Source organism: Microvirga massiliensis, assembly GCF_001006805.1.
Lineage (GTDB): Bacteria > Pseudomonadota > Alphaproteobacteria > Rhizobiales > Beijerinckiaceae > Microvirga > Microvirga massiliensis.
This window is the reverse complement of sequence record NZ_LN811354.1, coordinates 1-56,901: the sequence shown is the minus strand read 5'-3', so window position 1 is coordinate 56,901 and position 56,901 is coordinate 1. Positions and strand designations below refer to the sequence as shown.

54 protein-coding genes and 2 pseudogenes (1 of these 56 only partly in view) are annotated in these 56,901 nt (G+C 64.1%); 32 read left to right on the top strand and 24 right to left on the bottom strand.

Translation table 11 applies throughout. The features are described 5' to 3' along the window. The 3 genes from BN1233_RS16265 to BN1233_RS16255 form a co-directional block, all read right to left on the bottom strand. Positions 1–2,167, bottom strand: the 5' portion of a protein-coding gene (locus tag BN1233_RS16265) for a bifunctional [glutamine synthetase] adenylyltransferase/[glutamine synthetase]-adenylyl-L-tyrosine phosphorylase (protein WP_187144303.1). 785 nt of this gene lie to the left of the window's left edge; only the first 2,167 of its 2,952 coding nucleotides appear in the window; it begins with the start codon at positions 2,165–2,167; the stop codon falls past the left edge of the window. A gap of 158 nt (positions 2,168–2,325) precedes the next feature. Further along, a complete protein-coding gene (locus tag BN1233_RS16260) occupies positions 2,326–3,819 on the bottom strand; it encodes a sensor histidine kinase (protein WP_046864673.1) in 1,494 nt (497 codons plus the stop codon). Next, positions 3,816–4,511 (bottom strand): response regulator transcription factor, encoded by a 696-nt coding sequence (locus BN1233_RS16255; protein WP_046864672.1) that lies wholly within the window; start codon positions 4,509–4,511, stop codon positions 3,816–3,818. Before BN1233_RS16255 ends, BN1233_RS16260 begins: the two co-directional genes overlap by 4 nt. A 100-nt stretch (positions 4,512–4,611) precedes the next feature. On the opposite strand from BN1233_RS16255, the gene BN1233_RS46965 reads away from it, so the two are divergent. Continuing rightward, positions 4,612–4,950, top strand: coding sequence for a hypothetical protein (locus BN1233_RS46965; RefSeq protein ID WP_147707327.1), 339 nt, complete (start codon positions 4,612–4,614; stop codon positions 4,948–4,950). Between the two features lie 56 nt (positions 4,951–5,006). On the opposite strand, the gene BN1233_RS16250 is transcribed toward BN1233_RS46965, so the two are convergent. From BN1233_RS16250 to BN1233_RS16220, 7 genes are all read right to left on the bottom strand, one after another. Then, entirely contained in the window at positions 5,007–5,492 is a 486-nt protein-coding gene (locus tag BN1233_RS16250) for a cytochrome c-type biogenesis protein (protein ID WP_046864671.1), read from the bottom strand. A 3-nt stretch (positions 5,493–5,495) separates the two neighbouring features. Further along, entirely contained in the window at positions 5,496–7,478 is a 1,983-nt protein-coding gene (locus BN1233_RS16245) for a heme lyase CcmF/NrfE family subunit (protein WP_046864670.1), read from the bottom strand. 12 nt (positions 7,479–7,490) lie between these two features. Further along, positions 7,491–7,952 (bottom strand): cytochrome c maturation protein CcmE, encoded by a 462-nt coding sequence (gene ccmE / locus BN1233_RS16240; RefSeq protein ID WP_046864669.1) that lies wholly within the window; start codon positions 7,950–7,952, stop codon positions 7,491–7,493. Between the two features lies 1 nt (position 7,953). Further along, positions 7,954–9,033 (bottom strand): c-type cytochrome biogenesis protein CcmI, encoded by a 1,080-nt coding sequence (ccmI, locus tag BN1233_RS16235; protein WP_244470717.1) that lies wholly within the window; start codon positions 9,031–9,033, stop codon positions 7,954–7,956. 167 nt (positions 9,034–9,200) lie between these two features. Continuing rightward, a complete protein-coding gene (locus BN1233_RS16230) occupies positions 9,201–10,595 on the bottom strand; it encodes a sensor histidine kinase (RefSeq protein WP_046864667.1) in 1,395 nt (464 codons plus the stop codon). Then, the gene (locus BN1233_RS16225; RefSeq protein ID WP_046865001.1) at positions 10,592–11,263 is read right to left on the bottom strand and encodes a response regulator transcription factor; all 672 of its coding nucleotides are present in this window, start codon (positions 11,261–11,263) and stop codon (positions 10,592–10,594) included. Before BN1233_RS16225 ends, BN1233_RS16230 begins: the two co-directional genes overlap by 4 nt. 30 nt (positions 11,264–11,293) lie before the next feature. Next, complete coding sequence (locus tag BN1233_RS16220; protein WP_048708152.1) at positions 11,294–11,656, bottom strand: PepSY domain-containing protein; 363 nt, start codon at positions 11,654–11,656, stop codon at positions 11,294–11,296. A 72-nt stretch (positions 11,657–11,728) separates the two neighbouring features. Here BN1233_RS16220 and BN1233_RS16215 point away from each other — a divergent pair, with 72 nt between their 5' ends. From BN1233_RS16215 to BN1233_RS16200, 5 genes are all read left to right on the top strand, one after another. After that, the gene (locus tag BN1233_RS16215; RefSeq protein ID WP_046864666.1) at positions 11,729–11,971 is read left to right on the top strand and encodes an HP1242/YdcH family protein; all 243 of its coding nucleotides are present in this window, start codon (positions 11,729–11,731) and stop codon (positions 11,969–11,971) included. A 147-nt stretch (positions 11,972–12,118) separates the two neighbouring features. After that, positions 12,119–12,880 (top strand): S1 family peptidase, encoded by a 762-nt coding sequence (locus BN1233_RS16210; protein WP_244470718.1) that lies wholly within the window; start codon positions 12,119–12,121, stop codon positions 12,878–12,880. Positions 12,881–13,045: 165 nt separating this feature from the next. After that, positions 13,046–13,891: a S1 family peptidase gene (locus BN1233_RS16205; protein ID WP_063776640.1), complete on the top strand. Its 846-nt coding sequence runs from the start codon at positions 13,046–13,048 to the stop codon at positions 13,889–13,891. 407 nt (positions 13,892–14,298) lie between these two features. Next, positions 14,299–14,448, top strand: coding sequence for a hypothetical protein (locus BN1233_RS46960; protein ID WP_154678268.1), 150 nt, complete (start codon positions 14,299–14,301; stop codon positions 14,446–14,448). A 253-nt stretch (positions 14,449–14,701) separates the two neighbouring features. Then, positions 14,702–15,790: a TRAP transporter substrate-binding protein gene (locus BN1233_RS16200; RefSeq protein WP_046864665.1), complete on the top strand. Its 1,089-nt coding sequence runs from the start codon at positions 14,702–14,704 to the stop codon at positions 15,788–15,790. 66 nt (positions 15,791–15,856) lie between these two features. Here the strand turns inward: BN1233_RS16200 and BN1233_RS16195 are convergent, their stop codons facing one another. Together BN1233_RS16195 and BN1233_RS16190 are read right to left on the bottom strand one after the other, a co-directional pair. Beyond that, entirely contained in the window at positions 15,857–16,633 is a 777-nt protein-coding gene (locus BN1233_RS16195; protein WP_046864664.1) for a DUF1499 domain-containing protein, read from the bottom strand. Positions 16,634–16,724: 91 nt separating this feature from the next. Continuing rightward, positions 16,725–18,350: a long-chain-fatty-acid--CoA ligase gene (locus tag BN1233_RS16190; protein WP_046864663.1), complete on the bottom strand. Its 1,626-nt coding sequence runs from the start codon at positions 18,348–18,350 to the stop codon at positions 16,725–16,727. A gap of 168 nt (positions 18,351–18,518) precedes the next feature. On the opposite strand from BN1233_RS16190, the gene BN1233_RS16185 reads away from it, so the two are divergent. From BN1233_RS16185 to BN1233_RS16160, 6 genes are all read left to right on the top strand, one after another. Then, the gene (locus tag BN1233_RS16185; RefSeq protein ID WP_046864662.1) at positions 18,519–19,010 is read left to right on the top strand and encodes a MarR family winged helix-turn-helix transcriptional regulator; all 492 of its coding nucleotides are present in this window, start codon (positions 18,519–18,521) and stop codon (positions 19,008–19,010) included. Positions 19,011–19,132: 122 nt separating this feature from the next. After that, a complete protein-coding gene (locus BN1233_RS48390) occupies positions 19,133–19,435 on the top strand; it encodes a hypothetical protein (RefSeq protein WP_046864661.1) in 303 nt (100 codons plus the stop codon). After that, the gene (locus tag BN1233_RS16175) at positions 19,410–20,072 is read left to right on the top strand and encodes an SOS response-associated peptidase (RefSeq protein ID WP_046864660.1); all 663 of its coding nucleotides are present in this window, start codon (positions 19,410–19,412) and stop codon (positions 20,070–20,072) included. Before BN1233_RS48390 ends, BN1233_RS16175 begins: the two co-directional genes overlap by 26 nt. A 163-nt stretch (positions 20,073–20,235) precedes the next feature. Next, positions 20,236–21,276 (top strand): DNA polymerase IV, encoded by a 1,041-nt coding sequence (gene dinB / locus BN1233_RS16170; protein WP_244470720.1) that lies wholly within the window; start codon positions 20,236–20,238, stop codon positions 21,274–21,276. A gap of 160 nt (positions 21,277–21,436) precedes the next feature. Then, positions 21,437–21,697, top strand: coding sequence for a DUF1127 domain-containing protein (locus BN1233_RS16165; RefSeq protein ID WP_046864659.1), 261 nt, complete (start codon positions 21,437–21,439; stop codon positions 21,695–21,697). A gap of 137 nt (positions 21,698–21,834) precedes the next feature. Further along, entirely contained in the window at positions 21,835–22,587 is a 753-nt protein-coding gene (locus BN1233_RS16160; RefSeq protein WP_048708156.1) for an extensin-like domain-containing protein, read from the top strand. Between the two features lie 62 nt (positions 22,588–22,649). Here BN1233_RS16160 and BN1233_RS16155 read toward each other — a convergent pair whose 3' ends face one another. The 3 genes from BN1233_RS16155 to BN1233_RS16140 all read right to left on the bottom strand — a co-directional run bounded on the left by BN1233_RS16155 (position 22,650) and on the right by BN1233_RS16140 (position 25,829). Beyond that, entirely contained in the window at positions 22,650–22,955 is a 306-nt protein-coding gene (locus BN1233_RS16155; RefSeq protein WP_046864657.1) for an MliC family protein, read from the bottom strand. An 86-nt stretch (positions 22,956–23,041) separates the two neighbouring features. Next, entirely contained in the window at positions 23,042–23,479 is a 438-nt protein-coding gene (locus BN1233_RS16150) for a DUF992 domain-containing protein (protein ID WP_052763816.1), read from the bottom strand. Positions 23,480–24,803: 1,324 nt separating this feature from the next. Continuing rightward, positions 24,804–25,829 (bottom strand): caspase family protein, encoded by a 1,026-nt coding sequence (locus BN1233_RS16140; protein ID WP_052763815.1) that lies wholly within the window; start codon positions 25,827–25,829, stop codon positions 24,804–24,806. 294 nt (positions 25,830–26,123) lie between these two features. On the opposite strand from BN1233_RS16140, the pseudogene BN1233_RS16135 reads away from it, so the two are divergent. The 4 genes and pseudogenes from BN1233_RS16135 (at position 26,124) to BN1233_RS16120 (ending at position 31,698) form a co-directional block, all read left to right on the top strand. Further along, positions 26,124–27,069, top strand: a pseudogene (locus BN1233_RS16135) (homocysteine S-methyltransferase family protein). A 171-nt stretch (positions 27,070–27,240) separates the two neighbouring features. After that, on the top strand, positions 27,241–28,791 hold the full coding sequence (locus BN1233_RS16130) for an amidase family protein (protein WP_048708158.1): 1,551 nt from the start codon (positions 27,241–27,243) through the stop codon (positions 28,789–28,791). Between the two features lie 188 nt (positions 28,792–28,979). Next, on the top strand, positions 28,980–30,362 hold the full coding sequence (locus tag BN1233_RS16125; RefSeq protein WP_046864654.1) for an aspartate aminotransferase family protein: 1,383 nt from the start codon (positions 28,980–28,982) through the stop codon (positions 30,360–30,362). Positions 30,363–30,630: 268 nt separating this feature from the next. Continuing rightward, on the top strand, positions 30,631–31,698 hold the full coding sequence (locus BN1233_RS16120; protein WP_425311720.1) for an acyltransferase family protein: 1,068 nt from the start codon (positions 30,631–30,633) through the stop codon (positions 31,696–31,698). Between the two features lie 84 nt (positions 31,699–31,782). Here the strand turns inward: BN1233_RS16120 and BN1233_RS16115 are convergent, their stop codons facing one another. From BN1233_RS16115 to BN1233_RS16085, 7 genes are all read right to left on the bottom strand, one after another. Beyond that, positions 31,783–32,364: a L,D-transpeptidase gene (locus BN1233_RS16115; protein WP_046864652.1), complete on the bottom strand. Its 582-nt coding sequence runs from the start codon at positions 32,362–32,364 to the stop codon at positions 31,783–31,785. A gap of 193 nt (positions 32,365–32,557) precedes the next feature. Then, positions 32,558–33,640, bottom strand: coding sequence for a 3,4-dihydroxy-2-butanone-4-phosphate synthase (gene ribB, locus BN1233_RS16110; RefSeq protein ID WP_046864651.1), 1,083 nt, complete (start codon positions 33,638–33,640; stop codon positions 32,558–32,560). 27 nt (positions 33,641–33,667) lie between these two features. Continuing rightward, on the bottom strand, positions 33,668–34,807 hold the full coding sequence (aroC, locus tag BN1233_RS16105) for a chorismate synthase (RefSeq protein ID WP_046864650.1): 1,140 nt from the start codon (positions 34,805–34,807) through the stop codon (positions 33,668–33,670). A gap of 151 nt (positions 34,808–34,958) precedes the next feature. Beyond that, positions 34,959–35,549, bottom strand: a complete 591-nt coding sequence (locus tag BN1233_RS16100; protein WP_046864649.1) for a histidine phosphatase family protein — start codon at positions 35,547–35,549, stop codon at positions 34,959–34,961. Next, entirely contained in the window at positions 35,546–36,376 is an 831-nt protein-coding gene (gene fabI / locus BN1233_RS16095; RefSeq protein ID WP_046864648.1) for an enoyl-ACP reductase FabI, read from the bottom strand. The genes BN1233_RS16100 and fabI overlap by 4 nt, the downstream gene beginning before the upstream one ends. An 81-nt stretch (positions 36,377–36,457) precedes the next feature. Further along, on the bottom strand, positions 36,458–37,399 hold the full coding sequence (locus BN1233_RS16090) for a DnaJ C-terminal domain-containing protein (protein WP_046864647.1): 942 nt from the start codon (positions 37,397–37,399) through the stop codon (positions 36,458–36,460). A 298-nt stretch (positions 37,400–37,697) separates the two neighbouring features. Next, the gene (locus tag BN1233_RS16085; protein WP_046864646.1) at positions 37,698–38,108 is read right to left on the bottom strand and encodes an RT0821/Lpp0805 family surface protein; all 411 of its coding nucleotides are present in this window, start codon (positions 38,106–38,108) and stop codon (positions 37,698–37,700) included. A 64-nt stretch (positions 38,109–38,172) separates the two neighbouring features. Here BN1233_RS16085 and pdxH point away from each other — a divergent pair, with 64 nt between their 5' ends. From pdxH to BN1233_RS16020, 13 genes are all read left to right on the top strand, one after another. After that, the gene (gene pdxH / locus BN1233_RS16080) at positions 38,173–38,838 is read left to right on the top strand and encodes a pyridoxamine 5'-phosphate oxidase (RefSeq protein ID WP_046864645.1); all 666 of its coding nucleotides are present in this window, start codon (positions 38,173–38,175) and stop codon (positions 38,836–38,838) included. 133 nt (positions 38,839–38,971) lie between these two features. Next, on the top strand, positions 38,972–39,724 hold the full coding sequence (locus BN1233_RS16075) for an SDR family NAD(P)-dependent oxidoreductase (RefSeq protein ID WP_244470719.1): 753 nt from the start codon (positions 38,972–38,974) through the stop codon (positions 39,722–39,724). A 61-nt stretch (positions 39,725–39,785) separates the two neighbouring features. Further along, the gene (locus tag BN1233_RS16070) at positions 39,786–40,220 is read left to right on the top strand and encodes an NUDIX hydrolase (RefSeq protein ID WP_046864993.1); all 435 of its coding nucleotides are present in this window, start codon (positions 39,786–39,788) and stop codon (positions 40,218–40,220) included. A 200-nt stretch (positions 40,221–40,420) separates the two neighbouring features. Beyond that, a complete protein-coding gene (locus BN1233_RS16065) occupies positions 40,421–40,786 on the top strand; it encodes a TIGR02301 family protein (RefSeq protein ID WP_342341650.1) in 366 nt (121 codons plus the stop codon). A gap of 223 nt (positions 40,787–41,009) precedes the next feature. After that, positions 41,010–41,267, top strand: a complete 258-nt coding sequence (locus BN1233_RS16060) for a hypothetical protein (RefSeq protein ID WP_046864992.1) — start codon at positions 41,010–41,012, stop codon at positions 41,265–41,267. A 198-nt stretch (positions 41,268–41,465) separates the two neighbouring features. Continuing rightward, the gene (ygfZ, locus tag BN1233_RS16055) at positions 41,466–42,347 is read left to right on the top strand and encodes a CAF17-like 4Fe-4S cluster assembly/insertion protein YgfZ (RefSeq protein ID WP_046864643.1); all 882 of its coding nucleotides are present in this window, start codon (positions 41,466–41,468) and stop codon (positions 42,345–42,347) included. After that, positions 42,344–42,952, top strand: coding sequence for a DNA-3-methyladenine glycosylase I (locus BN1233_RS16050; RefSeq protein ID WP_046864642.1), 609 nt, complete (start codon positions 42,344–42,346; stop codon positions 42,950–42,952). The genes ygfZ and BN1233_RS16050 overlap by 4 nt, the downstream gene beginning before the upstream one ends. 3 nt (positions 42,953–42,955) lie before the next feature. After that, a complete protein-coding gene (locus BN1233_RS16045; protein WP_046864641.1) occupies positions 42,956–43,561 on the top strand; it encodes a YfbR-like 5'-deoxynucleotidase in 606 nt (201 codons plus the stop codon). 87 nt (positions 43,562–43,648) lie between these two features. After that, complete coding sequence (locus BN1233_RS16040; RefSeq protein ID WP_046864640.1) at positions 43,649–44,161, top strand: tyrosine phosphatase family protein; 513 nt, start codon at positions 43,649–43,651, stop codon at positions 44,159–44,161. A gap of 129 nt (positions 44,162–44,290) precedes the next feature. Further along, a complete protein-coding gene (locus BN1233_RS16035) occupies positions 44,291–44,539 on the top strand; it encodes an exodeoxyribonuclease VII small subunit (RefSeq protein WP_046864639.1) in 249 nt (82 codons plus the stop codon). A gap of 181 nt (positions 44,540–44,720) precedes the next feature. After that, complete coding sequence (gene dxs / locus BN1233_RS16030) at positions 44,721–46,637, top strand: 1-deoxy-D-xylulose-5-phosphate synthase (RefSeq protein ID WP_046864638.1); 1,917 nt, start codon at positions 44,721–44,723, stop codon at positions 46,635–46,637. An 89-nt stretch (positions 46,638–46,726) separates the two neighbouring features. Beyond that, positions 46,727–47,452 (top strand): TlyA family RNA methyltransferase, encoded by a 726-nt coding sequence (locus BN1233_RS16025; protein WP_046864637.1) that lies wholly within the window; start codon positions 46,727–46,729, stop codon positions 47,450–47,452. Next, positions 47,445–48,704 carry a class I SAM-dependent RNA methyltransferase gene (locus BN1233_RS16020; protein ID WP_046864636.1) on the top strand — a complete coding sequence of 420 codons (1,260 nt, stop codon included), beginning with the start codon at positions 47,445–47,447 and terminating at the stop codon, positions 48,702–48,704. Before BN1233_RS16025 ends, BN1233_RS16020 begins: the two co-directional genes overlap by 8 nt. Before the next feature lie 60 nt (positions 48,705–48,764). Here BN1233_RS16020 and BN1233_RS16015 read toward each other — a convergent pair whose 3' ends face one another. Next, positions 48,765–50,390, bottom strand: a complete 1,626-nt coding sequence (locus tag BN1233_RS16015; RefSeq protein ID WP_046864635.1) for a chloride channel protein — start codon at positions 50,388–50,390, stop codon at positions 48,765–48,767. 667 nt (positions 50,391–51,057) lie between these two features. On the opposite strand from BN1233_RS16015, the gene BN1233_RS16010 reads away from it, so the two are divergent. Then, positions 51,058–51,516, top strand: a complete 459-nt coding sequence (locus tag BN1233_RS16010; RefSeq protein ID WP_147707326.1) for a hypothetical protein — start codon at positions 51,058–51,060, stop codon at positions 51,514–51,516. 471 nt (positions 51,517–51,987) lie between these two features. Here the strand turns inward: BN1233_RS16010 and BN1233_RS16005 are convergent. Beyond that, positions 51,988–53,586 (bottom strand): annotated as a pseudogene (locus BN1233_RS16005) (alpha-amylase family glycosyl hydrolase). A gap of 286 nt (positions 53,587–53,872) precedes the next feature. Between BN1233_RS16005 and BN1233_RS16000 the strand changes: the two are divergent. Next, a complete protein-coding gene (locus tag BN1233_RS16000; RefSeq protein ID WP_048708162.1) occupies positions 53,873–56,341 on the top strand; it encodes a helicase-related protein in 2,469 nt (822 codons plus the stop codon). Between the two features lie 371 nt (positions 56,342–56,712). After that, the coding region (locus tag BN1233_RS49145; RefSeq protein ID WP_210168218.1) for a hypothetical protein at positions 56,713–56,901 on the top strand (189 nt) is incomplete at its 3' end.

Here is a 56,901-nt window from a genome sequence, read left to right as displayed (position 1 = left end):
CGACGAGGTCGAGATCAGATCCCGCCGTGAGTTCGCGGCTGCCGAGACGTCCGAGGCCGAGAACGGCAAGGCGGCTGCCCGGTACAATTCCGTGGTCGACCTCGAAGGCCGTTCGAACGTGCCGGAGAGTCTCGTCGATCGTCCCCTCCGCGATCGCTGCATAGGCCTCGCCAGCCTGAGCAGGCGTAATAATGTCGGACAGGAGGCGGCCGCCGGTGATGAAGCGGATATAGCGGTTCGCATCGCGGACCCGGTCGAGAAAATCCTCAAAACCGCTCGGCGTGCCGATGAGCTCGTGCACCTGCCTCGCTATGACCTCACTCCCGGTGGCGGGCTGAACGAAGGCCGGATCGATGAGCCCGTCGAGCACATGCGGCGCCTGCGCGACGGTATCCGCGAGCCGTGGCGCAGTTCCCAACAGGTCTGCAAAGAGAAGCCGCAGGCGGTCATGGGATTGCAGGATCGTCAGCAGCTCGACCGCTGCGGGCATGCGTCCGAAAGCCTGGTCGAGGGCTGCAAGCGCTCCGTCCGGATCCGCGGTTCCTCCCAGGGCGACGAGCAGAGGCGGTACGAGTTCGGTCAGGACTTCCCGGGCGCGCGCGCTCGTAATGGCGGCGCGCCGTCCGAAATGCCAGCCACGCACTGTCTCGGCGACCACTTCCGGATGCTTGAAACCGAGGCGGGCGAGAGTCGAAAGCGTTTCGGGGTCGTCTGCGACGCCGGTGAAGACGAGGCTGCCGGCATCTGCGGCGAGTTCTGGCCCCTCTTCGAACAGCATTGCATAATGGCGCTGCACATTCCGGGCCTCCGTGGTCAGCGCCTCCTCGAAGGCTTTCAGATTCGGGAAGCCGCAGAACCGTGCGAAGTCCTTCAGCGCCGCAGGATCAGATGGCAGTCGCTGCGTCTGCTCGTCTGCGACCATCTGCAACCTGTGCTCGATCGTTCTCAGGAAGCGGTAGGCTCGCGTGAGATCATCCCGGGCCTCCTGGGTGATCCAGCCTTCGCCATGGAGAGCGGGAAGCATGTCGAGCGTGCGGCGCCCGCGGAGTGCCGGACGCCGTCCCCCGAAGACGAGCTGCTGGGTCTGGACGAAGAACTCGATTTCCCGGATGCCGCCTCGCCCGAGCTTGATGTCATGCCCCGCGACCGCGATTTCGTCATGTCCACGCACGGCGTGGATCTGGCGCTTCATGGCGTGCACGTCTGCGATCGAGGCAAAGTCGAAATATTTTCGCCAGATGAAGGGACGCAGGTCGGCGAGGAAGCGCTCACCGAGAGCGAGTTCTCCTGCGACCGGCCTTGCCTTGATGAGGGCGGCCCGCTCCCAGTTCTGCCCGAGCGTCTCATAATAGATATAAGCCGAAGCCAGAGACACTGCCGTCGGCGTCGAGCCCGGATCGGGCCGGAGGCGATAGTCGACGCGGTGCACATAGCCGTCGGACGTGCGTTCCTGGAGGAGACGCGCGATCTGCTGGGCGAGACGGCTGTATACCGTGGTCGCCTCTGTCGGGTCGCGGAGGATGCGCGTCTCCGGATCGAAGAACACGACAAGATCGATGTCGCTCGAGTAGTTGAGTTCCCCGGCCCCGTGCTTGCCGAGGGCAATCACGACGAAACCGCATCCGACCTCGGGATCCGACGCGTCCGGCAGGGTCAACCGGCCGAGGCTGGCGGCTTCCGTCAGGACCGCTCGGACGGCTCCGCGAACGGAGGCATCTGCGAAGCCCGACAGTGCCTGCGTGACCTCCTCGAGGCTCCACACCCCGCCGATATCGCACAGCGCCACCAGAAGGGCATGCGCGGCGCGATTGACCCGCATCCGCCGCGTGATCTCGGCGCGGTCCATTGAGCCGTCGCAGAGGCCCTCGAACAGTCGCGCTTGCGCGGACACGATCTCCGCATGGCTGCCCTGAGGATCCTGCGTGAGCAGCCTCTCGAAGCGCGCCGCATCGAAAAGTGCGAGCTGCCAAAGGAAAGGGGAATGCGCGGCAAGCGCCATGCAGAGGTCGCGAACGGGGCCATCGGCGAGCAGCCGGACGAGTTCCTCAGCGCCTTCCTCCTTTGCTCGACCGATCAGGTCGTCGAGATGGCCTTTCACCCGTTTCGGATCCGTCGGCCGTGGAGCCTCTCCCAGACGCGATGCCAATGCGTATTCGCCAGAGGGCACGAATGCAGCTCCTCGATTGATGTTTTGCTGCTCTCTCGGTACCGCATCCGGCCGCTTCGAGGGAAGCTCGATCCGCTGTGGCTCTGCTGTGGGCCCCTCGCCGACTTGGGCCCCGAAAGCTCCCGCGTCGCATGGGCCTGACCGGCTGCGCCCCCCGCCTATCGTGCCGGTGGGCTTGTTCCTGCTGCCCGGTTGTCTCCTCCCGGTTTATCGAAAGGTGCTTGCTCGTGATCAGTCGGGAGAGAGAGGATCGCACGAAGTCCCGGCCCGTTCTCTTCGAGACGGAACGAACCGCCATGGAGACGGGCGACCGCTGCCACGAGGCTCAACCCAAGGCCGAAACCCGGCCGGGTGCGTGCGCTTTCGAGACGCACGAACCGCTCCAGGACGCGATCACGCTCGGCCTGGGGGATTCCCGGTCCGCTATCGCTGATCGTGACCTCGACCATGGCCCCATTCCTCATGGCCGAGACCCGCACGGGCAATCCGGCCTCGTTGCGACCGTATTTGAGCGCATTGTCGAGAAGATTGGCCACGGCCTGTCCGAGCAACTCACGGTTGCCCCGGATCGGCAGGTGGTCCGGCGCAGAGACCACGAGCGGGATCCCTGCTTCCTCGGCTGCCGCATCATAGAGCTCGGCAACCGCACGGACAGCCTCCGCTGTATCGAAGTGGGCCTGGATCTCCCCGGCACTTCCGGCTTCTAGCCTGGCGATCATCAGGAGAGCGTTGAAGATCCGGATGAGGTTATCGCTCTCCTCGATATTCGCCTCGAGCGCGGCGCGCAGCGCGTCAGGACTCTCTGCCGACCTGAGCGCCTCGTCGGCCCGGTTGCGGAGCCGCGTCAGCGGGGTCTTGAGGTCGTGTGCGATGTTGTCGGAGACCTCGCGCAGGCCGTTGAGGAGTTCACCGATCCGGTCGAGCATCGCGTTGAGATTCTGGGCCAGCCGGTCGAGTTCGTCATCCGCCCCGGATATGCGTAGGCGACCGCTCAAGTCGCCATTCATGATGGTGCGGGTCGTCTCCGTCATGTCGTCGACGCGCTTCAGCACGCGGCGCGTGATGAACCAGCCGCCCGCACAACCCAGAATGCCGATGAACAGGATCGCGTAGCCGAAGGCGGTCTGAATGACCTCGTGCAGGCGGCGACGTTCATCGACGTCGCGGCCGACGAGGAGGCGAAAACCCCCAGGAAGAATGAAGACCTGGACGATTGCCCGATGCTGGGTGAGCTCGTCGTCTTCGGATCGGCCGTATTCCGCTTCGCTGCGGCCGGGCCGAGCGAGAAGTCCGAGGGGAATTGCGCCGACGTTGCCGGCGATCCGCTCACCCGTCGGCGTCGTGATCAAGTAAAGAGAGGCTCCGGGATCCTTTGATCTTCGCTCGACGACGGCGACGAGCCGCCGGAGTCCGCCGACCCGGTACTGCTCCGAGAGGCCGTTGATCTCCGCCTCGATCGTGGACAGGATCTGCTCGTCGAGGACCCGGCGCGCATTCCAGGCGACATAGCCGAGCGTCACGAATGCGAAGATCAGGAACGTGACGAGATAGGCCAGCGACAGCTTGAATGCGGTCGTCCGAACCAGCTTCCCGATGGACGAGAGCGCGTGCGCAAAGACGTTCTCGGAGCGCGCCGCGGCTCTCGCGCTCATCTCTCCGATCCCTCACCGAGTCGGATCATGTAGCCCGCCCCGCGAATGGTATGGATCAAGGGGCGATCGAAGCCCTTGTCGATCTTCGAACGCAGCCGCGACACATGTACGTCGATCACGTTCGTCTGCGGGTCGAAGTGGTAATCCCACACATGCTCGAGGAGCATCGTGCGCGTGACGACCTGCCCGGCGTAACGCATCAGGTATTCGAGCAGTCGAAACTCGCGTGGCTGGAGGACGATCTCCTGCCCCGATCGGGTGACGCGATGCGACAGGCGGTCGAGCTCGAGATCCGCGACGCGATACACCGTCGGCTCGGTCTGCGGCGTGCTGGCACCGCGGCGCGCCAGGACTTCGACGCGCGCCAGGAGTTCCGAGAAGGCATACGGTTTCGGCAGGTAGTCATCCCCGCCCGCCCGCAGGCCCTTCACTCTGTCGTCTACCTGGCCGAGCGCCGATAGGATGAGAACCGGGGTGTCGATATTCTGCTCGCGCAGCGCGCGGATTAGCGACAGGCCATCCAGTTTCGGGATCATGCGATCGACGATGAGGACGTCGAAACCTCCGGCCTCCGCCATCGCGTAGCCATCCAGGCCGTCGGCGGCATGGTCGGCGAGGTGGCCCGCCTCCCGAAAAGCCTTGACGAGATAGGCCGCTGCCTCGCGGTCGTCCTCTACGATCAGGATACGCATGATCAGTCCTTACCGTAAAATTGCTCCGCGGGAGAGCAGACTCCAACGCTCGGAAAGAAAAGCCCACGCACCGGCAAGGCCGATGCGTGGGCAATCGCCGATGGCAGGCTGGCTGGGGGGTGATAGCCTGCCAAGGGCCTGCGCAGGTCCCTACAAGGGGCACGCTGGGGCCGGCGCAAACTGGCGTCAAATCTCCTTCGGTCGGGATGCGGTTCGCTCACGTCCGTTGCGGTCGACCGTCAACATTACGGGGCATACGGGCAGGAAAGTTGCGATCCGTGGCGGCTGGCCCGCCGACGACCACAACCACACCAAGCTGGCGCGTGGCAGCACCTTTGCCCGTGTTCTCGAAATCATGACGTCTCCCTATGAACCGTCGGGTCCACTGGTCGGGAGAAGATACCTGTCCGGCCCTTACGGCCTGCTCACGGCAGCATGAATTCTTCGTAAGGTGGAGGCTGCTCACCGCTGGCGATGCACGGAAACGGAACCGTGTCAGCCTTCCGGCTTCATGAGCGAATCGATGCGCGCCTGCTCTTCCGGAGAGAGTTCCGTGCTCCGCAAAAGGGTCTTGCGACGCGCCATCCGGAAGAGGCCGAAGCCGCCGAGCGCAAACACCATCAGCGGCGTCAGCCAGAGGAGCAGCGTGTGCAAGCCCAGAACCGGCTTCAGAAGCACGAACTCGCCATAGCGATCGACGAGAAACTCCTGAACCTCGGCGTCCGTATCACCCGCTTTCAGGCGCTCGCGAACGAGGATGCGAAGATCCCGGGCCAAGGGTGCATCCGATTCGTCGATCGATTGATTCTGACACACGAGGCAGCGCAATTCCGCCGACAGGGAGCGCGCCCGTGCCTCGAGAGCGGGATCTTTCAGAACCTCGTCCGGCTGTACGGCGAATGCACCGCCCGGCAGGAGCAGGCAGCAGATCGCGACTGCCGCGAGGTGCCGTCGCGAGGAGGATTTTGTGTCCCGGGCCATTCCCTACTCCGCGGGCGCCGGAACTGCCCCAAGCGAACGGGCCTTGACAGGCGCTCCGACACGAAGGCGGCGATCCGTGAGGGACAGTGCCGCACCTGCCGCCATGAACAGAGCCCCGATCCAGATCATGAGAATTAGCGGCTTGTAGTAGAGCCTGATCCCGAACGACCCATCGGCATGCGCATCCCCGATGCTGACATAGACTTGGCTGAGGCCGACGGTCATGATCCCGGCCTCGGTCGTCGGCATGTTGCGCGTCAGATAGAGCCTCTTCATTGTCTCGAATTGTCCGATTTCGCGACCCGAACGCGAGACCGTGAAGACTGCAGCGTCTTCCCGATAATTCGAGCCGGTCCGCGGAATGACGCGCTCCAGACGCGCTTCGTAAGGGCCTGCGGAGATGCTGTCGCCGGTTTTGAGCGTGGCGATGCTTTCCACGCTCCACGCTGCAGCGGAAATCCCGATCACCGTTACGCCCGTTCCGACATGCGCCAGCACCGTGCCCCATGTGGAGCGTGGAAGACCGAGCGCCTTACGTGCGGCGACCGCAGCCGGCGTGCCGCGCGACCAGGAGCGCCCGACGATCTCGCTGACAGCGCCCGCGATCAGATAAGCTCCGAGCCCGATGCCGAGCGGCGCCACCACGGGTCCGCCGATCGTAAGCCCCAGAAGAATGACGGTGGTCAGAATCGCGATTCCGAATGCCACATAAAGGCGCTGCAGCGTCCCCAGCAGGTTGCCGCGCTTCCAGGCCAGAAGCTGCCCGATCGGCAGGAGCAGAAGCAACGGCACGATCAGCGGGATGAAGGTCGCATTGAAGAAAGGCGCTCCTACGGAAATCTTCGCTCCGGTCAGCGCCTCGAGCGCGAGCGGGTAGAGCGTGCCGACGAAGACCGTGGCGCAAGCCGTGGCGAGAAAGAGATTATTCACCACGAGCGCCCCTTCCCGGGAGATCGGAGCGAACAGCCCGCCCTGCTGAAGAAGCGGCGCGCGCCACGCGAAGAGCGCCAGTGATCCGCCGATGAACAGGACCAGGATGAGGAGAATGGCGACGCCACGGGAGGGATCAACCGCGAAGGAATGAACCGATGTGAGCACGCCGGACCGCACGAGGAACGTACCGAGCAGCGAGAGCGAGAACGTCACGATCGCCAGAAGGATGGTCCAGACCTTCAGCGCATCGCGTTTCTCCATGACGACGGTCGAGTGGACCAGGGCCGTGCCGGCGAGCCACGGCATCAGCGACGCATTCTCGACCGGATCCCAGAACCACCATCCGCCCCAGCCGAGCTCGTAATAGGCCCAGTAGGACCCCATCGCGATCCCGAGGGTGAGAAAGAGCCAGGCGGAAAGCGTCCAGGGCCGCACCGCCCGGGCCCAGACGGCGTCAATGCGCCCTTCGATCAGCGCCGCACAGGCGAACGCAAAGGAGATCGAGAACCCGACATAGCCGAGATAGAGCAGCGGCGGATGGATCGCGAGCCCGGGATCTTGGAGAACGGGATTGAGATCCTGCCCCTCAAGCGGAGCCGGAACGACGCGCAGGAAAGGGTTCGACGTCATGAGGATGAAGGCCAGGAAGGCGAACGTGATTGCCCCCTGGACGGCGAGCGTGTTGGCGCGGAGCCGCGGCGGCAGGCTCCGGTGTGCCGCGGCCACGAAGGCCCCGAAGAGGCTCAATATGAGAATCCAGAGGAGCATCGAGCCCTCGTGATTCCCCCAGACACCGGTCAGCTTGTAGATGAAGGGCTTTGCGGTGTGGGAATTCTCGACGACGTTGAGGACCGAGAAATCCGACGTCGCATAGGCGAAGGTCAGGATTGCGAAGGCCGTTCCGATGCAGGCGAGACTCGCGAAAGCAGCCGGCCCTGCAACGCTCATGAGCACGGGGTCGGAGGTCCGCGTTCCCCAGAGCGGCACGATCAGCTGGATCAGGGAAAGCCCCAAGGCCAGCGCGAGCGCGAAATGTCCTGCCTCGACCAACACGGGCGACCCTCCCTACCGTAGGGCCTGTTCTGGTGGTTTCTCCTCGCCCTGCCAATGTCCCTGACGCCGCAGGGCATCGGCGACCTCGCGCGGCATGTAGGTCTCGTCATGCTTGGCAAGGACCGTGTCGGCGACGAACAAGCCGGATGCATCCAGCTTTCCATCTGTCACGACACCCTGCCCCTCGCGGAACAAGTCGGGCAATTGTCCGTGATAGCGAACCGTGATTGTCGCCTGTGTATCGGTGACGTCGAACGTCACGACTTGGTCCGCTCCGCGGTGGATGGACCCTTCCCGGACGAGCCCACCGAGCCGAAAGCGCGTCCCCGGCTGCACGTTGTTGGCCTGCACGTCGGCGGGCGCATGGAAAAACACGATCGTGTCACGCATTGCGTAGAGCACGAGGCCCAGGGCGATCGAGAGAACCACGCCGGCGACTGCGATCAGCGTGAGGCGACGTTGCTTACGGGTCATGTCAGGGGCTCGAGGAGAGTTCCAGTTCCTGCGCGAGCCGGTCCAATTGCTGGCGCGCCTCGGGATTTTCCTGCGAAGCGGCGCGGGCCTTCTCGAGAGCCGACGTGGCCTTGCCGCGATCTCCGAGGACCACATAAGAACGGACGAGACGCTGCCACTCCTCGGGTGATCCGCCTTGCTCGCCGAGGCGCCGAGCCAGTCCGTCGACCATGCCGGCGATGGCCTCGCTGTTCGGGGAAACCGCCTGATCCTGTCCTTCGAGGCGCGCAAGTTGCTGCTGAACCAACGGGGCCCACGGCGCGTCGTCCGGAGCCGAGGAAAGCATCTCGCGATAAAGCGTTTTGGCGCGGTCCGAATCGCCGTCCTGCTCGGCGGCCTGTGCGAGATAGAAGCGAGGGCGCGGCGCCAGCGGATCCAGGGCGACGGCGCGTTCGAAGGCTTGGCGCGCTTCCGCGGACACGATGCCCCCTTGGGTCGCAACCAGAGCCTCACCGTAATTCGCCAGGCGGTCGGGGTCCTCGCCGAGGAACCGGAGAGCCGAGGAGAAGGCTTTCGCCGCATCCTCGGCGCGCCCGAGCCGCAGATAGACGGGGCCGACCAAATCCCAACCGCGCCCGTCCTGCGGATTAGCAGCAAGGTGGGTCTCGATCTTGTTCAGCGCCGTCGCGAGATCGAACTGGGCCGGATCGTCTCTTTTCACGGCAGCCGTCGTCACAGCCAGCTGTGGAGAACCATAGGCTCCGTAGATGGCAAGCGCGGTGATGGGCAGGACCGAGAGGGCGAGAGCCGAAACCGCGCGCCGGCGGCGCAATGCCGGCTCACCGACGGCAACCAGATCCGCCTCGGCAGCCGAGGTCGCACGCAGCAGCCGCCGGCCAGCCTCGGCACGGGCCGCTTCGGCCTCCGCCAGCGAGAGCAGCCCGCGCTTGCTGTCACGGTCGATCTCCGCGAGCTGGTCGCGATAGAAGGTCAGATCGGCGTCATCGGCAGCACGAAGCTGCTCGCGGCGACGCGATAGCGGCCACAAAACCGCCATCACCACGAGCGCCGTCATTGCGCCGAAGAGCATCCAGATTGCCATGATTTCTACATATCGTCAGGCGGAGCCGAGCACGATGGTGGCACGGTGTCACGTAAATGGGCCCGGACCACCGAACCCGAGTGTGGATGCCGCCGAAAATGATGGCGGCAAAGTGTCCCTTGAACAGGCCAGGGCGGAAAAGTCAGACATCTCTTGTTGAAATCTTGTCAAATCGCGTCCCCCGGCAGTTCGAGGACGGCTCTGAGTCCACCGATCGGAGCAGCCTCGAGCGCGAGCGAGCCCCGGTACAGCGCCGCGAGATCGCTGACGATCGAGAGGCCGAGGCCGGAGCCGGGCTTGGTCTCGTCGAGACGTCGGCCACGCTTCAGCACGTCCGCCCGTGCTGCTTCCGGCAGTCCGGGTCCGTCATCATCGATCAGGAAACGCAGCCGTGACCAGTCCCGGGAGCGTACGACCTCGACATGGACCGCGACGCGACCGTTTGCCCATTTGGCGGCGTTGTCGACGAGGTTGCCGACCATCTCTTCGAGATCCTGCCGCTCGCCACGGAATCTCGCGCCTCTCGTGACATCGACGTCGAAGGCCAGCGCCTTGTCGCGATAGATCTTCGCAAAGGTGCGTGCGAGGGCCGCAACGACGGGCTCCACCTCCGTGATCGTGCCGAGCGTTCCGGCCAAAGCCGCGGCGCGCGCGCGATCGAGGTAATAGCTGATCTGGTCGCGCATGATGGCGGCCTGCTCCCGCACACGCGCAGCAACATCGTCAGGGCTATTCTCCGCCTCGTTGACGATGACGCTCAACGGCGTCTTGAGGGCATGTGCCAGATTTCCGACCTGGGTACGCGCCCTCTCGAGGATTTCGCGATTGGTGTCGAGCAGCAGGTTCAGTTCGCCCGAGAGCGGTGCGATGTCCTTCGGATAATCGCCGGTGATCCGATCGGCCTCCCCTCGCCTCACCGCGCCGACAGCTGCGCGCAAGTTTGCGAGCGGTCCGAGCCCGAAGCGGATCTGAAGGAGAGTCGAGACGACCAGCGCGGCTCCCAGAAGAGAGAACGTGACGATCAGCGCCAGCCGGAATCGAGCCACGTCGGAATCGATCTCGTCGGCAGGCCCGGCAACCCGGATGACGAAGCGACCATCCTCGCCGAGGTCGATGTCACGCTCGATGATCCGCAGGTTTCTGTCGTCCGGAGCCTTGCCATAGGCTCGGCGAATTTCGCCGAAGCTCCTCGCGTCGGGACGCTCGATCCTGGGGAGTTGGCCACCGAAGAGGGACTTGGAGGAGCGCAGATCGCGCGGCGCGGCATCCGGTCGCCCGACCTGCCAATACCAACCGGACAGCGGCAACTCGAAGCGAGGATCCCCGACCGGACCGAGATCCCGCTCGGGATCACCGAGCGCCACCAGATCTGCTGCGAGGCTGTTGGCATAGACGAGAAGACGCTGGTCGAATGCCCGCTCCGTATTCTCGCGGTAGAGGGTGAGAAGAATCAGCGCCGCGCCGAGCAGGACCACGACGCTCCAGAACACGGCCGAAATTGCGAGGCGGACGGCGATGGAGCGGCCGGCGAGGTCGCGCAGGAGCGACGGAACGAGGGTCACGCCTCCGCTCGCGTCGGATCCACGAGATAGCCGAGCCCGCGGACCGTCTGAATGATATCCACTCCGAGCTTCTTGCGAAGGCGGCCGATGAACACCTCGATCGTGTTCGAGTCGCGGTCGAAATCCTGATCGTAGAGGTGTTCGGTGAGTTCGCCACGCGAGACGATCCGCCCCGCATGGTGCATCAGGTAGGACAGGAGGCGATACTCGTGCGACGTCAGCCGAACCGGATTTCCCTCGACCATGACGCGACCGGACCGAGTATCGAGACGCACTGGCCCGCATGACAGCTCGCTCGTGGCATGGCCGGTCGAGCGACGGAGCACGGCCCGCACGCGAGCGAGAAGCTCCTCGATATGGAAAGGCTTGGTGACGTAGTCGTCGGCTCCCGCATCGAAGCCTTGCACCTTGTCACTCCAGCGGTCGCGCGCCGTCAGAATGATAACGGGCATCTTGCGCCCCTCCCGGCGCCAGCTCGTCAGGACCGAGACGCCGTCGACTTTCGGCAGGCCCAGATCCAGAATCACGGCGTCATAGGGCTCCGTTTCCCCAAGGAACTGGCCCTCTTCGCCGTCATACGCCCGATCGACCGCGTAGCCCGCGTGTTCGAGGGCCGTCACGATCTGCTGGTTGAGATTGGGATCATCCTCGACGACGAGAAGGCGCAAGATCACACTCGCTAGTTGGGCAAGACGGGCTCACTCGACCGATTTCACGCGGCCCGAGGCCCCGTCAATCGTCACCTGAACGGCTCGCCCGTCTTTGCGGAGGGCGACGATCACATATACGAGCGTATCGTTGCTGCGGCAAAGGTTCGCCCGCACGACATCCGCGCCAGGGACCTGGCGGCGGGCAGTCATGACGGCCGTGGCCGGGGCCACGAGCGTGCGAGCAGCCACCACGTCGTGGAGTTCGCGGGGCTGCACGCAATCCTGCCAGGGGCCGGCTGGTTGTGCATGTGCGCCCCCGGCAAGCCCGAGGCTCATGGCGATGACCAGGAATTTGTGCATGGCAGCACGCTGGCTCAGGCGCAGTGAATGGAGCGTGAATGGGACCCGCACCGGGCCGCCCCCTCGGGAAACACCCGGGCCTGCCCAACGTTGTCGGTCCAGGTGAATGAAAGGGATGCGAGAATGAGCAACACCCCTCACGACCTCCATGAAGAGTTCCCGGATCAGGGTGACCGGATCCATCGGCTCAAGACCACCGACGCGCATTTCGCGCGCCTCATCGACGATTATAACGAACTCAACCGAACCATCCACCGCGTCGAGAGCAGGGTCGAGCCGACGACCGAGGATGTCGAGGAGGATCTCAAGTGTCGCCGGGTTCACCTCAAGGACGAGATTGCACGCAAGCTCGCAGAAGCCGACTGACACCCTCGCCCGGAAATAGACCTCACGGCCTTCCGCCTTCGGAGGCGGCTGCAATCGACGCTGCCAGACTCTGAAGGTCTCGCGCCGGGCCGGCTTCAATCATCCCACGTTCTGATCTAAACGCCGGCTCCGATCTGGGAGGTTCGATTGCCGTCGCTTGCAAAATTCCCGGCTGTCGCTCTTGCCGCGGCGGTCATGCTTTCTTCCGCCTCGAAGAGTTCTGCGGTCGTCGGCGGTGCCGAACGACCGGACGGGCTTCTCGACCGTACGGTCATGGTGCTTTCCTCCCGAGGTGGCGTCTGCAGCGGCATCGTTCTGGCACGAGACGTCGTTCTGACGGCCGCGCATTGCGTGACCGGAGCCAAGGAGTATCGCGTTCACTACCGCGGCCCTGACGGCAGTCCACCCGCTCTCGTCGGCACAGCCCGCACGGTGATCCATCCCGGTTTCCGGGCCGATGCCATTCGGGCGCGCCGTCGGTCGATCGATCTCGCCTTGCTACAACTTGAGCAGGAACTTCCCTCGCGCTTCGCCCCGGCGGTGCTGAGTACGGCCCAGCCGATGCGGGGCGAAGCCGTGACGGTGGCTGGATACGGAGTCGCGCGAGAGCGGGATATCCGCTCGACGGGCCTTCTCAGAGCGGTCGAGTTGCGAGTCGTCGAGCCCTTTGGCCCGAGCAGGATCGTGCTCTGGCTCGGCGGGCAAACGGGAGCGGGCGCCTGCGAGGGCGATTCTGGGGGGCCTCTCCTGCACCGGCAGAGCGTCGTCGCAGTCACGACCTGGAGCCGGGGTGAGAGCGAGAAGAATTGCGGCTCGCTGACCCAAGGCATCCTTTTGGGTGAGCAACGAACCTGGATCGACGAGGTTCTCGCCCGATGGGATCGCGCCGCGACATGGGATAATACGTGACGAGCTTCCGAAGTTGAACACCGGTCCGACGCCTTGAACCACGGCTCCTTCCGGAGGCTACTCGGGAGGCAGCGCCGTGCTCCCCTCGAAGGAGGAATGCCGGGAACCCGAATATGCGTTTCGGCTTAGGTTGATGAAACGGCCACGAGCCGCCACAGTGGCGTCATGAAAAAGCTCTCTCGTCTCGTTCATTTCTCCTTGACTGCAATGTTCTGCTCGGTCCTTGCAGTTCCTGCAGGAGCCGTTGTGGGCGGGAGGGTCTCGCGGGATCCGGATGGTCTTCGGCGCGCCGTCGTTCGGGTGGAGAATTCCGCTGGGGAACTCTGCACCGGAATCCTGGTCCGCCCCGACGTCGTGCTGACGGCTGCGCATTGCGTCGTCGACGCGGCCGCCTACAAGGTCGTTGGCGTCGATCGAAGGTTCCGGGCACAGGCCGTCGGGGTCTCGGCCGCCCTCCTGCATCCGACATTCGTTCAGGGGACCACACCTCGCACCCAGCCTGGTGTCGACCTTGCGCTTTTGGGCCTGAGACAGCCGCTCGGATCTTCCTTCCAGCCGATCGATCTTGCAGGAGTGACGCGGATCGGAACGGGCGAATTCGTGACGCTTGCCGGGTTCGGGGTGACGCGAGAGCGCGCCAAGGGCACCGCGCGCGTCCTCCGGGAGACGCAACTCGTCGCATTAGGGCCCGTTCGGGTCAGGAATCACGTCTTCGTCGTGGCTGATCCCGACCGGCTGGCCGAGAGTGATGGAGCCGGCGCCTGCCGTGGTGACTCGGGCGGCCCCCTGCTCGTGGAAACGGCTTTCGGCCCACGACTCGTCGGCATCGTGAGCTGGTCCAGTGGCGCGATGACATCCCGCCAGCAAACCGCCTGTGGAGGACTAACGGCAATCACGCCGATTCAGGACCATCTTCAATGGGTCGTGGACGGCACCATGCATCTGTCGGGACAGAACTGGACGTCGGCCTCAGGCTCATCCAGCGCCAAAGGTCGCGGAATAAGTCGTTGATCGCCGGCCTGCCGGCATCCCTTCTCGAGACGTCATTCCTCGAGTGGCATCGTAAAGAATCCCGCAGATGCAGGATCTGCGATCGAATCGCGTGATCTAGGCAGATGTATTGTTCCATCCCACAGAGGGGCCTGCAGCGAGTACGGTGATCGACAGAAATGGGAGAGACACTTCGCACGAGATCGATTGACACAGCACGGACACGTCGCCCGTATGCTTTGCCAAACTTTCGCTTTCTTTCGTACGCATGGCCTGAGCGGAGATCGCCTCAGAATAAGGAGCCTGAACGCGACCAAACTCGGGCAGGCTGAGCCTAGCTTAGCCCGTTGCGGCTGGTGTTTGCGTGGGAACAAATCGTTGCGGTCTGCGTTTGGGGCTCGGGAGAATGTAACCAGGGGAGAATACCCATGGCTTTGTGGGCCTCGCTCATCGTTCTCGCACTCGGCGGATGGACCTACTTGTCGGACGATCCGGTCCCCGTTCTGCGAACGGTCGCAGAACTCGGCGGCGTCATCGGACTCTTCACGCTGGTCTGTGCTTCCGAAGCCTGGACCTGACCTGGTTACAAGCCTCCCTTAACCAACGCAGAGGCTCGAGGGTAAACCTTAGTCGTAGCGCGTTGCTGCCCGCCAGTGCTTCTGGTCGGGTCGACTTCCCTGTAGAGTGACAGCCTTCGGGAGAGGCGAGACTGACGGCTTGCGTGCCGTCCCCTGAGGCTTCAGCGACCTCGTGCTTTCCCGGTCCGGACCGTTCATGCGTCCGGATGACGGTCGAGAGGGTCGGCTGTCGTTTCTTGGGAGGTAAGTAAGTATGAAGCGCCGTCAATTTCTGCAGAGCGCCGCGGTCGGCGCCGCCGCAACCACACTCGCAGCACCCGCCATCGCTCAATCGATGCCAGACATACGCTGGCGCCTGCAGTCGGGATTCCCGAAATCTCTCGACACGATCTATGGCGCAGCAGATCTGTTCTCGAAATACGTCTCCGAGGCGACGGACGGGAAGTTCCAGGTCCAACCCTTTGCAGCCGGTGAAATCGTCGGGACTCCGCAGATTCTCGATGCCATCGGCAACGGGACCGTCGAGATGGGCCACACCTGCTCGTACTATTATTTCGGCAAGGACCCGACCTTCGCGATCGGCACGGCCGTCCCGTTCGGCCCCAACTCCCGCCAGATGAACGCCTGGCTCTATCACGGGGGCGGGAACGATCTCCTCAATGAGTTCTACACCAAGTACAGTATCTATGCGCTTCCGGGCGGAAACACGGGCACCCAGATGGGCGGCTGGTTTCGCAAGGAGATCAAGGCCGTTTCCGACATCCAAGGCCTCAAGATGCGCATCGCCGGACTGGCCGGCGAGGTTATGACGAAACTCGGGGCCGTTCCGCAGCAGATCCCAGGCGGCGACATCTATCCGGCACTCGAGCGCGGGACGATCGATGCGGCGGAGTGGGTCGGGCCCTATGACGACGAGAAGCTCGGCTTCGCCAAGGTCGCGCCCTTCTACTACTATCCGGGATTCTGGGAGGGCGGGCCTACCATCCACTTCATGATCAATACCGCGAAGTGGAAGGAACTGCCCAAGAACTATCAGGCCATCGTCACGGCTGCAGCGGCCTACGCGAACATCGACATGCAGGCGAAATACGATGCTCGCAACCCGGCAGCGCTTCGACGCCTCGTCGGGGCCGGCACACAGCTTCGCCCGTTCCCGCAGGAGGTGCTCGAGGCGGGATACAAAGCGGCGAACGAAGTCTATGAGGAAACGAGCGCCAAGAATCCCGACTTCAAGAAGATCTGGGACAACATGCGGGCTTTCCGGAACGAGGAATATCTCTGGTTCCAGGTCGCCGAATACACCTTCGACAACTTCATGATCCGCGCCCGCGCCCGCGGCTGAGACGAGGCAATCATCCTGAAAAGGCCCCGGTGCCACCACCGGGGCCTTTTTGCATGGAAGGCGCAATCATGACGCGAGCGCCAGATTGGAAATCTCATCCAGGAAATCCCTCACCCGGGCTGCATTCGTGCCGAGATCGTGCGTCCCGATCCGCGAAGCGGACCGGATATCGATCCGCGTTCCGTCGGCGCGCGGCCTGACTCGAACCGTCACGTCGTCCGGCAGGCGCAGCACGAGCGTCCGAGCGATGGCATCGAGATGGCCTATCCCCATCCTGCCACCGGGCGGCACCGCCTCGATGACGCGCCAGCCGCGCTTTGCGGCAGCCTTCTTGACGAGCTCGAAAGCCTCCTCCGGAGGCACGTCGAGCGTGAGTGGTGCGATCCGGGTATAAGCCTCGCGTTGCGCCTCCCGGAACTCGGCAGGCACATCCGGTGGAATGTGCCCCTTGCGTGCTTCGAGCACCGCACGGGAGCGGGAAAAAGCCGGCGGGTTTTCGGTATCCGTCGTGACATCGTTGATGGCCGGCAGACGTATCCCCTGCAGGGCGAAGAAGCCCGGATAGGCCAGAATCGCGAGTGCGAGGAGAAGCCCCCGAATCGCGCTGCCGAGCCCGCGCCGTCCCTCCTGCCAGATCCGGACGAACGCGATCAGCGCGAGCAGCACGGCGAGCAGCGCGAGGAGGAGGCCGACCCCCAAAGCGGCGAAGCCGGACGGATAATCGACCCATTGGAATCGAATGAGAAGCACTGCGAGCCCGGTGACCGCCAATGCGAACACGGCCACCATGGGCGACCAGCGCGCCGGCCGTGAAACAGGTTCTTCAATAATGAGACGGCGCATCACCCGAGCTTCCAGACCTCACGGCGATATCAGCTCGAACGGTTTCCGTCACGTGCAGGCAAGGGGGCCTTGTCGGGCCGGCTCGTTCGCCTCACGCCCCTGGGAGCCGGTATTCGCGGAACATCTCTCGCAGCGCGGTCTTCTGAATCTTGCCCGTCGCAGTGTGGGGGATGGCGTTAACGAACACGACATCCTCGGGCAGCCACCAGCGTGCGATCCGATCCTCCATGAAGGCGAGCACGTCCTCCCGCTTCGGCGTTCGCCCTTCCTTGGGAACGATGATCAGGAGCGGGCGCTCGTCCCATTTCGGATGCTGAACACCGATGACCGCAGCCTCGGCGATATCGGGGTGCCCCACAGCGAGATTTTCGAGCTCGATCGACGAAATCCATTCGCCTCCCGACTTGATGATGTCCTTCGTGCGATCCGTGATGTGCATCATTCCATGGGGATCGATGGTGACGACATCTCCCGTGTCGAAGAAGCCATGCTCGTCGAGGATCTCGTCGTCCCGACGAAAATACGACTTGGCGATCGCTGGGCCGCGCACCTTCAGGCGCCCAACGGTGGATCCGTCCCACGGCAGATCCTGCCCGGCATCATTGGTGAGGCGGAACTCGACTCCGAACGGCGGATGTCCCTGTTTCATCTTGAGGTCGAGGAGCGCCTCCCGATCGAGGGCCCCGTAGTCCGGCTTGATCGAGCAGAAGGAGCCGAGCGGGCTCATCTCGGTCATGCCCCATGCATGATTGACCGTCACGCCGTAGCGCTCCTCGAAAGCGGCCGTCATCGCCCGTGGAGCGGCCGAGCCCCCGATGACCACGCGCTGAAGCGTCGAGAGACGCCCGCCCGACTTTTCGAGGTGCTGAAGGAGGCCGAACCAGACGGTCGGCACCCCGGCAGTGATCGTGACGCGATAGGTCTCCAGGAGTTCATGGACCGAAGCGCCATCGAGCTTCGCACCGGGCAATACGAGGCTTGCACCCGCCAACGGAGCCGAGAAGGCAAAGGACCAGCCATTCGCGTGAAACAGCGGAACCACCGGCATTGCCACATCGCGGCACGACAGACCGAGGAAATCCGGGTTGTTGACCGCGAGCGACAGAAGCAGGTTCGAGCGATGCGAGTAGAGCACTCCCTTGGGCTCGCCCGTCGTTCCGGACGTATAGCACAAGCCTGCCGCCGTGTTCTCATCGAACTGACGCCATGCGAAGTCCTCATCGGCTTCACCGAGCCATTCCTCATAGCTCATGGCATTACGCAGCGTCGTATCCGGCATGTGAGCGGCGTCGGTGAGGACGATGAAACGCTCGATTCCCGGCAGTCGTGACTGCAGCTTCTCGACGAGAGGCACGAATGTCAGGTCGAGGAGAAGCAGGCGATCCTCGGCATGGTTCAGGATGTAGACGATCTGATCGTCGAACAGGCGTGGATTGACGGTATGGTAAACCGCGCCGATGCCCGTGATGCCGTACCAGGCCTCGAAGTGGCGCCAAGTGTTCCAGGCGAGCGTCGCGACCCTGTCCCCGAGGCGGATACCCTCTCGATCCAGGCGCTTCGCGAGCCGGAGCGCCCGTCCCCTCGCCTCCGCGTAAGTGATCGTATGAATCGGGCCTTCGACCGAGCGCGAGATCACAAGACGATTCCCGTGCTGAACTGCAGCGTGGTCGATCACGCGATGGATCAGCAGAGGCCAATCCTGCATCAGGCCGAGCATAGCTTCCTCCGTCAAAGCCATTCGTCTGTGGCTCTGGAATCCCACAATACGGAAGTCGGGCGGCTCGCCAAGGGCTGCAATAGAATCGTAACTGGATCTCCGCGACACAGGCTGCCAAAGCCGGCGTTCTGTTGTATTCGCGTTCAGTCCGATCGGAGGCGCAAAGCCATGGCCGTTCTTGCTCCCCATACCCGCGAGAACCCTGAGCCCGACCCGTTGCGGATCTGGTTCCGCTTCGTGCGCCTCCATCGGCGGGCCTCGAACGCGGTCGCCAACGAACTCAAGGCGATCGGGCTATCGATTCCCCAGTTCGACCTCCTCTCGACATTGACGGAGCAGGAGGGCGTGAGCCAGCAGGAACTCGCGGAGCGCCTCTATGTCACGAAGGGCAACGTGTCGGGGCTGCTCGACCGGATGGTCGAGGCGAGTCTCGTCGAGCGACGGCCGATCCCGAGCGACCGACGTTCCAATGCCCTGTTTCTGACCGCCAAGGGACGTGATCTCGCCGAGCGCGGAATGGCCGCTCAACGGGCCTATGTCGCGCGGACACTCGGCCGGTTGCATGCTTCCGATCTTGCCGACCTCGAACGCATCGTGCTCGCCTGGAGAGATCGGGCGCGGATGGCGGAGGACGAGCCGGAAGCCAGGGCCGAACTCTAAGCGCATTTATCGGCTGCCAGCGACGCCGCAGATGCGCCGTCCGAGCGAGCGGACTTCTTCGCTTCGCTTCCACAGATAAGCGAACGAAAAGAGAACAAAGTACTCGCCTGCCGGAGCGAGTCTTGGCAGCATTCTGGAAACCGACGGAGACCCATGTGCCCGAGCCTGCCATGACGAACGACATCGAATGCCTCGAGGAGGCGCCGGATCAGGCGATCTCAGCCTGTGATGGTGATGTACGAGCAGCCGTGAAGGCGCTCGTCATCGCCAATGCCTCTCTCGAGTCCGAGCTCGCGAAGGCTCGGTCCCTGCTCTCCTTCGGCTATATCCGGGGGAGGTTTTCGCGCGGGAAGGCCAATCCGGCCGGATCCGGCCTCAGGAGCCCGGAGGTATTCACCGGTGTGCAATCTCTATTCCCTGACTAAGAGCCAGGACGCCATTCGGCAGCTGTCGAAGGCAATGCGGGATACGACGGGTAACCTGCCGATAATGCCGGGAATTTTTCCCGATACCGCCGCCCCGGTCGTGCGCACGGCCCAGGATGGCGTGCGGGAACTCGCGATGTTGCGCTGGGGGATGCCCTCGCCCGCCTTTGCCCTCAAGGGCCGCAGCACGGATCCGGGCGTCACGAACGTGCGGAACGTGAAGTCGCCACACTGGCGCAGGTGGCTCGGCGTGGAGAACCGGTGTCTCGTGCCTTTCACGAGCTTCAGCGAATATGCGACCGGGGCCAACGGCAGGAAAGTGCCGGTCTGGTTCGCCGCGAATGAGGAGCGCCCTCTCCTGTTCTTCGCCGGGATCTGGACCAACTGGACGTCCGTGCGAAAGATCAAGGAGGGCGAGGTGAACGCGAACCTGTTCGCCTTTCTGACGACCGATGCCAACGGTGTCGTCGGTCCCATTCACCCCAAGGCCATGCCAGTCATTCTCAGGGACGAGGATGAGTTCGAGACCTGGATGACTGCACCGGCCGAAGAAGCGCTGAAACTCCAGCGCCCGCTCCCGGATGATGCTCTCCGGATCGTCGCCCGAGGCGAGCGGTCGGATGGCATCGCAGCGTAGCGCGGACCAGGCTGCAATGGTTGGAGCAGCCTCCGAAAGTTGGCGTGCCGGCCTGAACGAGAAGATGTCGAAGTTCGACCACGCTCCGTCCGACACCCTCCCGGATGCTGCCGAGACGGGAAGCAGCGCGCTGAAGCGACCGCGCAAGATCATTCATATCGACATGGATGCCTTCTACGCGTCGGTCGAGCAGCGCGACCGTCCGGAACTGCGCGGCAAGCCCGTCGCGGTCGGTGGTTCACGCGCGCGTGGGGTGGTTGCGGCAGCAAGTTACGAGGCCCGCCGCTTCGGCATCCATTCCGCGATGGCCTCCGTCACCGCCCGGCGGAAATGCCCGGATCTCATCTTCGTGGCGCCCCGTTTCGACGTCTATCGGGCGATCTCACGCCAGATCCGGGAGATCTTCGCCGAATACACACCGCTGATCGAGCCGCTCTCGCTCGACGAGGCTTATCTCGACGTGACGGAGAACCTGAAGGACATTCCTTTTGCTACCCGGATCGCGCAGGAAATCCGGGCCCGGATCCGGGAAGAGACTCATCTCACCGCCTCGGCCGGGGTATCCTACAACAAGTTCCTGGCCAAGATGGCCTCGGACCAACGCAAGCCGGATGGGCTGTTCGTGATCACGCCCGAGATGGGACCCGCCTTCGTCGAGGCACTTCCGGTCGGCAAGTTCCACGGCATCGGCCCCGCCACCGCCGCTAAGATGAACCGGCTCGGAATCTTCACCGGAAGCGATCTGAAGGCCCAGACCCTTGCCTTCCTGCAGGAGCGGTTCGGCAAGGCCGGAACCTACTATCATTCGATTGCCCGTGGCATCGACCAGCGCCCGGTCCGCCCGGACCGGATCCGCAAATCGGTGGGGGCCGAGAACACATTCGAGAAGGATCTGACCCAGTTTGAGGAAATGCGGGTCGAGCTTCAGCCGATCCTCGACAAGGTCTGGCGGCATTGTGAACAGGCGGGCACTCGTGGCCGGACGATTACCCTGAAGGTGAAGTTCGCGGATTTCGAGCAGATCACGCGCAGCCGCTCTTTGAGCGACCTTGTCGAGAGCCGATCGGTGCTCGAGATGATTAGCCTGGAGCTCCTCTCTGCGCTCCTTCCGATGCGCAAAGGCGTGCGCCTCCTCGGGGTCACCCTGTCGTCGCTGAACACCGACGAAGAGCCCGCAGTCCGGCAACTGCCGCTCGCTCTGTGAGCGAGAGTTCGAGCCAGATCGTGTAATCCCCTCCCGTGAGTGCGCTCGGCACGTTCATTGCGTGAGATAGCTCACGGACTGCGTCGAGCCACACTGGCAAGGTGTCCCCCTGCTCGGGACAGCCGTTGCGAATGGCTGCACGGAACCACGGAGTACGATCATGTCCACGCTGAGCCATGCTGTGGAATTCCGAAACCTCACGGATCACGAAGCGCATACAGGCAGTATCGCGGTGAAGCGGCTTGCGAGTCGTGTCTACGCTCTGATTGCAAGCGCAAGCCGCCGTGCTGCCTTGCGCCGTGCCCGCTGCGGATTGCTGGAGATGCCGGATCATCTCCTGAAAGATCTCGGCATCACGCGATCGGAGATTGCCTGGATCGTGGAGCACGGCCGGTTCGGTCGGATCGACTCCGAGGGATGATCTTCGGGCGTCGGAGCATTGAGCCGAGCGTGCCGCTCCGGGCGCTTCACGTGAAGCGCCCGGCTCTTGGATCGGATCGGTCCGCCGAACTCTTACGAAGGTGATGAGTTGGTCCTGAAGGTTATGCGGGAATTCCGGTGTTCCTCAGGCTCATTGCTGCAATCACCTTCATCCTGAGCGCCAGCGCGGGCATGGCGCAGCGTGAGCCTCCTGTGCCGCCCCGGCGTCCCACGGAGGCTCCTTCGCCCATGACGCCTCCCGGGCCACGACGCGAGACGCCACCTCCAGCGGTGAAGGTGGATACGCCGCAGGCCGCCCCTCCGGAGACCGACACCTGCCTGACTTCCTTGCGGGCAGCCGGGTTCGACATTGAATCTGCCGAGCAGCCGCAGGTTTCAAAAGACGAGTGCAGGATCGAGATGCCGGTCCGCCTCAAGGCCGTTCCCGTCCCCTCCAAACCTGGATCAGCCGTCCGATTGACCGAGCAACCCGTGCTCGCCTGTCGCTTCGCCGACCGTCTCGGGCACTGGATCGGAGACCTGGTAGCTCCCGTCATCATCGGCATCAAGGGCAGCGATTTGAAGGCAATCCGCACCGGACCCGGCTTCGAGTGCCGCAACCGGAATCGGTCCCAGACAGGCAAGCTGTCCGCTCATGCGGAGGGGATCGCGATCGACATTGCAGGGTTCGAGCTCACGAACGGATTGACTTTGCGGCTCGGGCAAGAACCTGACTCAAAGCCGGATCCTGCTCTCGCAGCCCTGCGCACCGCCGCCTGTGGGTGGTTCACGACCATCCTCGGTCCCGGGTCGGACGAGGCCCATCGGGATCACCTCCACGTCGACATCCTGCAGCACGGATCGACCGACCGCTACCGCATCTGCCAATAGGGCTCACGATTCTGGTTGCGATATCCAGCGGCCTCTTTCGCGAAACAGCTCGCTTTCAGGCGTCATGGCGCCTGTCTTGCTTCGCAGGTGGTGCTGCTCCCTGCGAGCGTCAGTCGAGCCTGGTTTCCCTTAATCCAGAACTCGGTGTCATCGTTCGCGTAACGGCCACCGTCCGCCGAGAGCACCTGGGGCAAGGTGATCCCGGTGGATGATCCTGCAACGGCCAATTGCGCTGATCCCGGCACTGCTCCTGGAGGGGAGAAGATCACGGTCAGCCACGTGCCATCCGCACAGGCGTAGCGGACCTCCGTAGCGCATGCCGCACTCGCGAAAAGTGAAAGCACAATGAGGCCGATGAAACGGAGCATGACCGGTTTCAGCGTGTCGAGCGATCACATTGAACGGCGGTCGCCTCCGCCAGTAAACTTTCCCACCGACGCAATTTCCCGAACCATCAGCGCACGAGCCGAACCGGACGAAGTTCGAGGTCGGCCACTCCCGCCGCCACGCTAATGCCGGCTTGGCCCTCGACCGAAAGTGGCTGCAGGGCGAAGGACCGCGGACCGCCGCCGACCAGAACATTGGCGCCGAGCCCGGCCCCGAGGGTCGCCTCCGCGCTGGGACCGACATAGTTGCCCGCCAAGGCTCCCGGTGCGAAGGGAGCAGCAGCGGGTGCAAAGACTGCCCAGACCAGTTGACCAGGAGTTGTTACTCCGAGGTCCAGCCCGAATCGGCGGATGACACCCGTGTAGGCCTCGGGCGGGCTGTTGGCGCCGGCAAAGGTGCAGACGATCTCCTGCTGGGAAGCGATGATCATCCCGAGCCCCCCGGAGACGTCACAGTTCAACGTGCCGACCTTGACGTTTTGGGCGACGGCGCTCCCGCCAGCCATTATGCACGCTCCGGCAAGAGCGCACCTTAAGAATGTGGAAGGCGACATGACAGCTTTCCCCTTGCGGATACCGTCAGGGTTGAACTCGCGACGCAGCTCAAACGTTCCAGCGCTTGGCTTAACCTGTGGAGAAAGCCTCCGCGCGAGGAATCACGGATCGCTGATGGCGGTTGGACCGGGATGAGCTCATCGTCGTGACGTCATACATACCAATCCCGAGAATGATGCCGGATGCTGCAGCAACCCAGCCTGAGTGGTAGCTCTCCGTCCTTGGTTGGGGCCGCAGGAGCAGTGTTTCATCCTGAGGCGGATCCACTTCCGTTCTCGCGGCCGTAGGCTCCCAGACACATCCCACCCCGTTGCCTCACCGTCCTTGCGAGCCGCAGGCGAAGCAATCTACCCATCGACGAGTGCGCCGCTGGATTGCTTCACTTCGTTCGCAATGACGAGGAGGGCGTGAGAGCGGGTGGTGCAGGGCCGGAAACGGAGTAGCGCCGGCCCCACCCCGCCATTGCGAACGCAGAAGCGAACTAGTGAACGGGCGCCGACGTCTGGGTTGCCACGCTCCGCTCGCGATAACGGAGAGGGCCTGAAGAGGACGGAAAGCAAAAGCCCACGCGCGATCATCGCGCTGCCGTATCTCCCGACCGACGAGTCTCTCGATCGGCATTCTTCCATGACGCGTGCATCGTCAAAATCCGACCGTCAAAGGGCAACGAGCGAGCCCGCGAAGTTCTTAACGAAGCCTCTTGCCATGGCTGGGCGTCCGGTGGAACTTGATTCACCACAGGTGAACCCATGCATAAGCTTTCATCCTGCTCGCTTCTTGTGACACTCTGGACACTTGGTCACCTTCAGTCCGCAGCTTCCCAAACTCCGCGTTTCGCAGATCTCGAAGGTTACTCCATCGCCGCCGATTACCAGGAGATGGTCACCACTCGGCGCAGCGGAAGCTTTCAACAGACCTGGAGCGACCGCATCTACTTCTCCACGAAGGGCCGGATTTTTCATCGCTTCAACCGGCAGAGCTCCCGCCCGGAAAACGCGCGAAGCCGCGAAAGTGTCAGCGACGAGGAAGGCCAAGGCGATGGCCATAGCGCGTCCTACCGCTGGACCGGCTCGGGGATAGCTCGTGAGTGGACGAACCGACGGGGGAATCGCATTCGCCAATCCATCACGATTACCCCGACGAACAACGGGTATGTGTGCCAGATGTCGGTTGAACGCTTTGCAGGGCGGGGAGCCGCGACACCCCTCCGACAGACATGTCAGGTCATCAAAGGGAATATTCTCGCTTCGAGATGATCCGGAGCCGCGATCTTGCTCACTCGCAATACGATCGGCCATTGAAGGTGAAGCAATTCTTCGGAGGCGTCGAGATACCGGCTCGAGGGGGACTGGGCCGTTGATTGGAAGCGCGCTGCCTCTCCTCGGGAACGATCTTGGTGGTGCTAGGGACTCTGGGCGGCTTTGGGCGCGGCGATACCTGGGGATTAGCAGCAGGTGGACTCACAGATGGCAAAGAAGCAGAGGACGCAGGATCAGACGGTAGCTTGGCTTGCGCGTCCGAGGGAGAAATCGGCCTGAAATAGAAGGCCTCGTTGGGCAACGATCCATAGACGAACGGCTCCTGCCGCTTGTTCGTGGCTGCGAGCACGTCATCCCGCACGGCCCGGAACACCATGCTGATCTCGAGGCCGGGCTCTTTGATGCGCCTCGCGAGTGCCGCCACGAATGGGCTGTTCTCGCCGCCACCATCGAACGCAACCTGTCCGGCTTTCGCTGCATACGCGACCAATGTGCCGCCCTCAGGCTCGATCCGCGCGAGCCCGCGCCCAATGGAACGGGTAGCAACCGACCGCGTCATCTGGTTGAGGAAGGGGTTGTCGCGGCATGCATCAAGGATGATCAGCCGCAGTTTACGTGCGCCCTCGATGCTCGTGATGACCTGATCCAGGGGCAAGGCTTCGAACACCACATCCCGGTCGCTTTTCAGGCGCGCATCCACCGGGATCAGGTAATTGGTCCCACCAACCTCGATACCATGCCCTGCATAATAAACGACAGCCCAATCCGCCTTCTCGGCCTCGGCTCCGAAATCACGGAAGATGCGGCGCATCTCGGAGGAGTTCAAATCACTGGCGACTCGCACGGTCTTGAAGCCAACGTCTCGGAGCGTTTGCGCGATCGTTGCTGCATCACGTTCCGCGTTCGGCAGGTGGCCGACTGCGGCATAGCCACTATTGCCGATGACCAGAGCGATCCGGACCTCTTGCGCCTCTGCAACCGCAATCGATCCTGCGAAGACAATCCAAACGAATGCGAGAAGCCTCACCCAAGGCCCTCTCATCGGTTATCCTCCACATTCCACAGTAATGTTATCGCAAAATGGCTGCTTTCCCAAAATGGAGGCTGCCAATCAAAGAGGAGATCCGTTTCGAACCAAGCTATCCCCGCTGCTGTGGCCGCCCGACTGCCTGAAGTTCCGAACCGTTGAAATCGTGCAACTTCGGCGCACTCGAGAGACATTGCTCAAGTTGCAAGGCTGCTCCAGGGCAATGGCTGGCGCGGCGTGACCTGGATCACGGAACGAGAGCGAACCGAGGGACACGATCCGGCTCGTCGGACACGAGGAGGATCGATCGTGTTGCAGCAGCAGAATGCACTTCCGCAGCTTTCGGGCGAGATTTTCCTGACGGATGGTGGCCTGGAGACTACGCTCGTCTTTCTCGAGAGGGTCGATCTCCCCGCCTTCGGCCTTTCCGTTCGTCACCCACGACCAAGGTCGGGAGACGCTTCGGCGCTACTTCCGCCCCTATCTCGATATCGCCGCCACACGGCACGTCGGGTTCGTCCTCGATACGCCGACATGGCGGGCCAATGCCGATTGGGGGAAGACGCTCGGCTATTCGCCGGAAGCCTTAGTGCGCATCAACCGGGCCTCCGTCGAATTCGCCCTGGAGTTGAGGAGCGCCTATTCCGGCATGGCTGCACCGATCATCGTCAACGGCGTGCTCGGACCCCGCGGCGACGGCTACAAGGTGGAAACGCGCATGAGCGCGATCGAAGCCGAGCGCTACCACCACCCGCAGGTCGAGGCCCTGCGCGCAGGTGGGGCCGATATGGTGAGTGCCATCACAATGACCTATCCCGAGGAAGCGATCGGCATCGCCCGCGCTGCGGCTGCGAACGGCGTGCCAGCCGTGATCTCTTTCACGGTCGAAACGGATGGCAGGCTTCCCTCGGGCGATACCCTGCAGGAAGCGATCGAGGCCGTCGACCGCGCGAGCGGGGTGGCACTGGCCTATTATATGGTCAACTGCGCGCATCCGACCCGCTTCGAAAGCGCCTTGGCGGCCGGTGGGCTCTGGCTCGATCGCATTCGCGGCCTGCGCGCCAATGCCTCGACAATGAGCCATGCGGAGCTCGATGCCGCCACCGAGCTCGATGCCGGTGATCCAAACGATCTCGGTCGCCGCTACCGCGATCTGCGCCGGTCTCTCAAAGGGCTGTGCGTCGTCGGGGGCTGCTGTGGCACCGATCACCGCCATGTCGCAGCGATCTGTGAGGCGTGCATGTCAACCTTATGATGGCCATGAGCAGGCCCTTGACCATCGGCCCGGCATGATCCCCGGCTACCGAAGGTTCCGAAATCGAGGGCCAGCCGCCACATAGAGCGGCGGCTGGCCCTCGAGACCGGCTCTAATCGGCGCCGCGAGAGGATTTCCGGAGGCGCGGGCTCCGATGCATAGCAAGCCGGAATGCAGCCTTATTCCGCCCCGGATCGCGAGACCTCGCGTGGGCTGCGCAGCGGTGAGAATTTCGGCTACAGCAGCGGAATGGATATTCTCACTCTTCCCGCTGCCGCCCTGCGTGATCGTCTCCTTCGAAAGGAATTGTCGCCGCTGGAGCTTCTGTCAGCAACTCTCGACCGGATCTCCATGGTAAATCCGATCCTGAATGCGGTCGTCGCCCTCGATGCCGAGCGGGCCACGACAGCCGCACGCGAGTCGGAACACCGAATCGACCGCGGAGAGGCGCGGCCTCTCGAGGGCCTCGTGGTGACGATCAAGGATTCCTTCGACGTTGCAGGGCTCCGCTCGACCGCAGGCGCTCCGATCTATCGAGATCGCGTCCCGGAGACCGATGCGACGGCGGTGGCGCGCCTGCGGTCCGCCGGGGCCGTCATCCTCGGGAAATCGAACGTCCCGGCCTTCACGGCCGACTTCCAGACCAACAACCCGATCTTCGGCGCGAGCACCAATCCGCATGACACGGCGCGGTCGCCCGGAGGATCCTCCGGCGGGGCGGCAGCGGCGATTGCGACCGGCATGAGCACATTCGAGCTCGGGTCGGACCTCGGCGGCTCGATCCGTTGGCCTGCCCATGCCTGCGGGATCTATGGTCTGAAGACTACCTGGAACCTCGTCCCCCTCTGGGGCCATGTGCCGCCGGTTCTGCAGCGGCGCACGCCGCGCAACCCCGATCTCATGGTCGCAGGGCCACTGACGCGCAGTGCGGCGGACCTCGCGCTGATTCTCCCGGTTCTCGCCGGCTCGGGTGAAACATCGTCGGCCGGTGCATCGCTCGCGCCTCCGAGGCGTACCAGACCGAAGGGGCTTCGCGTCGGTCTCTGGCTCGACGAGCCCTTCGCGCCGGTCGCTCCCGCGGTCTCAGACGCCGTCCCGGAGGCGGCGCGACGGCTCGAAGCCGCCGGCGCAATCGTCGAACCGGTCCGGCCGGTCCGATTCGAAGAGGCCTTCGAGATCTTCAGCCTGCTGAACCATGCGATCGTCGCCGCCTCGCTGCCCGCGAAGGTGCGCGACCGCCTCCAGCAGGCTGCGGCCGGCGCGTTACCGGGAGATTTGTCGCACCGGGCGCTCCAGGCCCGTGGCGCCAGCATGACCCCGGGGCTCTACCAGCAGGTCAAAGCGCGCAAGCAGAGGATGGAGGCGCTCTGGGCGCGCCTCTTCACGAGAGTGGACGTCGTGTTGTGTCCTCCCGCGCCGGTTCAGGCGATCCCGCATGATCACGGCCCGGATGTGCATGCGCGCGTGCTCGATATCGGCGGCACGGCGCGGCCCTATCTCGATTTCCTCTGCTGGGCATCGCCGGCCTCGAGCGCCGATCTGCCTGCCGTTTCCGCCCCGGTGACAATGACGGGCGGCCTGCCCGCCGGGGTCCAGGTGATCGCTGCTCGCGGCGAGGATCTCACGGCGATCGCAGTTGCGCAGATGCTCGAGGATCTCGGCTGCCGTTACCTACCGCCGCGTATGCTGGAGGATACCCAACGGGCCAGGCCGGCCTCGTAGGTAGCCATCCGGGATCGAATCCGCTGCCTCACATGCGGTATGGAAAACCGCAGGAGGCAATCCACGCTCGTGCCCATCACGGGCGCCAGCTCTTCACCTGTCGCAGGAGGATCGGATCTTGTTCCAAGGGTTCCCTTGGAGCGAGGTCGCCGTTCGGCTAACTTGCGGCCAATCCTTTGGAGGTTGTCTTGCTCTCGAATCTTGCGACCCGCGACGTCGAAACCCTGATCCACCCCTATACTCAGCTCGCCTCCTTTCGGGAGACCGGCCCGCTCGTGCTCGAGCGCGGCGAAGGAGTCTGGGTCTACGACACGGACGGGCGTCCCTATATCGAGGGTCTCGCCGGCCTCTGGTGCACCTCGCTCGGCTATTCGAACCATGAGCTCGCCGAGGTCGCGCGCGAGCAGATGCTCAAGCTGCCTTTCACGCATCTCTTCTCCGGGCGCAGCCATGATCCGGCGATCGAGCTCGCCGAACGCCTGAAGGAGATCGCGCCGATGCCGGTCTCGAAGGTGTTCTTCTGCTCGTCCGGTTCTGAGGCGAACGACACGCAGGTGAAGCTCGTCTGGTACATGAACAATGCGCTCGGACGGCCGCAGAAGAAGAAAATCATCGCGCGGCTGCGCGGCTATCACGGCGTGACCATCGCATCGGCATCGCTCACCGGCCTGCCGGCGAACCACAACGATTTCGATCTGCCGATCGCCAACATCATCCACACCTCCTGCCCGCACTACTACCGCTTCGGGCTGGACGGAGAGACCGAGGAGGAGTTCGCCTCGCGCATGGCGGCGGAGCTCGAGGAGCAGATTCTTCGCGAAGGACCGGACACCGTCGCGGCCTTCATCGCCGAGCCCGTCATGGGCGCCGGCGGAGCCGTGCTGCCACCGAAGACGTACTTCGAGAAGATCCAGGCCGTTCTCGACAAATACGATGTGCTCTTCATCTCGGACGAGGTGATCACCGGCTTCGGGCGCCTCGGGACGATGTTCGGGTCGGAGCGCTACGGCCTGCGGCCCGATACCCTCTCCTTCGCGAAGGCGGTCACCTCGGGATATCTGCCCCTCGGCGGCGTCATGATTCCGGAAACGATGTACCAGGCGATGCTCGACGAGAGCCGTAAGCTCGGGACATTCGGACACGGCTTTACCTATTCGGGCCATCCCGTCGCTGCTGCGGTCGCGAACAAGACCCTCGAGATCTACAAGCGGGACCGGATCATCGAGAAGGCTGCGGCCAGCGAACCTTTCTTCCAGAAGCGGCTCTCGGCACTCGCCGAACACCCGCTGGTCGGCGAGGCGCGCGGCATCGGCCTCATCGGCGGGCTCGAGATCGTGGCCGACAAGAAGACCAAGCAACAGTTCGACCCGGCCAACGGCGTGGCCGCCCGGGCCGTTTCCTTCGCGCAGGAGGAAGGCCTCATCGTGCGGGCCCTGTTTGGGGACCGGCTCGCGGTCTGTCCGCCCCTCGTCATCAGCGAGTCGGAAATCGGGGAACTCTTCGACCGGCTCGCACGCGCCCTCGACCGGACAGCGGACTGGGTGAGCCGCGAGGGGTTGAAGGCGGCGTAATATCGGCTCGCGCAGCGCCTCGGTGTTTCCCGTCGGGAATCACCGGCCCGGGACCGATGCAGTCGGTCCCGATGGCGTTCCGAGCGAAAGGATGTCCCTGCATTCCACCAGCATCGCGTCGAGTCGTTCGCGGCTCGACGCTCAGACTTCCGACAGGCCCCCTGTGTTCGGTACGGAGTCGAGTTGGAGTGCGCTCGCGCTGAAACCTGCACGGATGAAAATGGCTCTGCCTTCGCCTGACTCACGGGTCCCGACGATTGCGGACGCCATGTCGCGCAATCGGAACAACTTCGATCTCGTCCGCCTGGGCCTCGCGCTTGCCGTGGTGGTGTCGCATGCGTTCAGCATCACGACAGGCGTGCCGGATCACGAGCCGTTGAAGATCTCGACCGGCTTCACTCTGGGCGAGCACGCGGTCAATGGCTTCTTCGCGATCTCGGGCTTTCTCGTCACGATGAGCTTCGACCGGCGGGATTGGCGCGATTACGTGATCGCGCGGATCCTGCGGATCGCGCCAGCGCTGATTGCCGCGACGCTCATCGTCGGCCTTGTTCTCGGCCTCGCTCTGACGCGGCTGCCGGCTGCAGAATACTTGGCGAGCCCTTCCCTTTGGCGCTTCGTGACCGCGACACTGACGGAGTTCAAGAGCAACACGAGCCTGCCTGACGTTTTCGCGCAGAATCCGTTCAAGGCGCCGCTCGCCACGGTATGGACGCTCCGATACGAGGTCTTCTGCTACCTTGGGGTCCTCATCCTCGGTCTTGCCGGACTGTTACGTCGGCGGCGCATGGTTCTGGTCGGCGTCGCGGGGCTCGCATTCGCCCTGGCGGGGCTCGGGATCGTGGATCCGGATGCATCCAAGGGAGTCGAAACCGCACTCCGGCTGCCTCTCATCTTCGCGGCCGGAGGGGCTGTCTATCTGTGGCGAGATCGCGTGCCGCTCTCCGCAGGCCTCGCTGCGGCCATTCTTTTCGCGGCCGTGCTCCTGCACGAGACGTTCGCGTATCGTCCGATGCTTTTTCTCGCCGAGACATACGGAATCCTGTGGCTCGGATTGGCCCGCGGTGTTCCGACCATCGCTCCGAAGGCGGATCTTTCCTACGGGACGTATCTTTACGGCTGGCCTGTCCAGCAAGCGCTCGTGGCGCTCTTTCCCTCTGCAGCGGCTTTGACCTTGCTGATGCCTGCCCTCGCGATCACCCTCGCGGCGGCCGCCCTGTCCTGGCACCTCGTCGAGAAGCCATCGCTTGCTCTGAAGGCGCGTATGCTCGGCAACAAGCAGCGCAAAGCAATGGGGCGCGCGCTGTCGGAGCCAGGACTGCAGAGCGGTCCGTAGAACGCCTTCCGCATCGACCGGGCTCAGCACAGCCTTGGAAGGCGCCTCACATCTTCAGGAAGGTAACGCGAACTCCCGAGGGATTCAGCGCACGATCACCCGCGCATTCGGATCGACGCGGTTGTACAAGTCGATCACGTCGATGTTCCGCATGCGGATGCAGCCCGAGGAAACCGCCTGCCCGATCTTCTCGGGCTCGTTCGTGCCGTGGATTCGGTAGAGCGTGTCGCGGTCGCCCTGGTAGAGATAGAGGGCGCGCGCGCCCATCGGGTTCGCAGGCCCGCCATTCATGGAGCGGACATGGGGCCAGCGCACGCGCATCTCCGCCGGGGGGTTCCAGGCCGGCCACTCGGCCTTGCGTGCGACCCGTGCAAGGCCCGTCCACCCATAGGCTTCATTGCCGACGGCGACCGAGTAGCGAACGGCCTTCCAATTCGGGAGCACGTAGTAGAGGAGGCGCTCGCCGGTATCGACGACGATCGTGCCCGGCTCCTCCCCTGTCGGATCGTCGATCAGATAGCGTGCCTTAAGGGGATCATCCTCGACCGACGGCACCTGCGCCATCCATTCGGCATCGCGAGTCGAGACCTGCGGGTCCGGGACCGACTTGTACGTGCAGGCTCCGAGCGAAGTGACGAGAACGACCGCAAGAATATCCCGGCGCATGCAGAAAGCCCCATACGGCTGCCGCTCGGACGCGGCCGATCTGATCGGACGAGACGCGCTTCGGTCGGGAATCCGGACGCGACGCGAATCACCCGGAAGATGACACAGACCAGTCCTCGAGGCTGTTGCAGCATAACCACATGTCGGAGCTCGGCAGGAGACCCGATATCGGAGTAGGAGGCAGTCGGGCTCCTTACCCCTCGATGCTCTCCTCGCCTGCCAGTTCGATGCCGAAGCCGCTTAACCCGACATAGGAGCGCGGCGAAATCGCCAGATTCCGAATCGAGACGATGCCAAGGTCACGCAGGATCTGGGCTCCCAAGCCGACCTCCCGCCATTCCAAGACCCGGTGGCGCTCCGAGGCCGTGGCCTCGTGATCTGAAAAGTTCGTCATGGGCACGCCTGCGGTGCCGTCGCGGAGATAGACGATGACGCCGCGCCCCTCCTGCGCGATCCGCTGCATCGCGAGAGCAATCGTCTGCCCGCCCTCGAAGATGTCCGCCACGACATCGGCTCGGTGCAGCCGCACAAGAACATCCCGGCCATGGCCGATGCGGCCATGCACCAGGGCGATGTGCTGCACGGGATCGAACGGCGTCGTGTAGGCATAGCCCGTGAACGGGCCCCAGGCGGTCTCCACTGGGAAATGCGCGATCCGCTCGACGAGCTTCTCGCGGGACTGCCGGTAGGCGATCAGATCCGCCACCGAGATCCGCTTCAGGCCGTGCGTTGCGGCGAAGGTATCGATCTGCGCGCCCTTCATCACGGTGCCGTCGTCGTTGGCGAGCTCGCAGATCACCCCGACCGGCGGCAGGCCCGCCAGGCGGCAGAGATCGACCGCCGCCTCCGTATGGCCCGAGCGCATGAGCACGCCGCCCTCCTTCGCGATGAGCGGGAAGACGTGCCCGGGCCGGACGAAGTCGCCCGCCCCCATGTTGTTGTTGGCGAGCGCCCGCACGGTGTTGGTGCGCTGCTCGGCCGAGATGCCCGTGGTCAGCCCGTGCCGCACGTCGACCGACACCGTGAAGGCGGTGCCGAGCGGAGCGTCGTTGCTCGCGACCATCGGGTCGAGCCGCAGCCGGCGGGCCTCGGCGAGCGGGATCGGGGCGCACACGATCCCGCAGGTATGGCGGATGATGAACGCCATCTTCTCGGGCGTGCAGAGCGAGGCCGCGACGATGAGATCACCCTCGTTCTCGCGATCGTCGTCATCCGTGACGATCACGATCTCGCCGCGCGCAAACGCTTCAATGGCTTCGGTAACGGACTGTGTCATGGTGCTTCCTGGAGCCGGCTTTCCGGACTAACCGCCGGACCTGTCATCGGCCAAAGGCACGAAGGGCCAATGTGCACCCTCCCCGTTCTGCCCCCGATCGCGGAGGAAATGGTCCGCCAGAACGCAGGCGACCATCGCCTCTCCGACCGGCACCGCACGGATGCCGACGCAGGGATCATGTCTGCCCTTGGTCATCACATCGGTTTCGGTGCCGTAGCGGGTGACCGAGGCCCTTGGGGTCAAAATCGAAGAGGTCGGCTTCACCGCAAAACGGCAGATCACTGCCTGCCCGGTCGAGATGCCGCCGAGAATGCCGCCCGCATGGTTGGACTGGAACGCCGGAAGGCCGTCATTGCTGGCGCGCATCTCGTCGGCGTTCTCTTCACCCCGAAGCGAGGCGGCCGCAAAGCCGTCGCCGATCTCGACCCCCTTCACAGCGTTGATCGACATGAGGGCCGCTGCGAGATCGGAATCGAGCTTTCCATAAATCGGGGCTCCGAGGCCCGGAGGAACTCCGTCCGCCACGATCTCGATGACGGCGCCGATCGAGGAGCCTTCCTTGCGCAGCCCGTCGAGATAGCCCTCGTAGAATTCCGCCGCCTTTGCGTCCGGGCAGAAGAACGGATTGGCGTGAACCTCGTCCCAGTCCCAGTTCGCGCGGTCGATCGCGTGAGGGCCCATCTGAACGAGGGCGCCGCGGATTTTCACGCCCGGAATCACCTTGCGGGCGATCGCGCCGGCAGCAACCCGCGCCGCCGTCTCGCGGGCCGAGGATCGTCCGCCACCGCGATAGTCCCGGACGCCGTATTTCACATCATAGGTGTAATCCGCATGGCCCGGGCGATAGCGGTCGCGGATCTCCGCGTAATCCTTCGATCTCTGGTCGACATTCTCGATCAGGAGCGCGATCGGCGTCCCGGTCGTGACCTGACCTTTCGTGCGCTCGTCCGCAAAGACGCCGGACAGGATGCGGACCTCGTCAGGTTCGCGCCGCTGTGTCGTGAAGCGCGACTGGCCGGGGCGCCGGCGATCGAGTTCCGTCTGGATCTCCGCGGCTTCGAGCGGGATCCCCGGTGGGCATCCATCGACGACGCAGCCGAGCGCCGGACCGTGGCTCTCGCCGAAGGTCGTGACGCGGAAGAGGTGGCCGAAGGTGTTGTGCGACATCGTATTTCGGAAATGCTGCCGCGTCATAGGACGAAAGATGGCGCAAGTCACCCGACCGATGCGGCTCGTTGTGCCGGAGGTCGCCCGTCATCTTGCGCCCGGCCGCATCCTCCGCGGCAAACAAGACTCGCCTCTTCCGGGATGCCTCCGGTCAAGCCCAGCAATACGCGTTCTTCTCGATCACGAGCACCTTGCCCTGCCAGATGTCGAGCCCGGCTGCTTTGCGGTGGGAAACTCCGCAAGTCAGTGCAAGGAATGCACGCGCTACTCCCCCGTGCGAGACGATCACGGTATCCCGCGCGATGGCCTCGATGACCGGCCTGACGCGCTCCGTCAGCATGGCGTAGCTCTCGCCGTCCGGAGGGACGAAACCCCATTTGTCGCGCTCGCGGCTTGCCGCTTCTACGGGATCGCGCTCGCGGACGTCCTTCCAGGTCAAGCCCTCCCAAGCCCCGAAGGTCAGCTCGACGAGCTGCGGGTCGAGTCGGTAATCGCCCGGAACCAGCCCCAAGCCGTTGCGCAAGATCTCCATGGTCTCGCGAGTCCGCTTCATCGGGCTCGAGACATAGTCGAAATCCGCATAGGCGGGCGCCAGCGCTTTCAGACGCTCTCCGACCTCCCGGGCCTGGAGGCGGCCGATGCGGTTCAGCGGAATGTCCTGCTGGCCTTGCAGACGCCCTTCAGCATTCCAGTCCGTCTCGCCATGCCGGATGAAGAAAATCCGGGCAGCCGCCGTGCTCACGATCCCTCTTTGTCGAGCGTCAGGTCGGGCGCTTCGGGATTCTTCATGCCGACGACGTGATAACCAGCGTCGACGTGGAGGATTTCTCCGGTTACGCCGCGCGACAGGTCCGACACGAGATAGGCGCCGGTCTCTCCTACTTCATCCGTGGTGACGGTGCGGCGAAGGGGCGAGTTGTACTCGTTCCATTTGAGGATGTAGCGGAAATCTCCGATTCCCGATGCGGCGAGCGTCTTGATTGGGCCGGCCGAAATCGCGTTCACGCGAATGTTCTTCGGCCCGAGATCCGCAGCGAGGTAGCGAACCGAGGCTTCGAGAGCCGCCTTGGCGACGCCCATGACGTTGTAATGCGGCATCCACTTCTCGGCGCCGTAATAGGTCAGCGTCAGAAGCGAACCGCCGGACGACATCAGCTTCTCGGCGCGCTGCGCGATCGCCGTGAACGAGTAGCAGGAGATCAGCAGCGAGCGTGTGAAATTCCCCTCGCTGGTATCGACGTAGCGGCCCGTGAGTTCGTCCTTATCGGAGAAGGCAATACAATGGGCCACAAAATCGAGACCGCCCCAGAGCCGTTCAATTTCGGCAAAGACGGCGTCGATCGTCGCCGGATCCGTCACGTCGCAATGACCGACAACTGCCGCGTCCAACTCCCGGGCCAGCGGCTCGACCCGCTTCCTCAGAGCGTCACCCTGATAGGTCAACGCGAGGTCCGCGCCGTGCCGGCGCGCTGCCTGTGCGATCCCCCAAGCGATCGATCGGTTATTCGCGACGCCCATGATAAGGCCGCGCTTGCCAGCCAGAATGCCGGCACCCGTCGTTTCCGCCATGATTCACCCGCAGCGCGCCAAAAGGAGCGGCCTCTTTAGCTGACGGAATCACGGGGGGGAAGTGGCAGGTTCGGATGCCCGTCAGATGGCCTTTGCAGAGCGCCGCTTGCGCGCAAACTCGGTCAGGATCTCGTCGGCCTCGTTCGGCAGGCGAATTTCGGTGGTCGCGAGGATGTCGCCCCGGCCGGTCTTTCCGGGAAGCCCCTTCCCGCGGAGGCGGAACGTCCGCCCTGAACTCGTCATCGGCGGAATCTTCATCTCGACCACCCCCTCGAGCGTCGGGACGCGCACGGTGCCCCCCAGCACCGCCTCGTCGAGCTCGATCGGGAGACGCAGGCGCAGATTCGCTCCCTCGGCGGTGAAGCGCTCGTGCGGGGCAATCTCGATCGTCAGCATCAGGTCACCCGGCTCCATACCGGTCCCGCCCGCGCCGAGACCCCGCAAGCGGATGACCTGACCGGACGTGACGCCCTTCGGAATCACGACGTCGACGTCGCGGCCATTCGGCAGCGTGATACGCTTCTTGGACTCCGCCGCAATCTCCTCGAGCGTAACCATCAGCGTGGCCTGGAGATCCTCGCCTTTAGCCGACGCGCGACGGCGGCTACCGGCAGTGCCGGCTCGGAAGGCCTCGCCGAAGATCTGGGAAAAGATGTCGTCGTCTCCGGCCGATGCTCTCGCGCCGCGGCGTCCCGAGAACGGGCCGCTGCCGGCCCCGAAACCGAACGGGAAGCCCTCGAAATCCCCCGACCTCGCCCCTCCTCCGGAGCCACCTCCGAACCCGAAGCCCTGAAAGCGCGGCTTGCCCTCGGCGTCGATCTCGCCGCGGTCGAACTGGGCTCGCTTTTCCGGATCCCCGAGAATCTCGTAAGCGGCGTTCGCCTCGGCGAACTTCTCCTTCGCCTTGGGATCGTCGGCGTTCCGATCCGGATGGAAGGCTTTCGCGAGCTTGCGATAGGCCTTCTTGATCTCCGCCTCCTCCGCCGAGTGGGAGACGCCAAGGACGTCATACGGGTTTCGCATCGGGTTTCGCCGAAATTGGGACGGAGGCTCGCCGCGACCCGGGCGAGGATCGAGGCCAACATCCTGCTGGGCATTCCAGAATCTGCAGACTTTTACCCGGCGATGCCATGAAGGGCAGCCGACCGGGAGCCGGAACCTGCACGGATCCGGTCACCGGCTCCATATGGGAGAAGTGTTGCTTCCTTGCAACGCCCGAGCGAAGCAATGCCGCGCCTCGGGTCATTCCGTGCGCCGCTTACGGCGGTAGGACGAGGCGCGACGTTCGGCGGGGCTGCCCGTCAGGTTATCTCAAAGTCGTTCAGGCCTTCTTGAAAGGCTTCACGTCCTTGATAGCCCATTCTCCCCCGGACGGGCGACAGGCCGTCCCTTGCAGGCTGGAGGCCCCGGACGTCCCCGTCAGCGAAGCCAGGAATGCACGACAGATCCTGTCGTCAGCGACGAAGGGCTGCCCGACGGGCGTGAAGGAGCCCTTGATCGAAGTGTCCGGATTGTCCCAGGACACCTGCGAGCCCGAGCCTTGCGGGTCCAGCGCCACGGCCAGAGCTGCCCGCGCCCGGCGCCAGTCCTCCTCACCGAGGTCGGGTGACAGGGGAGAAACGAAACGCGGCGTGATCGAGCTGGTCGCGACAGGATCGTCGGAGGCAAGCGTCGCGACCGGCAGGGCAAAACTGCAGGCGCAAAGCGGGACGGCAATCGTCACGACGAGCATCAGGCGAATCCAAGGCGTGCCTTCGCCCCAGGCTCGACTTGGTCTATATGAGCGGCGCGTCGCGATGCCCGTCACGCGTCGAAACCCTTGTACGCTGAAAACCACACCCCTGGATACAATCGTGAACGCGTTAACAACCGGTGACTTCGCGGAAGTCGACGAGCCCTGGACCCTCTTCGCCGGTTGGATGAAGGAGGCAGAGGAATCCGAGCCGAATGATCCCAATGCGATGGCCCTCGCGACGGTCGATTCCGAGGGACTGCCGAATGTCCGGATGGTGCTGCTGAAGGGCGCGGATCCGAATGGATTCGTCTTTTACACGAACACGGAATCCAACAAGGGGCGTGAGCTGCTCGCAAACCGGAAGGCTGCCCTCGTCTTCCACTGGAAGAGCCTGCGCCGGCAGGTGCGCGCCCGCGGCACGGTGTCGGTCGTGAGCGACGAGGAGGCGGATGCCTATTTCAGGTCGCGGCCGCGCGACAGCCGGATCGGCGCCTGGGCGAGCCAGCAGTCACGCCCGTTGGAAAGCCGCTTCGCTCTGGAGAAGGCCGTCGCCGCGCAAGCGGCGCGCTTCCTAGTCGGCGACGTGCCGCGCCCGCCGTATTGGACCGGCTTTCGGATCGCCCCCGTTTCGATCGAATTCTGGCAGGACCGTCCATTTCGCCTGCATGACCGGGTCGTTTTCTCCCGCGAAGGAGCGGCGTGGCGGCGCACGAGGCTCTACCCCTAGGCCCCGGCATCTGCCAGTCCTACCCCGCTCATGGCCCGACGCTTGCCTTCCGGCTTATCTATATATGAGTCCCGGAGGCGTCTTCGGCGGCCAGTGCGATGACCCTCCTTCATTGAGATTGAACGGATCACCCATGACATCATCGAACAATCCGCGGCGCGTGATGCTGCTGACCGGCGCGAGCCGCGGGATCGGCCATGCCACGGTGAAGCGGTTTTCAGCTGCGGGCTGGCGGGTGATCACCTGCTCGCGCCACGGCTTCCCGGAAAACTGCCCCTGGGAGATGGGGCCCGAAGATCACCTGCAGGTCGATCTGGCGGATCCGCAAGACACACTCCGCGCAATTGCCGAGGTGAAGGGCCGCCTCGACAACGAGGGCGGTTGCCTTCATGCGCTGGTCAACAACGCGGGCATCTCGCCCAAGGCCGCGGGCGGCGCACGGCTGTCGGCGCTGAATACGCCCTACGAGGATTGGATCCACGTCTTCCACGTGAACTTCTTCGCCTCAATCATCCTCGCCCGCGGCCTCGTCGACGAGCTTACGAGAGCGCGCGGCTCGATCGTCAACGTGACTTCGATTGCCGGATCGCGGGTGCATCCGTTCGCCGGGGCAGCCTATTCGACCTCAAAGGCGGCGCTCGCTGCCCTCACCCGTGAGATGGCGGCCGATTTCGGCCCACTCGGCGTGCGCGTGAATGCGATCTCTCCCGGGGAGATCGACACATCCATTCTCTCGCCCGGCACCGAGAAGCTGGTGGAGCAGATTCCCCTGCGGAGGCTCGGGACACCGGACGAAGTCGCAAAGGCGATCTACTTCCTCTGCACCGAGGCGAGCTCTTACGTGAGTGGGGCGGAATTGCACATCAACGGCGGTCAGCACGTCTAAGCGAGTCTAGATGCACCAGGGAGCCGATCGAATCCGGCCGGACTCGGAGAGCAGGGAGCGCGTGCTCGATCCGGCCCGTCCCGTTCTTGCGGCCTCGATCGCCGTGTTTCGAGAAGGGCTAGTGCTTCTGGCAGCCCGTGGAAAGCCGCCGATGGCGGGAGTCTTCTCCTTGCCGGGAGGTGTCGTGGAACGGGGCGAGACCCTGGCCGAGGCGGCTCTCCGGGAGTTGCGCGAGGAGGTGGGCGTCGAAGCCGAACTTCTCGGCTTCGTGACCCATGTGGAAGTCATCGACCGCGACGCGTCGGGGGAACCGATCCGGCATTTCGTCATCGCCGCCCATGCCGGCCGATGGCTGTCGGGCGAGCCTTGCACCGGGCCAGAAGCCCTCGAGATCCGCTGGGTCAATCCGGCCTGTGTGGGAGAGCTGCGCACGACTCCCCACTTGGCCGATGTCGTCGCGAAAGCGGCAGTGATCGCTCTGGGGCAGAATTCGTGAGAAGGATTACCGCGCCTGTCCTGGCAGTTGCCGCCCTTTCCGTTTTCGTACCCCCAGCGGACGCGCAGTCCTTGTTCGAGCGGCTTTTCGGCCCACCCCGACAGCCGCTTCAACAGCCAATGCCGCAATACGTCCCGGCGCCGGAATATCGGCGCCCGGCACCACGACGTACGCAACCCTCGCCAACCCCGAGCCGCCAGGTGCCCCGCGCCGCCAGACCGGCGGAACCCGCAGAGCCGGCAGCACCACCGCCCGAGCCGCCACCGGCGCCCTATGAGCCGGAACTGCTCAGACTGTCCGAGATCATGGGATCCCTGGCCTTCCTGCGCTCGCTTTGTACGGCGGCGGAGGCTGGGGAATGGCCGCAACGCATGCAGGCCCTGATCGAGGCGGAAGGGACGACGCCCGGCCGACGGGAAAGGCTCGCCGGCGCCTACAACAAGGGTTATCGGAGCTATGCTCTCACGTACAACGCCTGCACGCCTTCGGCGACGGAAGCATCCAACCGCTTCCTGAAGGAGGGAGATCAGCTCGCCCGGACGATCGCCGGACGCTACGGCGGCTGATCGGATGGCTCGAGTCCCGCACTTTCAGGGACGGCGGACGGGCGTGAAAATAATGCTGCCGAGAGGTCGTGCATGACCTTACGTCATTGCTTTATCCACATTTTTTGACCGGCCGGTTACTCGCGTTAACCGTTTGGCAAGGTGATGCTGGCGGCGGAGCGGTGCGAATTCTAACTTCCACAAAGGGAGCTGCACCGCCCCGATTCAAGGGGCCATGATGATCATGAACGACACCGACGTCCTTCTTTCCGATCTTCCGGACTCGAGCGCCATCAAGGAGGCGGCGCTGAGCTATGTCACCGAGGCATTCGCCGAGGCGGAGCTCGATGGTCTCGATGCGGATTACATGGCTCAGGCCGCACTCGTCGCTGCGTTCCACGAGCTCGTCGCCACCTATGGCGAGGAGGCCGTCGCCCAGTATGCGGAAGGGCTCCCGGAGCGAATTCGCGGTGGCGCCTTCACGAAGGGGCACAAGCACTGAGCGGCAGCACGGCCATCCCGGCGTATCGGCGATTCGAAACGGATCGCTGGCAGCATCGCCAGCAATCGCCATCGCAATCGGCTGACGACAGTCCCAGATAACCCTGCGGCCGCTTGGCGGGTGCGAACCGCTCCTCGTCTTGAGGGGCACGCGCCGCCAGCCTATGTCACAATCCGCCGAGCGTAACGGGAGTGGCGAATGCCGACGGCTCATCTGACGGATCGGGGTGTAGTGCGGGTCGCCGGTGAGGCGGCGAAAGCCTTCCTCGATGGATTGCTGACCTGCGACCTCGACAGGATCTCTCCCGGTCAAGCACGCTTCGGGGCGCTGCTCACGCCGCAGGGCAAGATCCTGTTCGATTTCATCGTTTTCGAGAGCTCGCTCGAACCCGGCAGCTATCGTCTCGACGTGTTGAAACCCTACGTTCCGGATCTCGTACGGCGCCTCACGTTCTATCGGCTGAGGGCAAAAGTCGAAATCCAGGATGTATCCGCGGAATTCGCCGTGATTGCAGGCTGGGACGGTGCCGCCAAGCCAGATGCGCCCGATTCCCTGTCCAGCATTGATCCCCGGTTCCCGGCGCTCGGCTGGCGTGCCATCGTTCCGGCCGGAGAGGCATCCGCGTTCACGACGGCATCCCCGGAGGATTATCACGTCCGTCGCATTGTCCTCGGCATCCCGGAGGGTGGGCGCGACTTCCTGTTCGGGGACGCGTTCCCACACGAGGCACAGATGGACCAGTTGCACGGCATCGATTTCGACAAGGGCTGCTATGTCGGCCAGGAGGTCGTTTCGCGCATGCAGCACCGCGGCACCGCGCGCACGCGGATGGTGCCCGTCGTTTACCGGGAGGGCTTCGTCGCGGAGCCCGGGGCCGATATCGCCGCGGGCGATCGGGTCCTCGGCAAGACCGGGACGGCGGCGCGCGGACGCGGGCTCGCAATGGTGCGCCTCGATCGGGCCCAGGATGCGCTCGATGCCGGCCAGCCGATCACGGCTGGCGGCCTGCCCGTCGATCTCGTGAAGCCGGACTGGGCGAGCTTTCCATTTCCGGAGTCGCGCGCGAAGGCAGCCGAATGACCGACGGCCTCGTCCATCATCCGGACCACCGTGCGCGCTGCTGGTGGCCCGGCAGCGATCCGCTCTACGTCGCCTACCACGACACCGAATGGGGTGTTCCCGAATATGACGATCGCGCCCTTTTCGAGAAGCTGATCCTCGACGGCTTTCAGGCGGGCCTGTCCTGGATCACGATCCTGCGCAAGCGCGAGAATTTTCGCCGAGCCTTCGCGGGTTTCGATCCCGCCGTCGTTGCGGGCTTCGATGGAGCACAGGTCGAAGCGCTGATGCTGGACGCCGGCATCGTGCGCAATCGCGCCAAGATCGAAGCGACGGTCGCCGGCGCCCGTGCCTGGCTCGCGCTCCAGGAGCGGGGCGGCTTCTCGCGCTTTCTCTGGGAATTCGTGGATAGGCGCCCGGTGCAGAATGTATTTCGGAGCCGGAGCGAGATCCCCGCAGAAACGGATGTCTCGCGCCGGATCTCGAAAGCGCTTCGTGCCGAGGGGTTCAACTTCTGCGGACCGACGATCGTCTACGCGTTCATGCAGGCCGTCGGGATGGTGAACGATCATCTCGTCGAATGCCATCGCCACGCAGAATGTGCCGCGCTCGGAGTACGTTCCTGATCCATGGCGACAGCCCCTCGCGCCTGGCAAAGGATGCTCTCGGGCCGCCGGCTCGACCTTCTCGATCCGTCTCCGCTCGACGTGGAACTGGAAGATATCGCGCACGGACTCGCGCGGGTCGCGCGATGGAACGGGCAGACGAGCGGTGAACACGTCTTCTCCGTGGCGCAGCACAGTCTCCTCGTCGAAGCGATAGCGGAACATTTCTCGCCGAACACACCTGCCGCGTGGCGGCTCGCGGTGCTCCTGCACGACGCTCCGGAATACGTCATCGGGGACATCATCTCGCCCTTCAAGGCCGTGATCGGAGACGCCTACAAGGCCGTCGAGCAACGGCTGCTTGCGGCGATTCATCTCCATTTCGGCCTGCCCGTGATCCGGCCCGCCGCCCTCCAGCGACTGATCAAGCAGTCTGATCGCCAAGCTGCCTTTCTGGAAGCCACGGAACTCGCGGGGTTTACCCGCGACGAGGCGACGCGCTTCTTCGGCCGTCCTGCAGCGTTGCCGAAATCGTTTCTGTCATACCTTGAGCCGTGGCCGATCGCGGTGTCCGAAACCCGTTTTGCGGAGCGGGTCTCCACCTTGCGGAACGGGCCCGCCCCGGTATAGCCCGGACCGTAACGACCCCGCCGACCATGGCGCCGCACCGTCCTCCTGGCCCGGGTGTAATCTGGGCCAAGCCCCGAGGAGCACAGGATGTCTACTCTTTACGTCTGTTCCCTGGCGCGCCTTGCCGAGACCGCTGCAAAGACGGGCGCAAGCCATGTCGTGACCCTGCTGAACGACGGCACTCCCGTGGTGCGGCCTCCGAGCATCCGGCCGGAACGCCACCTCGTGCTCAGCATCAGCGATATCATCGAGCCGATGGACGGGCACATCGTGCCGGCCGCGTTGCATGTCGAGACGCTGCTCGAGTTCGTACGCGCCTGGGATCGCGAGGCCCCGCTCCTCTTTCATTGCTTTGCCGGAATCAGCCGCTCGACGGCCGCCGCCTTCATCACGGCCTGCGAACTCGCGCCGGAGCGCAGTGAGGCCGATCTCGCCGCAGCTCTGCGCCGCGCATCGCCCTTTGCGACGCCGAACGCGAAGCTGGTCTCGATCGCCGACGACCTCCTGGGACGCAGCGGGAGGATGGTCGACGCGGTGCAGGGCATCGGACGAGGCGCCGAGGCCTATGAGGGCGAGCCCTTCATGCTTCCTCACAACTGAGGTGTGGAGGGTGGCCACCGGGGTCCTTGCCAGCCTCGCGAGCGATGCTCATAACCGGTTTCGAACCCGGGCGAGGCCCGTGCCCGAGATGTCTTGCACGTTCGCGCTCCGGCGCGGCTGGGAGCGGTCATGAACACGGTCACCCCCATCGACGCCCTGCCCTTCGAAACGGCCCTTGCCGAACTCGAGGAGATCGTGCGCAAGCTCGAGCGCGGGGAAGTTTCTCTCGAGGAATCGATCACGATTTATGAGCGGGGTGAGGCCCTCAAGAAGCACTGCGAGGCCCTGCTCAAGAAGGCCGAGGCCCGGATCGAGCGAATCACGATCGGGCCCGATGGTCGTGCCGCTAGCGTCACGCCTCTCGATCTCGAATCCTGATCGAAGGCCGCCTCAGAGATACTGGGCTCGATAGGCGTTCATGACGTCGGCCCCGCGCTTTGCGCTTCGTCCGACGGCCGGCGTGCGTCAACCACCGCTTTGACCTCGCCCTGAGCACGCCCTAATTGGAGTCAGCCCCGGACTGCCGGGAACCGCTTGGCTCCGCTAAGGTTATCGTCCATTGCCCCTTCCAAGACCCCTCCTCGACCGACTGCACAGCCCGGAGGATCTGCGCAGGCTCGATGAGCATCTACTCCAGCAGGTTGCCGACGAGCTTCGGGCGGAGACGATCGATGCCGTCTCGGTCACCGGCGGGCATCTCGGGGCTGGCCTCGGCGTCGTGGAGCTGACGGTCGCGCTCCACTACGTGTTCGACACGCCCCGCGACCGTCTGATCTGGGACGTCGGGCATCAGGCCTATCCGCACAAGATCCTGACCGGCCGCCGCGGCCGCATCCGGACCCTTCGGCAGGGTGGCGGCCTCTCGGGTTTCACACGCAGGGCGGAGAGCCAATACGACCCTTTTGGGGCGGCCCACTCGTCGACCTCGATCTCGGCCGGCCTCGGCATGGCGGTCGCGCGCGATCTGTCGGCAAAGCCTCACAATGTCGTCGCGGTGATCGGGGACGGCGCCATGTCGGCCGGCATGGCCTACGAGGCCATGAACAATGCCGGGGCGCTGCAGTCTCGCCTGATCGTGATCCTCAACGACAACGACATGTCGATCGCTCCGCCGGTCGGAGCCATGTCGTCCTATCTCGCGCGGCTCGTCTCCGGAGGCACCTACCGGGGACTCCGCGAGACCGCCAAGCAGGTCGCCAAGCACCTGCCGTCCTTTATCTATGAGAAGGCTGCGCGCGCCGAGGAATTCGCCCGAGGCTTCTGGACCGGGGGCACGCTCTTCGAGGAGATGGGCTTCTACTATGTAGGGCCAGTCGACGGCCACAACCTCGACCATCTCCTGCCGGTCCTGAAGAACGTCCGCGACTCCGAGAACGGGCCGATCCTCGTCCATGTCGTGACCCAGAAGGGCAAGGGCTATGCGCCCGCAGAGGCTTCTGCGGACAAGTATCATGGGGTTGCCACCTTCGACGTAGTGACCGGTGCCCAAGCGAAGCCCAAGGCCAATGCCCCCTCCTATACCCGGGTCTTCGCCGAGAGCCTGGTCCGGGAGGCAACCGAGGACAAGCGGATCGTGGCGGTCACGGCCGCGATGCCGTCAGGCACGGGCCTCGATCTGTTCGGACGAGCCTTTCCCAAGCGCACCTTCGACGTCGGCATCGCCGAACAGCATGCCGTTACCTTCGCGGCCGGGCTCGCGAGCGAAGGCTACAAGCCATTCTGCGCCATCTACTCGACGTTCCTGCAACGGGCCTATGACCAGGTCGTGCACGACGTTTCGATCCAGAACCTCCCGGTGCGCTTCGCGATCGACCGGGCCGGTCTCGTCGGCGCCGATGGCGCAACCCATGCAGGCTCCTTCGACATCGCCTATCTCGGCTGTTTGCCCAGCATGGTCGTGATGGCAGCCGCCGACGAGGCCGAACTCGTGCACATGGTGGCGACCGCTGCGGCCTATGACGAGGGCCCGATTGCCTTCCGCTACCCCCGTGGCGAGGGAGTCGGGACGGACCTGCCCGAGCGTGGTGTCCCACTCCCCATCGGGCGCGGACGGATCCTGCGGGAGGGCACGCGGATCGCGATTCTCTCGCTGGGAACACGTCTCGCCGAGAGCCTCAAGGCCGCGGAAGAGCTTGAAGGACGAGGTCTCTCGACCACCGTGGCGGATGCGCGCTTCGCCAAGCCGCTCGATACCGACCTCGTGGCGCGGCTCGCCCGGGAGCACGAGGTCCTGATCACGATCGAAGAGGGCTCGATCGGCGGCTTCGGATCTTATGTGCTGCATTTCCTATCGAATGCCGGCCTCCTTGATGACGGGCATCTCAAGGTCCGCACGATGATCCTGCCGGACGAGTATATCGATCATGACACTCCGGATCGGCAATACGCCAAGGCGGCGCTCAACGCACAGGCGATTGTCACGAAAGTATTCGAGGCGCTTGGGCACGACGCCGACATTCTAAAGGTGCGCGCATAGGGCAAGGCTGCAGCCCCTCATTGCCTCTGTTGGATCAACGGAGGTCGCGAGTTCCGACGGACTGCAAGCCTGGGACGTTGAATTCGGCAATGCGAGAACGGGCTGACCGGCTCCTGGTCGAGCGGGGAATTTTCGAGAGCCGGGCGCGCGCGCAGGAAGCGATCGCGGCCGGTTTGGTGCGCGCCGACGGATCGCCGGTGCGAAAGCCCTCGGAGATGATTGCCCGCGCGGCCGAGATCGAGGCCGCCGCGCCCCACCCTTACGTGTCGCGCGGCGGGTTGAAGCTCGCCGCCGCACTCGACCATTTTTCCCTGGATCCGGCGGGACGGACCTGCCTCGATCTCGGCGCCTCGACGGGCGGATTCACCGAAGTACTGCTCAATCGAGGCGCGCACCGGGTCTATGCCGTCGATGTCGGACACGATCAGCTGCACGCCCGCATCGCAGCGGACCCACGGGTGATCTCCCTCGAGGGCATGGATGCGCGCAACCTTACCGGAAGAGACGTTCCCGAGCCGATCGATCTTCTCGTCGCCGATGTGAGCTTCATCTCCCTGAAGCTCGTGCTGCCGCCTGCAATCGGCTTTCTCGCACCTCGGGCAACCATGGCCGTGCTGGTGAAGCCGCAATTCGAGGCCGGGCCGGCCCATGTCCGGAAGGGCATCGTCCGCGACGAGGCGGTGCACCGGACCGTGTGTGAGTCGATGACGCATTTCGTGGAGGGCCTCGGATTCACCGCGCTCGGCCTGGCGCCCTCCCCGATCGAAGGCGGAGACGGCAACCGCGAGTTCCTGTTGGGCGCGCGACGTGGCTGAGCAACTGCACATCAGCCGACTCGGCGCGAAAGCCGACGGGATCGCCGATACGGAGAGCGGAGCCGTCTTCGTGGCGGGCGCACTGCCGGGCGAGGATGTGCTCGTCAGACGCGAGGGATCGCGCGCGCAGCTCGAATCCGTCGAGACTCGTTCGGCGGATCGCGAGACGCCGTTCTGTCCCTATTTCGGGCGCTGCGGCGGATGCGCGACCCAGCATATGGGCCACAGCCTGTATCAGGGCTGGAAGCGCGAGACCGTTTCAGTGGCGCTACGGCAGGCCGGCATCGATGCGCCGTTGCGAGATCTCGTCGATGCGCACGGAGATGGCCGCCGGCGCATTACCTTGCACGGGCGTTTCGCGCATGGCGTGCAGGTCGGCTACATGGCCGCGCGCAGCCATACGGTCGTCGAGATCGACCATTGCCCGATCGCCGAGCCGGCGCTCAAGACACGTGCACCCGAGGTCGCCCGTGTTCTGGCTGGGGCGCTGGCATCGGCGCGCAAGCCGCTCGACATCCAGATCACCGCGACGGAGGGCGGTCTCGATATCGATCTGCGCGGTCACGGCCCGGTCGACGATCGCAAAGGCCGCAGATTGTGCGATCTCGCCGGCTCGCTCGATCTTGCGCGTCTCTCTCTGCACGGCGAATTGCTTCTCGAGCGACGTTCGCCGGTCATCGTCATGGGGCGGGCACAGGTCGTGCCGCCCCCAGGCTCGTTCCTGCAGGCAACACGCCGCGGCGAGGAAGTCCTGTCGCAACTGGTCATGGAAGGCTGCCGGGATGCACGCTCGATCGCGGATCTCTTCAGTGGCTGCGGTCCATTTGCCCTCAGGCTTGCGGAACGCGCGGAGATTCATGCCGTCGAGTTGGACCGGGCAGCCGTTGCGGCGCTTGACCGGGCGGCCCGTTTCACTCCTGGACTACGACGGATCACAACGGAAGCTCGGGATCTCTTCAGGCGCCCCCTTCTCGGCCCGGAACTCGATAAATTCGAGGCGGTGGTGCTCGATCCGCCCCGCGCCGGCGCTGAAGCACAGGTTCGGCAGATCGCCGGGTCGAACGTGTCGCGAGTCGTCAGCGTCTCGTGCGATGGAGGAACCTTCGCGCGCGATGCGGCAATTCTGATCGCTGCCGGCTTTACCCTCGACGAGGTAGTACTGGTCGACCAGTTCAAGCACAGTCCTCACGTCGAGATTGTCGGCGTGCTCCGACGCGAGCCTCGGCGCAGTGCGCGTCGCCGACGTGGATGAGGGCTACCGTGGATCGGCGTAGCGCTCTGCCGTGACGAATGACATCGCTGGGGTGAACCGTCACCTCTCGCGGCGCTCCTCGCCGGCTGACTTCACGGGCGCGGCATTGAGGATCCTGAGGACATCGGCCTGGTCGACCATTCCGAGGATACGATCGGTGTCTTGCGCCCTCACGACCGGAAGCCGCTCGAGGCCGCAGGCGTCGAACGCCCTGAGCGCCTCCTCCAGGGAGTCCGCGGTCGTCAGAACGCTGCCGGCATAGGCTTCCGCGCTCTCACCTGGCCTCATGGGCCTCATCAACCTGCCGACCCTCAGATCGCCTTCGGGACGCGGATGGGGCTCTTGGTCGAGGAAAAGCCCCCGGGAAGCGAGTTGCCATTGGAAGAAGCTGCGACCCAGAAAGGCACGCGTGAGAGAGCTCGCGACCGACACCGTGAGCAGGAGAGCGATGCTCATGGCATAGCCGCCGGTCATCTCGAACACCATGACCGTGGTCGAGATCGGTGCGCCGAGAACCGCTGCCGCCACGGCTCCCATGCCGAGAATGGCGTAGACGGCATTGCTCGAGGCCAGGTCCGGAAATGCACGGGCGGCCAGGATGCCATAGGCTGCTCCCGCCATGGCGCCGAGATACAGCGTCGGCGAGAAGATTCCGCCGGCCAGGCGGCTGCCGAGCGTGATCGCTGTCGCGGCGGTTTTCAGGAACACGAGACCGACCAAAAGTCCGAGCGGCAAGCTCTGGGTCAGCGCCGCTTCCATGGTTTCGTAGCCGACCCCCAGGATTTCGGGAAAGAACACGCCGAGCGCTCCGACACACAGCCCACCCAGGACCGGCTTCAGCCAGAGCGGAAGGACCAGACCTCGCAGTGCCCAGTCCGCGCTCATGACAGCAAGTTGAAAGAAGATCGCCACAGCCGCGGCCACCACACCCAGAAGCGCAAAGGCCGGGAACTCCCAATAGGAGATGATGCGGTGCTCGGGGATCGTGAAGGCCGGGAACTCGCCGAACGCGATCCGGCCGATGACGGCGCCAGCGGCCGAGGCAATGACGATGGGCGGCAGCATCACGACCGAGATGCGCCGGTGAATGACTTCAAGAGCGAACAATGCACCCGCGATCGGAGCATTGAACGAGGCGGCGATCGCAGCGGCCACACCGGCCCCCAGGAGCACCCGGCCTCCGGCAGCGGGGAGCTCGAAGCGGCGCGTGAGAACTGCCGCGATTGTCCCGCCGAGATGGATCACTGGCCCTTCGCGTCCGGCACTTCCGCCGGAGCCGAGCGTGATCGCGGAAGCCAGCGCTCCGAGAAGCCCATTGCGAAGCCCGAGCCTGTGCGGGTCGAAGGCCTCGGCCTCAATGACATCTGCGGGCCCTCCCCCACGACGTCCGGGCACAAAGTTGAGGAGAATGCCGACGATCAGGCCGCCGACGGCCGGAGCCAGCAGCACGATCGGCCAGGGGATGGTTCCCGCCACACTTGCCACCCGCTCGGACATGGTGCCAAGCCACGGGAGTTGCGCAGCGTTGATGCCAGCCCGGAAGGCGACCGAGGCCGCCCCGGCAAGAATACCAACGACCAGGGATGTGACCCAGATCATCGGTTCGCGCTCGCGGGTGAAGGCCGCGAGATTCGGCCGGACGAGATCGGTGAGGAGTGCCAAGAGGCGTTGAATGAACCGCCTCATGAAAGCGCTGCGTGCTCCCACGGAATCTCTTCGGGCTATAGAGACTGGCCATCCTCAGAGAGGCGAATCGGAGAGCACCCGCACCGGCTCCCAAAACGGTTGAGGTCAATCGCACAATCGGGAAAGTGCGCCAGTACTTCACAAGCGCTCATGGAGTCCACGACGAAACGTCGCCTTTTCTTGCTCATGCAAGCATGCACATCCCGAAGGGCAACAGAGCGAGACAACACCATGTCAGAGTGACAACTGATAGAGGCCACCTTCGCGAAGAGCGTTCCCTCCTCGGACCGTTTATCGATCCACCTGTCCGGCTCATCCGTCGTTTCCTGCGGGGTCGGAAGATAGTTGAACCCGTTCAGATTGCTATCGCGGATGGGCACCTCACGCCCCCTGCGGTGCCCAAGCGTGATAACCGCATAGCCTGCCCGAATCCCAGGCCAGGGCCTGGAGGCACAAGGCCCAACGCTACCAGGATCGGTGAATTATAGAGGCATACCGGTCTTGCCAGTCGCCACACTCTGCGGTTGGCGAATGTCGATGTGTGCGAATTGCCGGCACGGCCCGATCAGGAATGTCCAGCCGTTGCTCGCCCGCTCGCTCATGGCCGGGTATGCTGCTCGCCAGATTCGAGCCACTTGAGCTCGGCTCTTCGATCGGAGCGCTACCGATGATGCGCCGCACCGCCACTTTGCCATGCTGCGGGCTCTTGATCGCAGCACTGATGCAATTCTGCGCCGTTCCGGCTCAAGGAGAGGTATCGGACCGCCCTCCTATCATTTCCGAGATCGAGCGGACATTCGATCACTTGTTCCTTTTTACCACCAATGGTGACGGTACCTATCTCGTCTACCAGCGGTTGGAAGATCAGTCCGGAATCTCGGATGCCGACGAGATCGTGTGCCTGTTGCGCGAATGCCTGTTGCAAATTGCCGAGGTTTCCGAACGCAGCTTGCGCAGCGATGATCGAGCCGATCTGAGCGCGATCCGGGACCGCTTCAAGGCTATTCGTGACGCTTACGGGCATATGAGGAGCGAGCGCCCGGAAGCACGCGCCTCAGCCGCGCAAGAGTGGCGTGATGCAATCGCAGCAATGGACCGCTGCCTGGGACGCCAGGATGCTTGCTGAGGTCAAAGTGCTGAGCACGAAAGAATTTTTCAGAGGCTAGTCGTCACCGCAGCCCTGGCGAGCATGTAGGCAAATCGTCAGGGGCGATAGCGACCTGGAGCATTGTGCTCAGAAAGAGCAGATCATGTAGCATGCCCATGGCACTCCTCCATGGCAGTCTGTGAAGGACGCGCGGTGGACCAGTAGTGTATAAACTATTGCTTCCGCGCTCGTTGTCGCGAATGGAGACAGGCATTCCAGACGTGGATACCCGATTCCTGGGTTGTTTGTGCTCCAGGAGGCTGGCGCGATCCTGCCGATAGGGCCGCAGGAAAGGGGTAGTGCCCGCCCGGTAGCAATTGTTGCATCAGTGCCGGTGAGGGTATCGGAGAAGCCTACACAGCAATTCCATGGAGTGGGCGATTGAACCGCGAAAGACAGCAGCTTGCAGCGGATTCCATCTCTTCCCCTGCCCGCCAGCGGTGATCTGCTTCACAGCAGTTCGACAACGACGCCCTCATTCGGTTGCAACCTGATCTCGTCCAGCGATTCACCCGCGCGATCAAGGAATGTCGACAGCAGGAGCTTTTTTCGGCCGGAGATGTGATCCAGGCGTTGAGGTGATTGTCGGAAATTGAGAGCGACCACTAGCCGTCGATCATGATGGCGTCGCTCGAACGCCAGCACCTCGCCCGTCGCCGCAACCGGTACGTATTCGCCGATGGCCAGTGCAAGCTCCGAACGGCGTAAGGCAATCAGGCTGCGGTAGAGCGAAAGCATGGAGCGTGTGTCCCCGACTTGTGCAATGACATTCAAAGCTTTGTTCTCGCCACCGACAGGCAGCCAAGGCTCACCTGTCGTGAATCCGCTATTGGAGCTCTCGTCCCAGGGAATTGGAGTCCGGGCAGGATCGCGCCCCAGGCCCAACCCGGGGACATTTTTCTCCCATGGGTCCTGGACGCGCTCGGCCGGGATGGGAACATTCGTCATGCCAAGCTCTTCGCCCTGATAGATCGTCGGCGTGCCCCTGAGCGTCAGAAGGAGCATGGCGGCAACACGAGCCTGCTCCGGCCCGAGACGGCTCGCGACGCGCGAACGATCATGATTGCCCAGCACCCAGTTCGGCCATGCTCCTCGGGGTAATGCCGCCTCGTAGGCGTCGATCAGGGCCGCAACAGCGACGGGATTCCACGGCGTCGAGATCAGGTGAAAGTTGAAGGGTAGATGGAAGCCGGTGAGATCCACGCCGTAATAGGTCATGAGCCGGTCGATCGGCAGGTAGGCCTCACCAATCATGACGCGATCATCGTAGGAATCGGCGACGCGGCGCATGGCAGCAATGGCATCATGCACTTCCGGCTGATCCATCGTGTGGACCCGGATCACGCGTCGCGCCGGCGACATGCCCTCGCGCCACACCGGATCCGGCGGGTTGTCCCGAAGCCGCTCGTCCTCGAACAGGTGGTGGATGGCGTCGAAACGGAAGCCGTCGACACCGCGATCGAACCAGAAGCCGAGCACCCGCAGCATGGCCTGCTGCACCTGCTGATTGCGCCAGTTCAGGTCCGGCTGCTCCGCGAGATAGGCATGGTAATAGAATTGCCCTGTGGTCGCATCGAAGGTCCACGCCGAGCCGCCGAACTCGCTCAGCTAGTTGCTCGGAGGAGAGCCATCAGGCTTCGGATCACACCAGATGTACCAATCCCGCTTCGGGTGGCCTCGAGAGGACCGGCTCTCCCTGAACCAGGGATGCTGATCCGAGGTATGGTTCGGGACGAAGTCGAGAATGACCTTGATCTCTCTCCGGTGTGCTTCGGCAACGAGTTGGTCAAAGTCGGCCAACGTGCCGAAGATCGGGTGAATGTCGCAGTGGTTGGATACGTCGTACCCGAAATCTGCCATGGGCGACGGATAGATCGGCGCGATCCAGATGGCGTCCGCACCGAGGGATGCGATGTAATCAAGGCGCGCGGTGATGCCCGGAATATCGCCGATACCGTCGCCATTCGAATCCTGAAAGGAGCGCGGATAGATCTGATAGATCACGCCCGTCTGCCACCACGTGTGGCGATCCGGTCGAACTTCAGGCATCGATCCCTCCCTCGCTGACCGACCCGTGGAACTCGCGACTGGCGGTATGGTTCAGCAAAGCCCCTGCCTATGGGGAAAGGCCCCGCTCGAACCCCGAGCCATGCCGGGCGTACTGGAACCTCGGTTCATCGGGCGAGTTCAGCCGGGATGTCGAGCCAGTGCTCACATTGGCTGGCGCAAGAGGTGAGAATGCGGTGGAGCACTTGCACGAGGCCAGCCCGACCCCTTCTATAACGGGCATAGAGGCGGCAATCCTGCTCGAGCGCCGGCCGGGGCGGATGAGGACATGAGCAAGAATCGAAAAGATCTCGTCACGCTGAACCATCTTCCAGGCCTGCTGCTGGCGAGCGAGGCCGAATGCGAGCGCTGGATCGAGGAGGGCCTGATTCCGGTTGCCGAGCGGAGACCGGTTCGGAAATGGGGTCGCACGGTTCAGGAGCGGCTATTCGATCCGGACATTGTCACTACCCTCGCCCGCGAGGTGCCCAAGTGGCGCAGGCGCGACACTGCCGAGAGTCATGCGCATCGCAGCGAGGCTGCGAGAAGCGCGCACACTCGAAGAGCACCTCGCGCACATCAGAACGAATCGACTCCATCCGGAGGAGCGGCTCACCGGCGCCGCAAGTACATCGCCACAGCTCTCCGTGGGAAAACCGGGATCGCAGTCAGCGAAGCGATCCGAGCCGCTCTGGACAGCGAAACCAAACCCGTTCGCGACGGCCGGCATTCACATCATCCGCCGAAGCCCGAACCCGATCTCGCCGGATATCGGATCGAATTCGAGCATGACTTCCTGATCCTCCCGAATGTGGAGTTGTCGGTCGCGGTCACGATGACGATCGCGGAGCCGCCCGAGGTCGAGAGCATCGTCCACGCTCCGAACCGCTTCTCACCGGACGACGCCGTCGCGGCCGCCGAACTCCTCGCGCCCCGGGTAAAGAATCTCCGGGACGCCACTCTCGACGCCTGCGAGGAGGCCGTTCGCACCTGGCGCGACGAGAATGAGACGTATCTGTCGCCTTACGAGGAGAGTGATCGCAGCGCGATCCTGCACGCCATCAAATCCGCCGCTGGCAGGCTCGCCCCTCTTCGGATCACTACGGAGGACGAACCGGACGAGGTCGCCCGCGAATTGCGGACAGCGCTCGATGAGATCCGCACCAAGGCGACGGCGCGAAGGTTGCGTCACCTGCGTGAGGCTCAGATCCGAGAGGCGTCCGGATACGAGAGCTACGCGGCCATCTTCCCCCTGGCGAGATCACTCAACCGCCAAGTCCTGTTTCTCGCCGGCCCGACCAATTCCGGTAAGACCCATGAGGCCCTCCGGCTGGCCACCGAGGCCGAGACGGCCGAGATCCTGTCCCCTCTGCGACTGCTCGCCTTGGAGCATTATGAGCGACTGAGCGAGCGCGGGCTCTCGGCTGGCATGATCACGGGCGAGGAGCGTGTGGTTCCCGAAGGAGCGACGCACATCGCCCGCACGATCGAAACCCTGGATCTCGGGCGCGTGGTCGATGTCTGCGTGATCGACGAGGTGCAGATGCTCGGCGATCACAGCCGGGGCTGGGCCTGGACTCAGGCCATCATTGGAGCGCCTGCACGCCTTGTCGTGCTCACCGGAGCCCCGGAGGCAATCCCCTTGGTCGAACACCTGCTGGCGATGACCGGGGAGCCGCTGAAGTTGCGGATCCTGAAACGCAAGGGTCAGCTTCGCGTCGAGAACGAGCCTGTGGAACTCAATAAGCTGGCCGACGGCGATGCCGTCATCGCTTTCTCCCGTGCCGAGATCCACGACTTGAGAACTCGTCTCGTCCGCTCGGGGCGAAGCGTCGCTACGATTTACGGCGCTCTCGGCCCGGAGGTCCGGCGGGCGGAAGCCGCGAGGTTCCGAAATCGAGAGGCGGAAATCCTGGTTGCCACTGATGCCATTGGGATGGGCCTGAATATCGGTCCCCTCCGGCGCATCGTCTTTTCCACACTCAGCAAGTTCGACGGCTCCCGGCGACGGCAGCTCTCCCCCATGGAGATCAAGCAGATCGCTGGCCGCGCAGGGCGGTTCGGTCATCACGACACAGGTCTGGTGACGGCCCTTTCCGAAGCAGGATCATACCGCTTGCTGCGACCCGTCATCGAAACCGCTCTCGCGCAGGAATCGGGAAAATTGAGAGGCAACGCCTATGTGCGGCCGAACCGAGAGACGGTGCTTTCCGCAAGCGAGGTCCTGCACACGGACCGCCTCGGACGGATTCTCCAGTACCTCGACGATACGCTCGTGGCCGGCCATCCGGATCTGAGGATGGCGGACTTGGAGGAGATGATCGGCCTCGCTCAGCTCCTCGATACCGTCCCGCTCCCGATCCTCGATCGCCTCTCCTATTCCATGGCTCCCGTGGATGCACGGGATGGTCTGGCCGTCGACATGCTCCTCGCCTGGGCTCGCCAGCATGCGAAACACGGTTGGGTCGAGCCGCCGAACTTCGGCGTGAACGCCGACCTTCTGAAGCTCGAATCTCGGGTGAAGATCGTGACGACGTGGCTGTGGTTGGGGCAGCGATACCCAAATGCCTACACAGGGAGCGAGCACGTCCTGGAGCTGCGCTCGGACCTCAATGCCATGATCGAGGAGAAGCTCGTTGCCTCGTCGGTGTCGCGCGCGAGGGATCGGCGCGGCAAGAAGCGAGAGAAGGGCGGAGGACCGGACCGGCGGACGAATGGTGGCAGAGACCGGCAGAACGCCAGAGCCTTCGTCAGCTGACGCATTCGCACGGGAGGCCGGAAGCCCCGGCTCCTTGAATTCCCCGAGGCGCTCCCCATATCAGCCCTGTGGGCATTGCCGGCTTGGCAGCCCCCTCCCCCCGATGAAGATTTCGTCGACCGGCTCGGCCATGTCCCGAACCTGGTTGAACGAGACTCGACGGGCGATCATTCCCTCTTGCAATGCGGGGGGAATTGATTATGTGTCCCCTCCCGGCGCCGCGAAAGCGAACCAGCGCCGTTTCCAGACAGCCTGATTGCCGGCTCCCAGGCCATTGCCCGGGGGTGGCTTTCTGCGCCTCCGAACCCATGGCCCGAGGACGCTCAGTCTGAGGAGAATGGTCCGGAAGGCCGGCTGTCCTTGAGATGCACATGAGCCCGAGCCCCGAAACCATTCGGGAGAGCTTGCCGGCTCCTCTGGCAACAGCACGAGGGTTATTGAGCCGGATTCGGTTCAATACACGGAGCGCAGAGATTCTTGTAATTTCTGCGAACGGTACTTCTTTGTCTTTATTTATGGAGACAAAGAAAAATCTCCGGGGCGGATCAAAAATCTTCCTC

What these genes read in the sequence shown, in the direction of transcription:
- BN1233_RS16155 (WP_046864657.1), bottom strand. Translation starts at nt 22,955, where the DNA reads ATGCTCCGTTTCATCGGCCTCATTGTGCTTTCACTTTTCGCGAGTGCG.
- BN1233_RS16075 (WP_244470719.1), top strand. Translation starts at nt 38,972, where the DNA reads ATGACATCATCGAACAATCCGCGGCGCGTGATGCTGCTGACCGGCGCG.
- ribB (WP_046864651.1), bottom strand. Translation starts at nt 33,640, where the DNA reads ATGACACAGTCCGTTACCGAAGCCATTGAAGCGTTTGCGCGCGGCGAG.
- BN1233_RS16060 (WP_046864992.1), top strand. Translation starts at nt 41,010, where the DNA reads ATGAACGACACCGACGTCCTTCTTTCCGATCTTCCGGACTCGAGCGCC.
- fabI (WP_046864648.1), bottom strand. Translation starts at nt 36,376, where the DNA reads ATGGCGGAAACGACGGGTGCCGGCATTCTGGCTGGCAAGCGCGGCCTT.
- BN1233_RS16045 (WP_046864641.1), top strand. Translation starts at nt 42,956, where the DNA reads ATGGCGACAGCCCCTCGCGCCTGGCAAAGGATGCTCTCGGGCCGCCGG.
- pdxH (WP_046864645.1), top strand. Translation starts at nt 38,173, where the DNA reads ATGCCCGTCACGCGTCGAAACCCTTGTACGCTGAAAACCACACCCCTG.
- BN1233_RS16035 (WP_046864639.1), top strand. Translation starts at nt 44,291, where the DNA reads ATGAACACGGTCACCCCCATCGACGCCCTGCCCTTCGAAACGGCCCTT.
- BN1233_RS16085 (WP_046864646.1), bottom strand. Translation starts at nt 38,108, where the DNA reads ATGCTCGTCGTGACGATTGCCGTCCCGCTTTGCGCCTGCAGTTTTGCC.
- BN1233_RS16195 (WP_046864664.1), bottom strand. Translation starts at nt 16,633, where the DNA reads ATGCGCCGTCTCATTATTGAAGAACCTGTTTCACGGCCGGCGCGCTGG.
- BN1233_RS16215 (WP_046864666.1), top strand. Translation starts at nt 11,729, where the DNA reads ATGAGCAACACCCCTCACGACCTCCATGAAGAGTTCCCGGATCAGGGT.
- dinB (WP_244470720.1), top strand. Translation starts at nt 20,236, where the DNA reads ATGGATGCCTTCTACGCGTCGGTCGAGCAGCGCGACCGTCCGGAACTG.
- ccmI (WP_244470717.1), bottom strand. Translation starts at nt 9,033, where the DNA reads ATGGCAATCTGGATGCTCTTCGGCGCAATGACGGCGCTCGTGGTGATG.
- BN1233_RS16150 (WP_052763816.1), bottom strand. Translation starts at nt 23,479, where the DNA reads ATGGCTGGCGGGAGCGCCGTCGCCCAAAACGTCAAGGTCGGCACGTTG.
- BN1233_RS16000 (WP_048708162.1), top strand. Translation starts at nt 53,873, where the DNA reads ATGAGCAAGAATCGAAAAGATCTCGTCACGCTGAACCATCTTCCAGGC.
- BN1233_RS16250 (WP_046864671.1), bottom strand. Translation starts at nt 5,492, where the DNA reads ATGGCCCGGGACACAAAATCCTCCTCGCGACGGCACCTCGCGGCAGTC.
- BN1233_RS46960 (WP_154678268.1), top strand. Translation starts at nt 14,299, where the DNA reads ATGGCTTTGTGGGCCTCGCTCATCGTTCTCGCACTCGGCGGATGGACC.
- aroC (WP_046864650.1), bottom strand. Translation starts at nt 34,807, where the DNA reads ATGTCGCACAACACCTTCGGCCACCTCTTCCGCGTCACGACCTTCGGC.
- BN1233_RS16010 (WP_147707326.1), top strand. Translation starts at nt 51,058, where the DNA reads ATGATGCGCCGCACCGCCACTTTGCCATGCTGCGGGCTCTTGATCGCA.
- BN1233_RS16165 (WP_046864659.1), top strand. Translation starts at nt 21,437, where the DNA reads ATGTCCACGCTGAGCCATGCTGTGGAATTCCGAAACCTCACGGATCAC.
- BN1233_RS16190 (WP_046864663.1), bottom strand. Translation starts at nt 18,350, where the DNA reads ATGCTCGGCCTGATGCAGGATTGGCCTCTGCTGATCCATCGCGTGATC.
- BN1233_RS16130 (WP_048708158.1), top strand. Translation starts at nt 27,241, where the DNA reads ATGCAGCCTTATTCCGCCCCGGATCGCGAGACCTCGCGTGGGCTGCGC.
- BN1233_RS16115 (WP_046864652.1), bottom strand. Translation starts at nt 32,364, where the DNA reads ATGCGCCGGGATATTCTTGCGGTCGTTCTCGTCACTTCGCTCGGAGCC.
- BN1233_RS16185 (WP_046864662.1), top strand. Translation starts at nt 18,519, where the DNA reads ATGGCCGTTCTTGCTCCCCATACCCGCGAGAACCCTGAGCCCGACCCG.
- BN1233_RS16015 (WP_046864635.1), bottom strand. Translation starts at nt 50,390, where the DNA reads ATGAGGCGGTTCATTCAACGCCTCTTGGCACTCCTCACCGATCTCGTC.
- BN1233_RS16255 (WP_046864672.1), bottom strand. Translation starts at nt 4,511, where the DNA reads ATGCGTATCCTGATCGTAGAGGACGACCGCGAGGCAGCGGCCTATCTC.
- ccmE (WP_046864669.1), bottom strand. Translation starts at nt 7,952, where the DNA reads ATGACCCGTAAGCAACGTCGCCTCACGCTGATCGCAGTCGCCGGCGTG.
- BN1233_RS16090 (WP_046864647.1), bottom strand. Translation starts at nt 37,399, where the DNA reads ATGCGAAACCCGTATGACGTCCTTGGCGTCTCCCACTCGGCGGAGGAG.
- BN1233_RS16205 (WP_063776640.1), top strand. Translation starts at nt 13,046, where the DNA reads ATGAAAAAGCTCTCTCGTCTCGTTCATTTCTCCTTGACTGCAATGTTC.
- BN1233_RS16140 (WP_052763815.1), bottom strand. Translation starts at nt 25,829, where the DNA reads ATGAGAGGGCCTTGGGTGAGGCTTCTCGCATTCGTTTGGATTGTCTTC.
- BN1233_RS16260 (WP_046864673.1), bottom strand. Translation starts at nt 3,819, where the DNA reads ATGAGCGCGAGAGCCGCGGCGCGCTCCGAGAACGTCTTTGCGCACGCG.
- BN1233_RS16040 (WP_046864640.1), top strand. Translation starts at nt 43,649, where the DNA reads ATGTCTACTCTTTACGTCTGTTCCCTGGCGCGCCTTGCCGAGACCGCT.
- ygfZ (WP_046864643.1), top strand. Translation starts at nt 41,466, where the DNA reads ATGCCGACGGCTCATCTGACGGATCGGGGTGTAGTGCGGGTCGCCGGT.
- BN1233_RS16200 (WP_046864665.1), top strand. Translation starts at nt 14,702, where the DNA reads ATGAAGCGCCGTCAATTTCTGCAGAGCGCCGCGGTCGGCGCCGCCGCA.
- BN1233_RS16025 (WP_046864637.1), top strand. Translation starts at nt 46,727, where the DNA reads ATGCGAGAACGGGCTGACCGGCTCCTGGTCGAGCGGGGAATTTTCGAG.
- BN1233_RS16050 (WP_046864642.1), top strand. Translation starts at nt 42,344, where the DNA reads ATGACCGACGGCCTCGTCCATCATCCGGACCACCGTGCGCGCTGCTGG.
- BN1233_RS46965 (WP_147707327.1), top strand. Translation starts at nt 4,612, where the DNA reads ATGGCAGGCTGGCTGGGGGGTGATAGCCTGCCAAGGGCCTGCGCAGGT.
- BN1233_RS16120 (WP_425311720.1), top strand. Translation starts at nt 30,631, where the DNA reads ATGTCGCGCAATCGGAACAACTTCGATCTCGTCCGCCTGGGCCTCGCG.